Annotated in this window: 50 protein-coding genes and 1 riboswitch (2 of these 51 only partly in view); of the genes, 25 read left to right on the forward strand and 25 right to left on the reverse strand. The window is 65.0% G+C overall.

The genetic code is table 11. The features are described 5' to 3' along the window. The 4 genes from ACIBG0_RS21645 to ACIBG0_RS21660 all read right to left on the reverse strand — a co-directional run. Window positions 1-718, reverse strand: the 5' portion of a protein-coding gene (locus ACIBG0_RS21645; RefSeq protein WP_397034753.1) for a 2Fe-2S iron-sulfur cluster-binding protein. It extends 287 nt beyond the left edge of the window; only the first 718 of its 1,005 coding nucleotides appear in the window; it begins with the start codon at window positions 716-718; the stop codon falls past the left edge of the window. Continuing rightward, window positions 715-942: a hypothetical protein gene (locus ACIBG0_RS21650; protein WP_397034754.1), complete on the reverse strand. Its 228-nt coding sequence runs from the start codon at window positions 940-942 to the stop codon at window positions 715-717. Before ACIBG0_RS21650 ends, ACIBG0_RS21645 begins: the two co-directional genes overlap by 4 nt. A gap of 11 nt (window positions 943-953) precedes the next feature. Continuing rightward, window positions 954-2,087 (reverse strand): Rieske 2Fe-2S domain-containing protein, encoded by a 1,134-nt coding sequence (locus ACIBG0_RS21655; protein WP_397034755.1) that lies wholly within the window; start codon window positions 2,085-2,087, stop codon window positions 954-956. Window positions 2,088-2,176: 89 nt separating this feature from the next. After that, complete coding sequence (locus tag ACIBG0_RS21660; RefSeq protein WP_397034756.1) at window positions 2,177-2,653, reverse strand: flavin reductase family protein; 477 nt, start codon at window positions 2,651-2,653, stop codon at window positions 2,177-2,179. 241 nt (window positions 2,654-2,894) lie between these two features. On the opposite strand from ACIBG0_RS21660, the gene ACIBG0_RS21665 reads away from it, so the two are divergent. Then, window positions 2,895-3,737, forward strand: a complete 843-nt coding sequence (locus ACIBG0_RS21665; RefSeq protein WP_397034757.1) for an IclR family transcriptional regulator — start codon at window positions 2,895-2,897, stop codon at window positions 3,735-3,737. A gap of 291 nt (window positions 3,738-4,028) precedes the next feature. Here the strand turns inward: ACIBG0_RS21665 and hemC are convergent, their stop codons facing one another. Continuing rightward, window positions 4,029-4,958, reverse strand: coding sequence for a hydroxymethylbilane synthase (hemC, locus tag ACIBG0_RS21670; RefSeq protein ID WP_397034758.1), 930 nt, complete (start codon window positions 4,956-4,958; stop codon window positions 4,029-4,031). Between the two features lie 100 nt (window positions 4,959-5,058). Here hemC and ACIBG0_RS21675 point away from each other — a divergent pair, with 100 nt between their 5' ends. From ACIBG0_RS21675 to ACIBG0_RS21685, 3 genes are all read left to right on the forward strand, one after another. Then, complete coding sequence (locus tag ACIBG0_RS21675) at window positions 5,059-5,703, forward strand: helix-turn-helix transcriptional regulator (RefSeq protein WP_397034759.1); 645 nt, start codon at window positions 5,059-5,061, stop codon at window positions 5,701-5,703. Window positions 5,704-5,751: 48 nt separating this feature from the next. After that, complete coding sequence (locus tag ACIBG0_RS21680; RefSeq protein ID WP_397034760.1) at window positions 5,752-7,005, forward strand: bifunctional 3,4-dihydroxy-2-butanone-4-phosphate synthase/GTP cyclohydrolase II; 1,254 nt, start codon at window positions 5,752-5,754, stop codon at window positions 7,003-7,005. 157 nt (window positions 7,006-7,162) lie between these two features. Further along, window positions 7,163-8,104: an expansin EXLX1 family cellulose-binding protein gene (locus tag ACIBG0_RS21685; RefSeq protein WP_397034761.1), complete on the forward strand. Its 942-nt coding sequence runs from the start codon at window positions 7,163-7,165 to the stop codon at window positions 8,102-8,104. Window positions 8,105-8,107: 3 nt separating this feature from the next. Here the strand turns inward: ACIBG0_RS21685 and ACIBG0_RS21690 are convergent, their stop codons facing one another. Next, window positions 8,108-9,799 (reverse strand): FAD-binding dehydrogenase, encoded by a 1,692-nt coding sequence (locus ACIBG0_RS21690; RefSeq protein ID WP_397034762.1) that lies wholly within the window; start codon window positions 9,797-9,799, stop codon window positions 8,108-8,110. Continuing rightward, window positions 9,796-10,437: a TetR/AcrR family transcriptional regulator gene (locus tag ACIBG0_RS21695; RefSeq protein WP_397034763.1), complete on the reverse strand. Its 642-nt coding sequence runs from the start codon at window positions 10,435-10,437 to the stop codon at window positions 9,796-9,798. Before ACIBG0_RS21695 ends, ACIBG0_RS21690 begins: the two co-directional genes overlap by 4 nt. Window positions 10,438-10,597: 160 nt before the next feature. Between ACIBG0_RS21695 and ACIBG0_RS21700 the strand changes: the two genes are divergently transcribed. The 5 genes from ACIBG0_RS21700 to ACIBG0_RS21720 all read left to right on the forward strand — a co-directional run bounded on the left by ACIBG0_RS21700 (window position 10,598) and on the right by ACIBG0_RS21720 (window position 17,573). Beyond that, entirely contained in the window at window positions 10,598-11,638 is a 1,041-nt protein-coding gene (locus tag ACIBG0_RS21700; protein ID WP_397034764.1) for a zinc-binding alcohol dehydrogenase family protein, read from the forward strand. Window positions 11,639-11,821: 183 nt separating this feature from the next. Further along, window positions 11,822-12,481 carry a cutinase family protein gene (locus ACIBG0_RS21705; protein WP_397034765.1) on the forward strand — a complete coding sequence of 220 codons (660 nt, stop codon included), beginning with the start codon at window positions 11,822-11,824 and terminating at the stop codon, window positions 12,479-12,481. Between the two features lie 100 nt (window positions 12,482-12,581). Continuing rightward, window positions 12,582-14,282 carry a bifunctional metallophosphatase/5'-nucleotidase gene (locus ACIBG0_RS21710; protein WP_397034766.1) on the forward strand — a complete coding sequence of 567 codons (1,701 nt, stop codon included), beginning with the start codon at window positions 12,582-12,584 and terminating at the stop codon, window positions 14,280-14,282. Window positions 14,283-14,588: 306 nt separating this feature from the next. Further along, on the forward strand, window positions 14,589-16,622 hold the full coding sequence (locus tag ACIBG0_RS21715; RefSeq protein WP_397034767.1) for an SDR family oxidoreductase: 2,034 nt from the start codon (window positions 14,589-14,591) through the stop codon (window positions 16,620-16,622). 228 nt (window positions 16,623-16,850) lie between these two features. Next, window positions 16,851-17,573 (forward strand): GAF and ANTAR domain-containing protein, encoded by a 723-nt coding sequence (locus ACIBG0_RS21720; protein ID WP_397034768.1) that lies wholly within the window; start codon window positions 16,851-16,853, stop codon window positions 17,571-17,573. Between the two features lies 1 nt (window position 17,574). Here ACIBG0_RS21720 and ACIBG0_RS21725 read toward each other — a convergent pair whose 3' ends face one another. Next, window positions 17,575-18,336 (reverse strand): GAF and ANTAR domain-containing protein, encoded by a 762-nt coding sequence (locus ACIBG0_RS21725; protein WP_397034769.1) that lies wholly within the window; start codon window positions 18,334-18,336, stop codon window positions 17,575-17,577. A 328-nt stretch (window positions 18,337-18,664) separates the two neighbouring features. On the opposite strand from ACIBG0_RS21725, the gene ACIBG0_RS21730 reads away from it, so the two are divergent. Together ACIBG0_RS21730 and ACIBG0_RS21735 are read left to right on the forward strand one after the other, a co-directional pair. Beyond that, a complete protein-coding gene (locus tag ACIBG0_RS21730; protein WP_397034770.1) occupies window positions 18,665-19,384 on the forward strand; it encodes a GAF and ANTAR domain-containing protein in 720 nt (239 codons plus the stop codon). Window positions 19,385-19,581: 197 nt separating this feature from the next. Then, entirely contained in the window at window positions 19,582-20,244 is a 663-nt protein-coding gene (locus ACIBG0_RS21735) for a sigma-70 family RNA polymerase sigma factor (RefSeq protein ID WP_397034771.1), read from the forward strand. Between the two features lie 18 nt (window positions 20,245-20,262). Here ACIBG0_RS21735 and ACIBG0_RS21740 read toward each other — a convergent pair whose 3' ends face one another. Next, window positions 20,263-22,071 (reverse strand): FAD-dependent oxidoreductase, encoded by a 1,809-nt coding sequence (locus ACIBG0_RS21740; protein ID WP_397034772.1) that lies wholly within the window; start codon window positions 22,069-22,071, stop codon window positions 20,263-20,265. A 77-nt stretch (window positions 22,072-22,148) separates the two neighbouring features. On the opposite strand from ACIBG0_RS21740, the gene ACIBG0_RS21745 reads away from it, so the two are divergent. The 4 genes from ACIBG0_RS21745 to ACIBG0_RS21760 all read left to right on the forward strand — a co-directional run bounded on the left by ACIBG0_RS21745 (window position 22,149) and on the right by ACIBG0_RS21760 (window position 25,443). Beyond that, window positions 22,149-22,808 (forward strand): TetR/AcrR family transcriptional regulator, encoded by a 660-nt coding sequence (locus ACIBG0_RS21745; protein ID WP_397034773.1) that lies wholly within the window; start codon window positions 22,149-22,151, stop codon window positions 22,806-22,808. Between the two features lie 194 nt (window positions 22,809-23,002). Next, entirely contained in the window at window positions 23,003-24,238 is a 1,236-nt protein-coding gene (gene trpB / locus ACIBG0_RS21750; protein ID WP_397034774.1) for a tryptophan synthase subunit beta, read from the forward strand. Window positions 24,239-24,277: 39 nt separating this feature from the next. Next, window positions 24,278-25,306, forward strand: coding sequence for a hypothetical protein (locus ACIBG0_RS21755; protein ID WP_397034775.1), 1,029 nt, complete (start codon window positions 24,278-24,280; stop codon window positions 25,304-25,306). Continuing rightward, window positions 25,282-25,443, forward strand: coding sequence for a hypothetical protein (locus tag ACIBG0_RS21760; RefSeq protein WP_397034776.1), 162 nt, complete (start codon window positions 25,282-25,284; stop codon window positions 25,441-25,443). The genes ACIBG0_RS21755 and ACIBG0_RS21760 overlap by 25 nt, the downstream gene beginning before the upstream one ends. On the opposite strand, the gene ACIBG0_RS21765 is transcribed toward ACIBG0_RS21760, so the two are convergent. From ACIBG0_RS21765 to ACIBG0_RS21780, 4 genes are all read right to left on the reverse strand, one after another. Then, on the reverse strand, window positions 25,402-29,652 hold the full coding sequence (locus ACIBG0_RS21765; protein WP_397034777.1) for a type I polyketide synthase: 4,251 nt from the start codon (window positions 29,650-29,652) through the stop codon (window positions 25,402-25,404). The two genes, ACIBG0_RS21760 and ACIBG0_RS21765, sit on opposite strands and share 42 nt — an antisense overlap. Continuing rightward, window positions 29,649-29,915, reverse strand: a complete 267-nt coding sequence (locus ACIBG0_RS21770) for an acyl carrier protein (RefSeq protein WP_397034778.1) — start codon at window positions 29,913-29,915, stop codon at window positions 29,649-29,651. Before ACIBG0_RS21770 ends, ACIBG0_RS21765 begins: the two co-directional genes overlap by 4 nt. 27 nt (window positions 29,916-29,942) lie before the next feature. Then, a complete protein-coding gene (locus ACIBG0_RS21775; RefSeq protein WP_397034779.1) occupies window positions 29,943-31,613 on the reverse strand; it encodes a fatty acyl-AMP ligase in 1,671 nt (556 codons plus the stop codon). Window positions 31,614-31,830: 217 nt separating this feature from the next. Then, complete coding sequence (locus ACIBG0_RS21780) at window positions 31,831-33,273, reverse strand: threonine/serine exporter ThrE family protein (RefSeq protein WP_397034947.1); 1,443 nt, start codon at window positions 33,271-33,273, stop codon at window positions 31,831-31,833. A gap of 240 nt (window positions 33,274-33,513) precedes the next feature. Here ACIBG0_RS21780 and ACIBG0_RS21785 point away from each other — a divergent pair, with 240 nt between their 5' ends. Continuing rightward, entirely contained in the window at window positions 33,514-34,368 is an 855-nt protein-coding gene (locus tag ACIBG0_RS21785; RefSeq protein WP_397034948.1) for a TIGR03619 family F420-dependent LLM class oxidoreductase, read from the forward strand. A 27-nt stretch (window positions 34,369-34,395) separates the two neighbouring features. Here the strand turns inward: ACIBG0_RS21785 and ACIBG0_RS21790 are convergent, their stop codons facing one another. The 3 genes from ACIBG0_RS21790 to ACIBG0_RS21800 all read right to left on the reverse strand — a co-directional run bounded on the left by ACIBG0_RS21790 (window position 34,396) and on the right by ACIBG0_RS21800 (window position 40,014). Further along, on the reverse strand, window positions 34,396-36,315 hold the full coding sequence (locus ACIBG0_RS21790) for a VWA domain-containing protein (RefSeq protein WP_397034780.1): 1,920 nt from the start codon (window positions 36,313-36,315) through the stop codon (window positions 34,396-34,398). A 112-nt stretch (window positions 36,316-36,427) separates the two neighbouring features. After that, complete coding sequence (locus ACIBG0_RS21795) at window positions 36,428-38,158, reverse strand: ABC transporter ATP-binding protein (RefSeq protein WP_397034781.1); 1,731 nt, start codon at window positions 38,156-38,158, stop codon at window positions 36,428-36,430. Further along, complete coding sequence (locus ACIBG0_RS21800) at window positions 38,155-40,014, reverse strand: ABC transporter ATP-binding protein (protein ID WP_397034782.1); 1,860 nt, start codon at window positions 40,012-40,014, stop codon at window positions 38,155-38,157. The genes ACIBG0_RS21795 and ACIBG0_RS21800 overlap by 4 nt, the downstream gene beginning before the upstream one ends. A gap of 135 nt (window positions 40,015-40,149) precedes the next feature. On the opposite strand from ACIBG0_RS21800, the gene ACIBG0_RS21805 reads away from it, so the two are divergent. Then, entirely contained in the window at window positions 40,150-40,920 is a 771-nt protein-coding gene (locus ACIBG0_RS21805; RefSeq protein WP_397034783.1) for a helix-turn-helix domain-containing protein, read from the forward strand. A 126-nt stretch (window positions 40,921-41,046) separates the two neighbouring features. Here the strand turns inward: ACIBG0_RS21805 and ACIBG0_RS21810 are convergent, their stop codons facing one another. From ACIBG0_RS21810 to ACIBG0_RS21820, 3 genes are read right to left on the reverse strand one after another with little or no spacing between them, the layout of a single operon-like run. Beyond that, window positions 41,047-42,684: an ABC transporter permease gene (locus tag ACIBG0_RS21810; RefSeq protein WP_397034784.1), complete on the reverse strand. Its 1,638-nt coding sequence runs from the start codon at window positions 42,682-42,684 to the stop codon at window positions 41,047-41,049. Continuing rightward, window positions 42,681-43,613: an ATP-binding cassette domain-containing protein gene (locus ACIBG0_RS21815; RefSeq protein ID WP_397034785.1), complete on the reverse strand. Its 933-nt coding sequence runs from the start codon at window positions 43,611-43,613 to the stop codon at window positions 42,681-42,683. Before ACIBG0_RS21815 ends, ACIBG0_RS21810 begins: the two co-directional genes overlap by 4 nt. Further along, a complete protein-coding gene (locus ACIBG0_RS21820) occupies window positions 43,613-44,248 on the reverse strand; it encodes a TetR family transcriptional regulator (RefSeq protein ID WP_397034786.1) in 636 nt (211 codons plus the stop codon). The genes ACIBG0_RS21815 and ACIBG0_RS21820 overlap by 1 nt, the downstream gene beginning before the upstream one ends. A gap of 230 nt (window positions 44,249-44,478) precedes the next feature. On the opposite strand from ACIBG0_RS21820, the gene ACIBG0_RS21825 reads away from it, so the two are divergent. Further along, on the forward strand, window positions 44,479-46,437 hold the full coding sequence (locus ACIBG0_RS21825) for an acyl-CoA dehydrogenase (RefSeq protein WP_397034787.1): 1,959 nt from the start codon (window positions 44,479-44,481) through the stop codon (window positions 46,435-46,437). On the opposite strand, the gene ACIBG0_RS21830 is transcribed toward ACIBG0_RS21825, so the two are convergent. From ACIBG0_RS21830 to ACIBG0_RS21855, 6 genes are all read right to left on the reverse strand, one after another. Next, a complete protein-coding gene (locus tag ACIBG0_RS21830; RefSeq protein WP_397034788.1) occupies window positions 46,434-47,066 on the reverse strand; it encodes a phosphatase PAP2 family protein in 633 nt (210 codons plus the stop codon). The two genes, ACIBG0_RS21825 and ACIBG0_RS21830, sit on opposite strands and share 4 nt — an antisense overlap. Before the next feature lie 91 nt (window positions 47,067-47,157). Next, complete coding sequence (locus ACIBG0_RS21835; protein ID WP_397034789.1) at window positions 47,158-47,595, reverse strand: SRPBCC family protein; 438 nt, start codon at window positions 47,593-47,595, stop codon at window positions 47,158-47,160. Between the two features lie 52 nt (window positions 47,596-47,647). Beyond that, complete coding sequence (locus ACIBG0_RS21840; RefSeq protein WP_397034790.1) at window positions 47,648-48,550, reverse strand: nuclease-related domain-containing protein; 903 nt, start codon at window positions 48,548-48,550, stop codon at window positions 47,648-47,650. Window positions 48,551-48,640: 90 nt separating this feature from the next. After that, entirely contained in the window at window positions 48,641-50,017 is a 1,377-nt protein-coding gene (locus tag ACIBG0_RS21845; RefSeq protein WP_397034949.1) for a DUF2252 domain-containing protein, read from the reverse strand. A 333-nt stretch (window positions 50,018-50,350) separates the two neighbouring features. Continuing rightward, window positions 50,351-52,045 carry a GMC oxidoreductase gene (locus ACIBG0_RS21850; protein ID WP_397034791.1) on the reverse strand — a complete coding sequence of 565 codons (1,695 nt, stop codon included), beginning with the start codon at window positions 52,043-52,045 and terminating at the stop codon, window positions 50,351-50,353. Beyond that, window positions 52,018-52,083 (reverse strand): hypothetical protein, encoded by a 66-nt coding sequence (locus tag ACIBG0_RS21855; RefSeq protein ID WP_397034950.1) that lies wholly within the window; start codon window positions 52,081-52,083, stop codon window positions 52,018-52,020. The genes ACIBG0_RS21850 and ACIBG0_RS21855 overlap by 28 nt, the downstream gene beginning before the upstream one ends. Before the next feature lie 231 nt (window positions 52,084-52,314). Here ACIBG0_RS21855 and ACIBG0_RS21860 point away from each other — a divergent pair, with 231 nt between their 5' ends. The 7 genes from ACIBG0_RS21860 to gcvP form a co-directional block, all read left to right on the forward strand. Beyond that, the gene (locus tag ACIBG0_RS21860) at window positions 52,315-52,884 is read left to right on the forward strand and encodes a CDP-alcohol phosphatidyltransferase family protein (protein WP_397034951.1); all 570 of its coding nucleotides are present in this window, start codon (window positions 52,315-52,317) and stop codon (window positions 52,882-52,884) included. 25 nt (window positions 52,885-52,909) lie between these two features. Then, a complete protein-coding gene (gcvH, locus tag ACIBG0_RS21865) occupies window positions 52,910-53,323 on the forward strand; it encodes a glycine cleavage system protein GcvH (RefSeq protein ID WP_397034792.1) in 414 nt (137 codons plus the stop codon). 170 nt (window positions 53,324-53,493) lie between these two features. Then, complete coding sequence (garA, locus tag ACIBG0_RS21870) at window positions 53,494-53,979, forward strand: glycogen accumulation regulator GarA (protein ID WP_062985688.1); 486 nt, start codon at window positions 53,494-53,496, stop codon at window positions 53,977-53,979. Between the two features lie 73 nt (window positions 53,980-54,052). After that, on the forward strand, window positions 54,053-54,889 hold the full coding sequence (locus ACIBG0_RS21875; protein WP_397034793.1) for a MerR family transcriptional regulator: 837 nt from the start codon (window positions 54,053-54,055) through the stop codon (window positions 54,887-54,889). A gap of 167 nt (window positions 54,890-55,056) precedes the next feature. Beyond that, window positions 55,057-55,530: a bifunctional nuclease family protein gene (locus tag ACIBG0_RS21880; RefSeq protein WP_397034794.1), complete on the forward strand. Its 474-nt coding sequence runs from the start codon at window positions 55,057-55,059 to the stop codon at window positions 55,528-55,530. Window positions 55,531-55,725: 195 nt separating this feature from the next. Next, window positions 55,726-56,325, forward strand: coding sequence for a MerR family transcriptional regulator (locus ACIBG0_RS21885; protein ID WP_364343211.1), 600 nt, complete (start codon window positions 55,726-55,728; stop codon window positions 56,323-56,325). Window positions 56,326-56,455: 130 nt separating this feature from the next. Next, window positions 56,456-56,555: riboswitch (glycine riboswitch) on the forward strand. Between the two features lie 188 nt (window positions 56,556-56,743). Further along, window positions 56,744-57,671, forward strand: partial view of an aminomethyl-transferring glycine dehydrogenase gene (gcvP, locus tag ACIBG0_RS21890; protein ID WP_397034795.1) — the 5' end (the start) only. Its footprint extends 1,892 nt past the window's final position; 928 of the gene's 2,820 nt are visible here — the first part of the coding sequence; it begins with the start codon at window positions 56,744-56,746; the stop codon falls past the right edge of the window.

Here is a 57,671-nt window from a genome sequence, read left to right on the forward strand (position 1 = left end):
CGATCTGGGTTTCGGCGAAGGGGTCACCGGAGATCGACACGAATTTCTCGACGTGCACCCGGTCCATGCCCAGGTTGTCGGCGGCTGTGACGACAGCGTCCATGAAAGGTGTTGGACCGCAGACGAATAGCTCGCGATCTGTCCAGGGTGTGATCAAGGTGGTCAGTGTCGGCGCCGACGGCAAGCCTTGAACAGCCTCCAACCAATGCAGCACAACGAGCCGGTTCGGGTGCTCGGCGGTCAATGACCTCAGTTCATCGGCGAAGATCACCGAATCCTCGTCGCGATTGGCGTAGATCAGCGTGCACCGTCCAGCGCCCTGCGCGAGTACCGATTTCAGGATGGACAGCATCGGTGTTATCCCACTGCCCGCGGCGAGCAGTAGCAGATCGGTGTCGAGCGAATGAGGTGTGAAAACGCCCGCTGGGGGCAAGCTGTCGATCATCATGCCGGGGACAGCATTGTCGCACAACCAGTTCGAAGCATATCCGCCCGCCGTCCGCTTGACGGTGACCTCGAGTCGGCCCTCATGCGGCGCACTGGACAGTGAGTACGAGCGCGCCACCGAACCCGTTTGCTCGCTGGGTACTCGCAGTGTCAGAAATTGGCCGGGACGGTAGGGGAGTGATCGCTCCGGTTCGGCGACCAACTCCAGCGAGACCGCATCACGGGTTTCGGCGGTTACCCGAACAATTCGAAGCGTTACCGCCGCGCTCACAGCAGGTCCCCATCGCGGGTGGTCAATCCGACTTCGCCTGCGGTGACCGCATTTTCGATGCTGTCGCGCAATGCCGCGCACCCGCGCACGGGACCGCCGCCCGTCTGCGCGAACTCGGCACACCCCACGCGAGCGGCGGAACTCCACTGCACACTGGTGTGCGCAGGGCTGAATTTGACCACCGACACCTGATTTCGACAGATTCGGCACGTGATGTGATCCATCACAGATCCGTTCAGGCGTCCGCGCGCTGTGCGGCCAGATTCTCGGCGACCTCGGCCTCCCATGCCGTGACCGCACGCGTGGTGTCGACCTCGAATTCGAAACGGTCGGTCATCTTCGACTCCACCTCGGCGATATCGGTGTAGAACTGCTCGTACCAGCGCCGCAGCTGATAGACCGGGCCGTCCTCCTCACATAGCAGCGGATTGTCGATGCGGGTCTTGCGTTCCCAGATCGCCACATCCTGCTCGAAACCGCGCCCGAGTCCGTTGGCGAAGCGCACCGCCATCGCATCGGCCTCTTCCGGCGACAGGCCGGGCAGCTTCTTCACGATCGCGCCGTACTGCAGCACGAACTTGGTGGGCGACACCGGATAGTGGCAGTTGATGAGGACGGATTCGACCGTTTGCCCGCTGGATTCGTTGACAAGATGATCGATCATGTAGGAGGGGCCGTAGTAGTGCGCCTCCGAATGCAGCGTGTTCTGCGCGCCCGCCTCCTTGGCCAACTCGCCCTGTACATCCGCGCGTCCGATCGAGGTCATGTACTGGCTGGCGATATGGCCCTCGAAGACATTTTTGAAGTAGGTCGGAAAGGCGAAGTGCACGTAGAAGAAATGCGCCATATCCACCACATTGTCGATGACCTCGCGGCAGTTGGCGCCCTCGATGGTGATCTGGTTCCAGGTCCAGTCGCTCCACTCGTCACTGAACGCGCCCTCGATGCGGGGAATGGTGATATCCGCTGGCGGCGGGTTGCCTTCGGGATCATTCCAGACGAACAACTGCCGGTTCTGCTCCAATGTGACCCACGATTTGGTGCGGGCCAGCGGCGGTACGCGGCGCGCGTAAGGGATTGCGGCACAACGGCCATTGCCTCGCCAGCGCCAATCGTGGAACGGGCAGGCGATGGTGTCGCCCTTGATAATGCCGTCGCCGAGGTTGCCGCCCATATGTCGGCAATAGGCATCGAGCACATTGAGCGTGCCGTCCGCGCTCGCGAAGACGACCAGTTCGGTGCCGAAGATTTCGATGGTGTGCGGTTTGCCGTCGCGGAAGCTGTCGGCGAGGCCGACGCAGTGCCAACCCCGGGCGTACCGGGTGGGCGGGGCGCCGGTGTCGATCACGCGCACCTGATCGTCGGTCATGGTTCCTCCACGTTCGTCGGGGTGTCATTTCGATGGTTCGGCGCGCCGATGGGCGCGCAAAGGTGTGGTCTCACTGGTCGGGAGAGCCATCAGGCAGTGGTAAGCCGCTCGAATCCGGAGCGATAGAACAGCAGCGGATCGGCGTCGCGGCCCGCACCGAGTGCGGTGACATGACCGATGACGATGGTGTGATCGCCGCCGTCCAGCTCACCGCCGAGCTCGCAATCGATCCATGCGATGGACCCCTCCAGCAGCGGCGAACCGTTGGGGGAGCGGCTCCAATCGAGCCCGTCGAATTTATCGGGCCCGCTGCGGCCGAGTTGTCTGCACACCTGCTCCTGATCGGCGGCGAGCACATTCACGCAGAACTTGCCCGCCGCGCGGATGCGCGGCCACGTGGTGGAGGTCCGCGCCGGGAACAGCGCTACAGCAGGCGGATCCAGCGACAGTGCGGAGAAGGACTGGCAGGCGAACCCGACGGGGTGCGCGCCGTCCAGGGCGGTGATCGCGGTGACTCCAGTGGCGAATCGGCCGAGGACAGCCTTGAAGTCGAGCACGACGGCCATGGCGCTCCTAGTTTCTACTAGAAATATTCCGTTTCGCCATGAAGGTAAGCGGCGCGCGCGGTGCGCTGTCAATCACTGGTTCCGGCTACCGAGAAGATCCGTAGCGATCTCCGTAGTTTCCGGGATTCGACGCCGTTCGCCTGACGGCACTGTGATGGGGAGCACAAGAAGGTATGCCGAAAACGGACATGCCTAATCGAAATACTTCTAAGCTATATGGGCTACACAATGGAGGTGCGCCATGACGGTCGAGGTGCTGACCGGTCCCGGATCCGACGAGCTGTTATCGGGTCCGGGTCGTCCGACCACCCGGCCCGCGCAGCCGCCGGTTTCCATGATCGAGCGAATGACGCTGATCCTAGACGCTTTCGACGTTTCGACGCCGACTCTGACGCTGCTCGGATTGGCCGAGCGAACCGGGCTGCCACGGTCCACCGTGCACCGCATCCTGGACCAGATGATCCGGCTGCGCTGGTTGGCGCACGCGCCCGGCGGCTACCGCCTCGGTCTGCGTCCGCTGGAACTCGGCGGACTCGCCGCTGATCACCACGAGATTCGCGATGTGGTCAGTCCGCTGCTGCACGAGCTGTGTCAGCGGACCGGCATGGTGGGCCACCTCGGCGTCCTCGACGGCCGCGAGGTGCTGTACCTGGACAAGGCCGGTGGCCGCTTCACCGCGAGCATTCCGACTCGCCTCGGCGGCCGGATGCCCGCGCACAGTACGGCCCTCGGCAAGGCGCTGCTGGCCTCGCTGGAGCCGAGCATTATCGAGACCTCTTTCCGAGACCGATTGCCGCAGTTGACGCCACGCACCATTTGCGACCGGGCGGAGCTGCACCGCGAGTTGACGCGGATCCGGCATCGGCAGGGCATCGCCGTGGACACCGAGGAGTCGGTGACCGGCATCTGCTGCGTCGCGGTACCGATTCGCGGGCGCGGCGCTGCCGTGGGAGCCCTCTCGCTCTCCGGTCGAATCGGCGGGGACCGAACAGCCTTGGATACCGCACGTTTGGCGCGAGTGCTGGTCGAAGCCGCACATGAGGCAGCCCGAGCCCTCTTCCCTCGTCACGCTCGGTGGCGCTGATTCGGGTCGGCTGCGTGGCGTTGTGGTCGGGGCGAGACATCTAGGGCGTGCGACCGTACCGGCGTTGCCCGGCCGTGCTGGGCGCGTCGTGTGACGTACCCGGCTTACCTCCCGCAGTCGGGTGCCCGGGCGGTGGTTTCCAGCGTGGTCATCTGGCCGTGGTTGCGTCTACCGAGTCGTCTAGAAGGGGTTTGCCGCGCACGGTTTTGCGCGCCACGCATGAATTGACCGGGCAAATTGGTGCGCCTCGTGCGAAGTTGTGCGCGGGGCTTGCCCGTGGTGTCGGAGCGTTCAGTGGGGGATCGAGTCGATGATGGCTCGGGCGCCCTGGCGGAGGAGGTCCGCGCCGACGAAGAAGCCGAGGGCGCTCGGGTCGTCCGGGACGCCCCAGTGTTTGGCGTCCAGCCATTGGCTACCGTCGAGGTTGAAGACTTTGCCGTGCAATGTGAGTCGCCCGGTGGGGTCGGTGGTCGCATGTCCGGCGATCGGGGAGTTGCAGTGGCCCTGCAGTGCGTGCAGCATCGCGCGCTCGGCATCCGCATGACGGTGCGTGGCCGAATCGTCCAGGCGCGCACCGAGATCGAGCAGTTGGGTGTCGTCGTCGCGGCACTGCAGTGCGATGACGCCAGCCCCGATCGGCGGGCACATGGTGTCCAGGTCGAGGGTTTCGGTGATTCGGTGCGCCTGGTCGACGCGGTGCAGACCGGACACGGCCGCGATCAGCACGTCGATATGGCCCTCCTCGAGGCGCGCCAATCGGGTATTGACGTTGCCGCGCAATGGTTTCACCGCAAGATGGGGATAGTGCAGCCGCAGCTGTGCGGTCCGCCGTACCGAGCTGGTGCCGACGACCGTGCCTTCGGGGAGTTCGGCCAGCGGTGCGCCGGTGCGGGTGATCACCGCATCGTGTACGTCCTCGCGCGGCAGGTAACCCGCGAATGCGAGTCCTTCCGGCACCGGAATATCACCGGGAATGTCCTTGAGGCAGTGCACCGCCAGGTCGGCCTCGTCATCGAGCAGTGCCTGATCGATCTCCTTGACGAAGGCGCCCTTACCGCCGAGCTTGGACAGATCGCCCATCCATCGATCGCCCGCCGTGGTTACCTTGACCAGCTCGCTCTCGACGCCGAGCCCGGCCAGCAGTCCGGCGACCTGTTCGGCCTGAGCCAGGGCCATCGGGCTGGATCGGGTGCTGATCCGAATAATGCGCGTTCGCGACATGCGGCGAGACTACTCCCGAGGTCCGCGCTCCGATCACCCGGGCGTGTCCCACTGAGCGGGACTTTGCACCCGAAATATGCCTAAGCGGTATAGTCCCATCGTGACCGAAGCGAAGTCCGCGGCGAGCGCCGAAGTCCCCGACCTGCCGACAACGAGTTGGGCCGTGCTCGGCATACTCTCGCACGCCGATGAGCTCTCCGGCTACGACCTGAAGAAATGGGCCGACTGGAGCCTCCAATTCTTCTATTGGAGTCCATCGTTCAGCCAGATCTACGCCGAGCTCAAACGCCTCGAGAAGCACGGTTACGCCACCTCGCGCACCGTGCTGCAGGACGACGGAGTGCGCGGTAAGCGCATGTACGCCATCACCGAGAGCGGTCGCGCGGCCGCGGCGCAGTGGGTGAACCACGCACCGGTGGAGGCGCCGGTACTCAAACACAGCGTCATGCTGCGCGTCTGGCTGGGCCATCTCGCCGAACCGGACCGATTGCGCGAAATCCTCACCGAACACATCGGATACGCGGAGCGGATGCGCAAACTGGCCGAGGTCGATGCCGAGGGCGCGGACGAGAATCCGAATTGGGCATATCCGGGGGCGGTACTGCGCTGGTGCATACGGCATTACGAGGCCGAACGCGATTTCGCCGAGGAACTGCTCGCCGACGTGGACAAACTCGCGACCAAGACCGCTGCGAAGAAGTCCGCGAAGGGTAAAGGGCGCCGCGCTTCCTCGTCCGCTCACTGAGCGGGACGAGCACTTGTTATGACTAATAGAAATACTTCTACTAGTCATATGCGCACCGAATTCGCACAGCAGCGTTCGCTGGACACGATCGAGACCGCGCTCGCCGCCCTCGCCGCGGGTGGCATGGTTGTGGTCGTAGACGATGAAGATCGGGAGAACGAGGGCGATCTGATACTCGCCGCCGCGCTGGCGACGCCCGAAGCCATCGCCTTCATGGTCCGCCACACCAGCGGCGTGCTGTGCGCACCGCTGCCCGGCGCGGATCTGGATCGGCTCCGACTGCCACCGATGACACCGATCAACGAGGACCCCAAGGGCACGGCTTACACGGTGTCGGTGGATGCGGCTTCCGGTGTGACGACCGGTATTTCGGCCGCCGACCGCGCCAACACCGTGCGCACGCTGGCGGATCCGCGCACCTCACCGGACGAGCTGACCAGACCCGGCCACGTCTTCCCGTTGCGCGCACATCCCAGCGGTGTGCTGGGTCGTGCCGGCCACACCGAGGCCGCCGTCGACCTGACCAGGCTGGCCGGACTGCGTCCGGCAGGTGTCATCGCCGAGGTCGTGAACGACGACGGCTCGATGGCCCGGCTGCCGCAACTGCTCGCCTTCGCCGAAACCCATGGACTACCGATCATCTCGATCGCCGATCTGATCGCCTATCGCCGCCGCGCCGAACGCACCATGACCAGGGTGGTGGAGACCCGCTTGCCGACTCGATACGGCGAATTCCGCGTCATCGGCTACCGTGACGAGATCTCCGGAACCGAAACCCTCGCACTAGTTTTCGGTGCGCCAGGCCCTGAGTCCGTGCTGACGCGGCTGCATTCGGAATGCCTCACCGGTGACGCCCTCGGCTCGCTGCGCTGCGACTGCGGCGACCAACTCGACGCCGCACTGCGCGCGGTCGCCGAGGAGGGCGGCGGCGTGGTGGTCTACCTGCGCGGACAAGAGGGACGTGGGATCGGATTGTTGAACAAGTTGCGAGCGTACGAATTACAGGACCACGGCGCCGATACTGTCGAAGCGAATATCGCACTCGGGTTGCCGGTCGATGCCCGCAGGTATGCGGCCGGTGCGCACGTGTTCGCCGATCTGGGTATCCGGTCGGTTCGGCTGCTCAGCAACAACCCGGCCAAACAGGCGGATCTGGAACAGTACGGGGTCACGGTGGTGCGGCGGCTGCCGCTGCAGGCGACGCCGACCGAACACAACATCCGCTACCTGCGCGCCAAGCGCGATCGGATGGATCATCAACTCTCGGGTGTGGATGTCGAACCGGCAAGGGCCACCTCGTAGTAACGGATCTTTTCCGATCTCGGTCGCCGAATGCTGGCTATTTGCCGTGAGATTGCCGACATGTGTCTGTTTCACTACGGAGATTTTTCGTTCGAGTCATGCGTCGCGGGTCGGCCTGCTTTCCTGATGGTGTCAGGATGGAGAGTCCGCGAGTTGGGTGAGCCGGAAGTCGGGGACAGCGGTGCACCGAATACCGATCGAACACCAGCATTTCCGCTCGGGGTGGCTGTGGCTGTCCGCCGGAGTCTTGCTGACCACGGTGGCGGTCGTGGTCTGGATCGCCGGACCCGGGCAACACTCGTCCTGCACGGCGATACATCCGATCCCGGATAGCGGGACAGCAACCTCGCGAATGATGGTGGCCAGCAGCAGTACCGGCATTGCCAACTGGCATACGGTGGACGCCTCGCCACCCACACGGCCCGGGGAGGCGCGGTACTACACATTCGGTCCCGGTGCCGCGTGTTCGTTTTCCGGACTGCCGACGAACGGCTTCTATGTGGGAGTCTCCACTCGGGAATACGGTCATGCCGACCTGTGCGGTGCGTACCTCGATGTGCACGGTCCACGCGGTGATGTCCGGGTGCTGATCGTCGACCACTGTCCGGGATGTGCTCCGGGACAACTGGACTTGAGTACGGCCGCCTTCGACCAGATCGCGGATCGGCCCGACGGCGTCGCGCGGATCCGCTATAACGTGGTCCGCGATCCACTTCCCGCGCCCGAGCTGATCTACGAGCTGAAGCCGGACTCCTCGCCCTCCTGGCTGGCCATGCTGGTGACCGGATCGGGAAACCCCATCCAGCGGATCGCATTACGTTCCACGGCGAACGGGCCGTGGCATGAACTCAATCGCGGCATGGACAACTACTGGACGATCAGCGGCGCCGGGCCCGGACCGTTCTCGGCACGAGTGACCGATGTCCACGGGCATCAGGTGGAGATCACCGGAATCTCCCTGGAACAGGGTGAGCGGTATACCGGTTTGAGCCTCTACACCGAGCCTTTCCCGGAACCACCGCCCGCGCCGACGCCGGATCTCGCGGCAACGGCACCGCAGCCGCCGTCCAGCGCCGCCGCGAGGGTTTGTACGACCTGACGGTCAGCCGAGTTTGGTTGCGAGCGCGCGTCCGGCAGCGCGGCCCGAGAAGATACAGCCACCGAGGAAGGTGCCCTCCAGCGCGTTGTAGCCGTGCACGCCGCCGCCACCGAATCCGGCGACTTCGCCCGCGGCATAGAGGCCGGGCAGCGGCGTGCCGTCCGGGCGCATCACCTGCGAATCCAGATTCGTCTGCAGTCCGCCGAGGGTCTTGCGGGTCAAGATATTGAGCCGCACCGCGATCAGCGGCCCATTCGCTGGATCGAGGATGCGATGCGGTTTGGCGACACGACCCGCCTTATCGCCGAAGTACTGGCGCGCATTGTTGATCGCCATCAGCTGTGCGTCCTTGGAGTACTTATTGGCGATATCCCGGTCGCGGGCGACGATCTGTCGCTCCAACTCGTCGAAATCCAGCTGCGGGCCGCGTGCGATCTTGTTCATGCCCTCGATCAACTCGCGCAAGGTATTCGCGACCACGAAGTCGACACCGTGCTGTTTGAACGCCTCGACCGGACCTGGCGCACCCTTGGCCACCCGGCTCTTGAGGGTGAGTTTGAGATCCTTACCGGTGATATCCGGGTTCTGCTCCGAGCCCGATAGCGCGAACTCCTTCTCGATGATCGACTGGGTGAGTACGAACCAGGAGTAGTCGTAGCCGGTGGCCAGGATTTCCTTCATGGTCGAATTGGTGTCGAAGCCCGGGAAACACGGTGCGGGCAAACGCTTTCCATTGGCGTCGAACCACATCGAGGACGGACCGGGAATGATACGGATGGCGTGATCGGGCCAGATCGGATTCCAGTTGTTGATGCCCTCGGTGTAGTGCCACATGCGATCGCGATTGACGATGGCGCCGCCCGCGGTCTCGGAGATGCCGAGCATCCGCCCGTCCACATGTGCGGGCACACCGGAGATCATGGTCTCCGGCGCTGGACCGAGTCGCTCGGTGGGCCAGTTGCGCCGGATCATCTCATGATTGTGGCCGATACCGCCGGAGGTGACGATCACAGCCTTGGCGCGGAATTCGAAGTCGCCGACCACATTTCGTGACGAAGCCCGACCGCGCTCCAGATCGGTCGGCTCGAGCACGCTGCCGCGCACGCCGACCACCGCGCCGTCCTCGACGATCAACTCGTCGACCCGATGCCGGAAACTGAAGCCGACCAGTCCGCGACGCTCGCCCTCGAGCACCGGCTCCTGGAAAACCCGCACCACCTCGGGCCCGGTCCCCCAGGTGAGGTGGAAGCGCGGCACCGAATTGCCGTGCCCATCGGCGAAGGCGCCTCCGCGCTCGGCCCAACCGACCAGCGGTGTCACCCGTAAACCCAACTCGTGCAGGTAATCCCGCTTCTCGGTGGTCGCGAAGCGCACATAGGCCCGCGCCCACTGTCGGGCCCAGTAGTCCTGGTCCTCGCGATCGAACCCCGCCGAACCGAACCAATCCTGCAGTGCCAGTTCGTAGGAGTCCTTGATGCCGAGGCGGCGCTGCTCCGGACTGTCCACGAAGAACAGTCCGCCGAGCGACCAGAAGGCTTGGCCCCCGAGATTATTGCGATTCTCTTGGTCCAGTACATGCACTGTGCGGCCAGCCTTGACCAGTTCATGCGTCGCCACGAGCCCGGCCAGGCCCGCACCGACGACGATGACATCTGCCTCTTGGGTGAATTCGGGGCTCGGGTCGGTCATGATCATCCTTCGGTTTCGGTGCTGTAGGCCAGCACGATGTGGCAGAAGAGGTCGGTGCGTCGGCTGCGCACTTCGCGACTGCGGGGTTCCATCAGCACCTGAACCGCGGTGCCGTCGTGCGCCGCGACCAGGGCCTGCCCCAGGGCGACGGGATCGGGCACCGTCCGGCCGACGCGGGCAAGTGCGTCGACGATCGTCGGCATCAGTGCCGCGACGATCGCCTCCTCACGTCCGGCCATCACCTGCCGCAGGCCGGGGGTGCGCAACGCGTGTGAGGTGAATTCGGCGGTGATGCGGAACCAGTCCTCGTCGATCGGCACGGCGCGGTCCAAGCGCTCCACCGCGGCGCGGATATCGGCCACGCCGTCGACCGAAAAGCCGTCGAACGTCGCGCGGATCCCGGCGATCATGGCGGCCGATCGCTGCTCCCACATGGCAAGAAACAACTCGTCGAGCGAAGTGAAGTTGGAGTAGAACGCGCCACGGGTGAACCCGGCTCGCTCACAGACCCGCTCCACCGAGGCGCGGCCGAAACCCTCCTCGGCGAAAACCTGATACGCGGCGGTGAGCAGGCGTTTGCGGGTCTCGATGCGACGGCGGGTCACGCGGCGCACCGGGACCTCCGCATTCGTGGTCGATGCCAACGCGCGCCTCCTCCTGCATTCGGTCCGTTCGATACAGCAGCGTATTCAATACAGAAATGTATCAGAACGACGGACTCGCTTCGGCGGAACGGGTGAATCAGCGTGGTCGGCGCGGATAATCCGAAGAGACCGTTCCCCTGGCGGGTGAGGAGTGATCGGTATGGACGCGAGCACGGGCATGACCGGCTGGCGGGTGCGACGGCCGGGACCGATCGATGGTGAACCGCTCGACTTCGTTCGCGAGTCGGTGCCCGAACCCGCGTCGGGTGAACTGCTGGTGCGGGTGCTGGCCTGTGGGGTCTGTCGGACCGACCTGCACGTTGCCGAGGGGGATCTGCCGGTGCATCGGCCCGGTGTGGTGCCGGGGCACGAGGTGGTGGGGGAGGTGGTGGCGTATGGATCGGGACCAACTGGAGCACTTGACACTTCGGCACCCGAGTTCGCGATCGGTGATCGCGTCGGCATCGCCTGGTTGCGCCACACCTGCGGCAGTTGCCGGTACTGTCGGCGCGGCGCGGAGAACCTCTGCCCGAACTCGGAATACACCGGCTGGGACGCCGACGGCGGCTATGCCGAATATGCCATTGTTCCAGCGGCTTACGCCCACCGGCTGCCCGATGGATACAGCGATATGGAAGCCGCGCCACTGCTGTGCGCCGGGATCATCGGCTATCGGGCGCTGCAGCGTGCCGATCTGCCGAGAGGTGGACGGCTCGGGATCTACGGCTTCGGCGGCAGCGCGCATATCGCCGCGCAGGTGGCGCTCGCGCGTGGTGCCGAGGTGCATGTCATGACCAGGGATCCGGCCGCGCGCGAGTTGGCTGCCGACCTCGGCGCCGCCTCGGTACAGGGTGCGGCGGATCGGCCTCCGGTGCAATTGGACTCGGCGATCTTGTTCGCGCCGATCGGCGAGCTGGTGCTCCCCGCGCTGGAGGCGCTCGATCGCGGCGGCATCCTCGCCATCGCGGGCATCCATCTCAGCGATATCCCGGTGCTGAACTACCAGCGGCATCTGTTCCAGGAGCGCGAGATTCGCTCGGTGACTGCCAATACCCGCGCCGACGCGCGCGAATTCCTCAGGCTGGCGGGCGAATACCGTATACATGTGACCACGACGGGGTACTCCCTCGGTACGGCAGGTCGAGCCCTCGCGGATCTCGCACATGGACGTTTCACCGGCGCAGCGGTTCTCATCCCATAAGCGCCCGAATCGCCGTGTGCGCGTGCGGATTCCAGGACACGATTCAGCGCTGAACCGGTCTCGCTTCAGCTGAGTTGCTTGACGCAACTCTTTACCGTTCTTACCTTCGCGGGTATAGCTGAATGACATTTGTCTCTGACAAGAGTCACCCGGCTTCTCACAACGGCGTGAGAGGTGATCACGATGGAAATCCGGAAGGCAAGAAATTACGAGAAGTGGCGGCTGGCACGGATATTCGCTGTGCTATTGCTGTTCGCTACGGCGGGGGTGGTGACCAATTCGGTCGCGCAGGCACGGGCGGACTGTGCCGCAGTCGATGTGGTCGTCGCGAGAGGTACCGGGGAACCTGGGTGGCTCGGCTCCGTCGTCGGCGATCCGCTGTATGACACGTTGCTGCAAGCACTTCCGGTGAGCAGCAGCGCCTACCGGGTGGACTATCCCGCGGACCTGCTCGACCCCACTTCGCTCAGCCGCGGCACCCAGGAAATGACCGACCATGTCATTGGGCAGTCGCACATGTGCCCGGATCAGCAGTTCATCCTGGTCGGCTACTCGCAGGGCGCGGCTGTCGTACACGGTGTCGTCGGCACCGGCATCGTGACCGCGCTGCCCGGGATCTACGTGCTCCCCGGCGATCTGGAATGGAAGGTGTCCGCGGTCCTGCTCTTCGGTGATCCGCTCCGCCTGATCGGCTGGGGCGTCCCAGGCAACTACGCCTGGAAGACCGCAGGTTATTGCACCGCTGGTGATCCGATCTGCGGTGGCGGCATCGACCCGAACCAGCACGGGAACTACGGCTGGGCCTTTTGGCCGGCCGCGGATTTCGCGGCGGGTCGGGTTTAACCGGGAAATCCGCGCGGCGGGGTCGAACACACCGACCCCGCCGCCGGTGTGTTCGCACGAGATTCATGCCGATGGCACCGCGGCGTGGGACAGTCTGAATATGACAGCGCACCGTCGCATCGGCATGATCATTGCGGGACTAGTGAGCATCGCCCTGGTGGCGGGCTGCGGTACCGCATCCGATAGCGGTCACCCGACCAGCTCGACGGCATCGGGGGTAATCCCGCTCATCTCGACCGACAATCTGCGCGGCGCGCAGTCCGATGAGGTACATCTGTTCGGGCTCAACGATTTACACGGCAATCTGCGGCCACCCGCGGGTTCGACCGGCAAGATCGCCGGATACGACGCGGGCGGCGCCGCCTACCTCGCCACCCATCTGGCACGGTTGAAGAAGGCGTATCCGGCCAGCGCCGTGGTATCGGCCGGGGACAATATCGGCGCGAGTCCGCTGGTCTCCGGACTCTTCCACGACGAGCCGACCATTACCTTCTTGAATTCCGTCGGACTGGCCGCTTCCTCGGTGGGCAATCACGAATTCGATAACGGCGTCATAGAATTGGCGCGACTGCAGCAGGGTGGATGTTCGCCCGCCGGATGCTCGCCCGGCACGCCGTTCGCTGGAGCGAAGTTCCCGTTCTTAGCCGCCAATGTCACCGATGTGGACGGTAAGTTGCCGCCCACGCTGCGGCCATGGACGATGCTCGAGGTCGGTGGACACACAATCGGCGTCATCGGTACGGTCACACCCGAGACGGCGAGCATCGTTTTCCCGGAAGGCATTCGCGGCTACACCTTCGGCGATGAAGTCGCGGCGATCAATCGCTATGTCCCGGAGGTGAAGTCGGCGGGCGCGCAGACGGTGGTGGCGCTGCTGCACGACGGCGGGGTGCAGAAACCGGCCCAGAATGCGGCGGTCGACTACAACGGTTGCGCGAATATCTCCGCCGAGGTCACGGCCTTGGCCACCGGTGTCGATCCCGCGGTGCGGGTGTTGTTCACCGGACATTCGCACCAGCCGTATATCTGCACCATCGACGGCAAGGTGGTCACCCAGGCCGCCTCCTACGGCCGGCTGATTACCGATGTCACTCTGCGCTTCGACGCCGACGGTGTGCAGGCTTCGGCGGTCAACCGGGTGGTGACCAGGGAGGTCACACCCGACGCGGCCACCACCGCGCTGATCGACTTCTATGCCGGGCAGGCCGAGCCACGCGCGCAGCGGCCCGTCGGCATCGCGGCGGCGTCGCTGCCGCACGAACCAGCGGACTCGGGCGAATCGCCACTCGGTGATGTCATCGCCGACTCGATGCTCTCGGTCACCGCCGCGGCGCCCGCCGCAGCGGTCGCCGCATTCATGAATCCGGGCGGTGTGCGCACCGATCTGAAGGCGGGGCAGATCAGCTACGGCGATATCTACAGCGTGCAGCCGTTCGGCAATCAGGTCGTCACTGTCACCATGACCGGCAGTCAGATCCTGCGCCTGCTCGAACAGCAATGGAGCAATGGCAAGGCGACCGTGCTCTCACCCGCCGGGCTGACCTACACCTATATCGAGTCGAGTCCGAAGGGCAGCAAGGTCGTCGCCGACAGCGTGCGCATCGGCGGCCAACCCCTCAACCCGGTCGCCACCTACCGCATCACTACCAACAGCTTCCTGGCTTCGGGCGGTGACGGTTTCACGGTCTTCACCGAGAGCGTGGACAAGACGGTCGGGCCGATCGATCTCGAGGCTTTCGAGACCTATCTGAAGGGTCGCCCTCTGCTGCAACCACCATCGGCCCGCGCCGAGAAGCGCTGAGTTGGTGGCAAACGTGGTGTGCTGATTCAGGTTTCGCGTTCGAGCATTATCTGAAAACTGTTGTAACACACAATATTAGCGGCGCTCATTGGTGACCATTCACACATCGCCCGGGGCCGCCGTTCGCTTGCCCGAGACTAGCTGCGCCCATTAAAGTTACCGACCAGTAGGGCAATGGCGTTCCCTGCTTTTGGCTCAGCAAACTACTTGCCGATAAGCCGAATCAATGATGTCCGCATTCACTGCTGCATGTCGGGCGCGCTTGTGTGACAACTCGATTCGAGTGCGACAGCAGGAGGAAATGCGATGACGACTTTCATCGTGACGGGCGGAACCGGATTCTTGGGCCGGCGGGTGGTTCAGGAACTTCTGGCGGCTGATTCCGAAGCCATTGTGCATGTGCTCGTTCGCACCGCGTCGCTGGCGAAATTCACTGAACTCACCGCGGGCTGGACCGGCGGCGAACGTGCCTTTCCCATGCTCGGTGATCTGACCGCCGAAGGCCTCGGTCTGATCGAGGAAGCGCCTGAGGCCGACCACGTGATCCATCTCGGCGCCGTCTACGACATGACCGCCGACGAGGAGACCGCGCACGCGGCCAATGTCGCGGGTACGCGCTCGGTGCTGGAGCTGGCCCGCGAATTGGGCGCGGTGCTGCACCACATCTCCTCGGTGGCCGTGGCCGGCGACCACAAGGGCAAATTCTTCGAGGAGGATTTCGACCTGGGGCAGCGGTTGACCTCGCCGTACCACCGGACGAAGTTCGCCGCGGAGAAGCTCGTCCGCGAATCCAAGGGGGTGCGCTGGCGGGTGTACCGGCCCGCGATCGTGGTGGGCGATTCGCGCACCGGTGAGATGGACAAGATCGATGGTCCGTACTACTTCTTCCCCGCTATCTCGCGCCTGGGCGCACTGCCTGCCGAACTGCCGATGCTGCTGCCGGATCTGGGTGCGACCAATATCGTGCCGGTCGATTATGTGGCGGGTGCGATGGTCGAACTGGTGCGCCGCAAGGGACTCGACGGACGCACATTCCACCTGGTCAACCCGGAACCGCAACCGTTCGGCGAGATCTACGCTGCGCTCGCGGCCGCGGCGGGTGCGCCGACCGGAATCGGCACGGTGCCCGGCAGCGGGCTCGCACTGAACGGGCTCGCACATATCCCGGGCGTCTCGACCGTTCGCGATTTCCTGTTGGAGCAGATGGGAATTCCGGCCGAGGTCGCACCGCACACTTCGTTCACGGCGGAATTCGTCTCCGACTCCACCCGGGCGCAGTTGCGCGGGACGGGTCTGGCAGTGCCGTCGTTCGACAGCTACGCCGAGCGCCTGTGGCAGTACTGGGCCGAGAACCTGGACCCGAACCGGAGTCGGCCCGGCGACAGTGGCGATCGGCTGGACGGCCGCGTCGTCCTGATCACCGGGGCGTCCTCCGGTATCGGGCTGGCTACGGCCCACGCCGTCGCGCAGCGCGGTGCGACCGTGCTGATGGTGGCGCGCGGTGTGGACGATCTGCACGCCGCGGCGGAGTCGGTGCGCGCCGAAGGGGGTGTCGCCCATGCCTATCCGTGCGATATCACCGACTCCGACGGTGTGGACGAATTGGTTGCCGCGGTGTTGGCCGATCACGGCCATGTCGATTATCTGGTGAATAACGCGGGACGGTCGATTCGTCGTTCGGTGGTCAACTCCACCGACCGGATGCACGATTTCGAGCGGACCATGGCGGTCAATTACTTCGGTGCCGTGCGACTCATTCTCGCGCTGCTGCCGTCGATGCGCGCGCGGCGTTTCGGACATATCGTGAACATCTCCTCGATCGCCGTGCAGACCAAGGTGCCGCGCTTCGCGGCATATGTGGCGAGCAAATCCGCGCTGGACAACTTCAGCGAGATTGCTGCGGTCGAAAATCGGGATGCTGGAATCACTTTCACCTCGGTTCGCATGCCATTGGTGCGCACGCCGATGATCGCCCCGACCGATCTCTACCGCTCGCTGCCGGTGCCGGATCCCGACCGCGCCGCCGCCATCGTGGTGCGCGCCATCGAGGATCGCCCGCACCGCATCGACACTCCGGTCGGCACCTTCGCCCAGGCGGTCGAACTGCTGATGCCGTCGGTCAAGCGGACGATCATGCACCAGGGGTTCCGCTGGTTCGGTGAATCGCATGCGGCACAGGGGAAGCAGACCGTGGCGCCCGGCACGGTCGAGGAGACACAGGACGATCGGGACTCCGGGCGCAGCGCGCTGTCCTACCTCGCACCCGTGGTACTGCCGCTGATGGCGCTGCCGAGCCCGGCCGCACGGGTTACCCGGGTAATTCCGGGCCTGCACTGGTGATCGATCCCATGATGGGCTGATCCCCGCACCCGACCTGCTTGCTCGCCGCGACCATGGGACATTCGGCCCTGGTGTGGACGATCGGTGTTTCGTATTCTTGCGGTGCCGCCCCGCCGTATTTCCCGCGGCGTAGTTGCGGTCCAGTGCCGGGGTCGTGACGAATCCTGGAACAAGGGGACCGTCGATCTCGTGGCAGGGATGACGGTGCAGAGAGTTCGTAGGAATGGTGTGGGGCAGTTCGATCAGTTGACCGATGAATTTTTGTCGGCCCTCGAGTTTCTGACGAAGCTGTCGGCCGAAGGCGGTCGGATGACCGCCCTGTGCGGCGCCTGTGTGCGGGTGCTGCCGGTGCAGCGTGCCGCGATCCTGATCCAGGAGCACGATGCCGGACTGCAGCCGTGGGCAACAAGTGATTCGGTGGCGGCGCGGGTGGAGGCGGTGCAGGCCACCGCGGGGCAGGGGCCGGCCATGGACGCCGTCGTCGCCGGTGTGCCGGTGCTGGTCACCGATCTGGCCGAAACGGATGTGCGATGGCCGGGTTTCGCCGATGAGTTGAACCGGGTCGCGGTGGCCGGGGCGATGGTGGCGGGTTCGATGGTGGCGGTGCCGTTACAGCTGGGTGTGGTGCGATTCGGTGTGCTCGATCTGTATCGGAGCGAACCGGGCAAACCGGAACCGTATGTGATTTCGGCGGGGCTGCATATCGCCGATCTGGTCATCGCGCAGTTGGTGGCCGGATCGGCGAAATCCGCGCATGCCGCCGCGCAATGGTGGGATCAGCCGCTCACCAGTCGCACGATCCATCAGGCGGCCGGAATCGTGCTCGCGCAGTTGGATATACGCGCCTCCGACGCCTACGCGCGGCTGCGTGCCTATGCCTTCGCGAACGGGCTGTCGTTGGCAGAGGTCGCGGCGCTGGTCGTGGACAATGGTCTGCGCTTCGATACCTGACTCAGTCCGCCGCGTCGGCACGCGGATCGATGCGTCCGTCGATGATGTCACCGGCGATATCGGTGAGCCGCCGTCCAGTGGCGCGGGCGTATCGGCGCATGATGTGGAATGCACGATCCATATCGCGGTCCCCGCGCTCGGCCAGTACCCCCTTGGCCTGCTCGATGGCCACGCGCGTGTTCAGCGCGGTCGGCAACTGCGCCTGGATTGTCGCGTCCTGCGCGAGCACCACGTGCTGCGCGATGCCGACGGCCGCGATATCGGCGAGGATCTGCACGATGCGCAAGTCCGGCTGCCCGAGCGCGGCAGCCGAGGCGGCAAGAACGGTGAGCGCACCGACGCTGTCGCGGTGCAGCCGCAGCGGCACGGCATAGGCGCAGCGATACCCGGCGGCCGATGCCGCCTGTGCGAACTCCGGCCACCGCACGCTATCGGCACACAGATCGGAAGCCGATACCGTGGTCCTGCTCCGGTAGGCATCCAGGCTCGGCCCCTCGCGCTGTAACAAACCGAGCAGTCGGGCCGACTCGCTTGTTGAGGCGAGTACCTGGAGCTCACCACGTTGGTCGGCTAGCAACAATCCGGCATCACTCGCGCCGGTGATGTGGGTACAGGCCTCCAGTAGCTGCTGACATAGTTCGACAAGATCGAAATCGCTAGCCAGCATGTCGACCGTGCGCACAAGTGATCGTAATAACTGGATCGAATCCGGCAGCGGCTCGGATGCTCGATCCCGCTGCCGATCGTCGAACGGAGGCGCCATTGCAGTCTCCTGGTCGCGGTGATTGCTACCGCGGTGATGCGGCACATTTTTACGGAGAGTTTCAGCGAAAAATAAGCCTCACCGGGCACATCTTCGCGGCACGGTCGGGTCGAGCCCGTCGTCCATGGTGGCATCCGAATAGTAGTCATGTCGACTGCTATCGGATGGCTGGTCAACGGAATCCGATGAGTGGCTGGACAATTCAAAGGAGGATGGTGGTGTCGAAATTGTGGTGCGTGACTTCGCTTAGCCATACCATGGAAAGGTCAGCAAGTGCGGCGCGGGACTTGAGGGGACGACCGACTTTCGCGCATGCGGGGTGATCCGGGTGTCTGACAACAAGGTGTTGGTTGCCGCGGCAGCGCAACTAGCTGAACTGCTACCCGCTATGGATGACACGGCGGAGATGGTGCGCCAGCTGATGAACAGCGCGATCGTCGCGCTCGACTTGGTCGGCTGCACCGTCATGCTGATGCCGGACGAGACGCTCACGCCCGATGAGTGCTCCCGCATGGCCACCGCGGCTCCGGACGAGTTGGTGGCCATGGAACTGTGTCAGCATCGCAGTGAGCGTGGTCCGAGCGTGGACGCGTTCCGGTCTGGCAAACCCATCGCGATCGACGATATCGGTCGACACAGCGAGCGCTGGCCGGAGTTCGCCGCCGAGGCGGTCCGGCACGGGCTGTCCTCGTTGGCGGAGATTCCGATGCGGGTCGGTGAGACCACGGTCGGCGCGCTGGGCCTGTACGGTCCGAGCCCACGGGTCTGGACCGATCAGGATCTCTCGGTGGGCGGACTGTTGGCGAGCATGGCGACCGGCCACATCGTCAATTCCAACGTGCTGCGCCAGCAGCAGAAATTGACCGCGCAGCTGCAGCACGCGCTGGATTCGCGGATCGTCATCGAACAGGCCAAGGGTGTTATCGCCAATGCCAGGCGGACCACGCCGGAGGTGGCGTTCGAGCTCATCCGCACGCATGCACGCAAGAATCGGGTCGCCGTCCATGCCGTGGCGAAGGGGATCGTCGAACTCGGTCTGCGGGTCTGAGTAAACCCATTGCTGCGTGAAAGTGCATGATCGTTCGCCTGCGGCGCGGTAATGTGAAAGTTGGACTATCGGCCCCAGTCCCCGGCCGGATCCCGTTCTCCGCCAGTGCCGTCCGTGCCCTCGACGGTCTGCTTCGACGCAGTTCCATGCGTCGAAATCAACCTGCTTGCCGCATATTTGTTTGTCTGGGGGCAATCGTGATCCTGCTCGTTCCATCTCGGTCCGAACACATTCCGCATCGGCCCGAACGAATTCCAACCACGCTGCGGCGCGTTCCCCGTCCGGTTCGTGATCCGATTGATATCGAATCCCATGATGTCGATCCCGAATTGGTACATCGCATCGCCGACGGCGACCAAGAGGCGTTCGCGCAGTTCTATCGCCGCACCCGCGGTCTGGTCTACCAGCGTGTGCTGGCGATAGTCCGGGACAGGGGGTACGCCGAAGAGACCTGTCACGACGTCTACCTCGAGGTGTGGCGCTCCGCGATCGGGTTCGACGAGTGCCGCGGTTCCGTGCTCACCTGGTTGCGGATGCTGGCCCATCGCCAAGCCGTGGACCGGGTCCGGCACGAACGCGCCACCACGGACCACAATCACTCATGGGGTAGTCGCGATTATCAGCCCCCCACCGATGTGGTGGCCGAGGAGGCAGTGCGTCACGACGAAAGGGACGCCCTGCGCCGTAGCCTCACCCATCTGACCGCCCTCCAGCACGAATCCATCGCGCTCGCGTACTACTCGGGTCTGAGTTATCCCGAGGTGGCGGCGCGTCTCGGCGTCGGTCTCCCCACGGTCAAATCCCGGATCCGGGCCGGACTCGAACATCTGAAGACCGACCTGTCAGAACCGCTCAACTAGCTCCTGGTCGGACAGTCGTCAGCCGAGATCGAATAAATTCGGCTGACCCGCCCTGTACCGGGCGGCATCCATCTGACGGAACGGTTCGAAAGCGGGAATCGAATCGCGGGTGAAGAGTTGGGCGCGAGCGGCGGGGGAGTCGGATGCATCGAGGAGCGCATTCACCGCTGTGCGGCCCGCCTCGTTCGCGCCCTCCATGGTCGCGAGATCGAAGTTGGTGCGCACGTAGTCGGCGGCCAGGAACAGATTCGGGATCTGCGTGCGCGCGGTCGGTCGGTCGGCCCACGATCCGATCGTATTCACAAGCAGCGGTTCGTCATTCGTATTCTGCCCGTCCGCCCATTCGATACCCGGATCGAGCATCCACGCGCCGACGATGCCGTCCTTCAATTGGACTCGGCCGTCGTCGTTGAGCGCTGCGGTCATCTGCGCCCAGGTCTCCTGGTAGATCTCCGCGCGGGTGCATTCCTTGGCGGTCTTGCCGAACAGGATGCCCGGAGTATCCCAATCGGCGATATCGATGGTGAGGCCGTCGACGATGGATCCGTCACCGTATTTCGCGGCGTAATCGACATTCCAGAAGGCCCGCTGGGTATAGGAGGTCAGCCGCCACGGTGCGTCCAGGTAAATGTTGTATCCCTTACCGAGGTCCAGCTTCTCGGTGACGAACATCTGCATGCCGTTCATCCAGTCGAGGGTCAGCGCATCCATGCGGCCGAGCGCCGGATCCAACTCGCGGATTTCCGGTGACCACAGCCGTCGTGCTCGGTCGGTCGGCACCGCGCAGACATACCAATCCGCGTCGAATACTTCGGTGCCGCCATTGGGTCGCCGAATGCGCGCACCGCCGATGCGACCGTCGGCCATCACGAATTCGGCAAGCGCGTGGCCGGGCCGGAATTGCACACCCATGCCCTCCAGTAGCGAAATCCATGGATCCAGCCAGGCCTCATTGGTGGGTCCGTTGAGCACCTCGTAGACCTTCGGACCGCCGCTCAGTTCCTGCATCAGTGCGATGAAGAAGCCCTCCATCATGTTGCCCATGGTCCTGGTGCTTGCCACATATTCCTTGGCGGCCACCAGCGCTCGGGTCAAACCGGTGGCGGCCAGCGCTTGGAACTCTGCGGATCTGCTTGCCGCGCCGACATATTCCCACCAGCTCACATGTTCCCACTGGCCGAAGCGACGTTCCTCGCTCGAGGTCAGATAGGTGATGACCCGCCCGGCCATATACATGGCTTCCGGCAGCGGCACGAGATTGTTCTTCATGAACACCTCGACCAGGATGCGCTGCAACCCTTCCGGTGTGAGCGCCTGCGCGGGATCGAAATAGAAACCGAACATCAGCGGGAACCCGTCGGGCAGATTGCCCGAGCGCGGATAGCGCGGATTGCCCACCGAGAACGGAACCAGATTGTCGTACACCGATTTTCGGGTGCCGGGGAGCGGAATGCGACGCATCGTGTCGTGCACGTGGTGATAGAACGAGGTGAAACCGCGCGCGCCGTGCTCGCCCGGCAGTGCAGCGCGCCCGCCGATTCCGGTGCCCGGCAGCGGAATCGTGCGGGACTTGCCGCCGAGCTCCTTTCGATCGAAAACGGTTACCGCGTAACCGCGCTCGGCCAGCTCATGCGCCGCGGTCAGTCCCCCGATGCCCGCGCCGAGCACTGCGACGGTATTGCGCGCCGGGCCGTTTCGGCGTCGCGGACTCGGTTGGGCGGCCGCGATTCCGGTCGATGCCGCCGATCCCGCGGCACCCGCCACGGCGGCCGCGCCGCGCAGCAGCGAGCGTCGGCTGATCTGGTTGTCCCGATGTCGAGTTGTCACTGCACGACCCCCTAAATCTGACTATCTCGATCGTCATATTTATCAGATCGCGGGTCGAGATGGGAGACAATGCGAAGATGACGATGCAGCGACGCCCGGTGCGGACCTATGGCGGTATCGGTGCGGAGGATCGAGTCGCGGCGCGGCGGAGCAAACTCCTGGAAGCCGGGCTGGAGCTGTTCGGTACGCGCGGATATTCCGCCACCGGCGTCAAGGATCTGTGTCGAGCGGCCGGATTGACCGACCGGTACTTCTACGAATCGTTCGCCGGTACCAAGGAGTTGTTCGCCGCGGTTTTCGACCATGTCATCGACGAATTGTTCGCGGCCGTGGCAGTGGCGGTGGAGGCGACCGAGCCGCGCGGCACGCGCAAACTGCGGGCCGGGATCGGCACGTATCTCACCGCATTGGCCGAGGATCCGCGCAAACTGCGCATCGTATTCGTCGAACCCACGGCGGCCGGTGCCGAATATCGGATGCGCGAGGCACTGTGGCGCTTTGCCCGATTGGTCGCGGCCACGGCCATCGGGGCGGGGCCGGATATTCAGCCGCCCGCGCAGGTCATCGATATCTTCGCGCTGTCGGTGGTCGGGATGTTGGAGCGGGTGATCGTGGAGAAGCAGGGCGGTCGATTGGATGTGCCGATGGACGATCTCATCGACTACTGTGCGGCCTTCGCCGCAGCCTCGTTGCGTGCGGTGTACAGCGGACAGATCGCCGAGCGGACAAAGGATTAGCCAACTGGCCCACACGCAATCGCCCGGATTTGCTGGTCTGACAGCTGAACTGGCGGTGTCACCGCGCTCTCGATGCGGTGAATCCCGAATCGGGAACCTAAAGAGACTGTTAACTAATTCGTTGCGGGCGCGCGCCGGGCGGCGAGTCGCAGTAGACATGTGCTGAGGACTCGCGGCAGGAAGCGTTGGTGTGGATGGTTATTGATCATGTCTCGCGGGGCGCGTTGCTATCGAGCACACTTCCGGACGAGCGCGGGCGCTTCGGCGAGTTCGGCGGCAGGTATGTTCCCGAAGGTCTGATGGCGGCGCTGCTGGAGCTGGAACAGACCTATGCGCTGGCGCGGGCCGATGCCGGATTCCGTGACGAACTGCGCGAATTGCTGCGCACCCGGGTCGGTCGTCCGACGCTGTTGCATCAGGTGCCGCGCTTTGCCGAGTTGCTCGCGGTGCCCGGCGTGCGGGTGTATCTGAAACGCGAGGATATGACCCATACGGGTGCGCACAAGATCAATAATGCACTCGGGCAGGGATTGCTGGCCAAGCGGATGGGGAAGACCCGGATCATCGCCGAGACCGGTGCCGGTCAGCACGGCGTCGCGGTGGCGACCGTCTGCGCGATGCTCGGCATGACATGCGTGATCTATATGGGCGCGCACGATATGCGCCGCCAAGCCTCCAACGTCATGCGGATGACGCTGCTCGGCGCCGAGGTGCGTCCGGTGGAGACCGGCAGCCGCAGGCTCAAGGAGGCCATCAGTGAATCGGTCCGGGATTGGGTGGCGAATCTCGACACCACGCACTACCTGTTCGGCACCTCGGCGGGTCCCGCACCGTATCCGATGATCGTGCGTGATCTGCAAACCGTCATCGGCCGCGAGACCCGAATGCAGATTCTGAAATCCGAAGGCCGACTGCCGGATTATCTGGTGGCGTGTGTCGGCGGCGGTAGCAATGCCATCGGCCTGTTCCACCCATTCGTCGACGAACCGCACGTCCAGTTGGTTGGTGTCGAGGCGGCGGGGCGCGGCGTCGAAACGGGTGATCACGCGGCCACCCTCAGCGCGGGCAGTCCCGGTGAAATGGACGGCGCCTACAGTTATCTGCTGCAGGACGACGACGGACAGGTCACGCCGACCCACAGCATCGCCGCCGGGCTCGACTATCCGGGCGTCGGCCCGGAACTCAGCTATCTCAAGGACACCGGTCGCGTCACCTACCGCACCGCCACCGACGCGGTGGCCCTGCGCGGCTTGCACGCGCTCACCCGCACTGAAGGCATCATTGCTGCCCTCGAATCCGCCCACGCCGTCGGCTATATCCTCGAGCTGGCCGAGCGCGGCGAGCTCCCGGCCGATTCGCTCGTGGTACTCGGTCTTTCCGGTCGCGGCGATAAGGATCTCGCCATCGCGGCGGGGCGGCTGGCCGGATAGACGGTTCGCGAATCGGCATCGCCATGCCAGGATGACCGAATGACCAACGGGGCGAACCGAATTGCCGAGCATACCGTCCAGCTGATGATGGATTACGGCCAGTTCTGCATAGACGGCGGTTTCGGCGATCCGGATTGTGAACTCGACCTGCTCGATCAGGCATGGGCGCAGCGGCCGTGCGCGGGCGACGGCACCGCTCTGCTCGTGCTGAGTCCGCATCAGAACAACTTCGAGATGTCGATCACGGTCCAGGTGTGGGATGACAGGCCGCCGAATGATCGCGACGACTGGCAGCAGATCTGCGAGGGTCGGCTCGGCGTGGATTCCGATGGAACGCTGAGTATTTCGTCGCCGCCAAGTACCTGGGCCGATCCGTGCCCGGTTCCGCCCGGTGATTATCTGATCGAAGTCAGCGGTCGCGGATTCGTGAGCTATGGATGGCCGGGAACCACGACGCCCGGTGATATCTGGCGGATCCGGTTGTGGCCCGACGACGGTGGTGATCTCCTGCCGCACCGGCAGTGGGATATGCCCGGCCACGGCATCCCGGAGAATGTGCCGATATCCGAGCGAACAGCAGCCGAGGATTTCGTGGATGAGGACTGGGTCCTCCTCATGGATTCCACGGGTTCCCGACGCATCCGGGCCACTGACCTCGAAGCGGAGATGGCGCGCACCGAATGGGGCGGCGAACCGATACCGAAACCGAGCGATCAGTTTTCGGCTGCGGAACTGGCTCGTTTCGATCGCCCGCTGGCCGAGGCGATCGCCGCCATGGATGAGCCGACCTTGCGGCGGCTGGCTCAACGGTGCGCGGTCAAGGCCTGTGAGTTGGCTGGCATCGCCGAAAGACCCTGGGTAGCACCGGCATTGACGGCGTTGAATGAAGGGCGACCACTGCCCGCGCCGTTCGATGACATGGAGACCGCCTTCGGGCGTCTGGACGAGGAGGAGTTCGGACCTGCCGAGGACAGGTCGCGCCAACTTGTCGCATCGCTCGGTGTGTCGAGGCGTTCGCGGACGAATCCGTTCGATAAGGTCCGGTGCATCGCCCCCACTTCGCATTGAGCGCCATCGAGCACGCAATGGATCCGGACGCGCTGACCGCGGCGATAGACGCGCTGCATACCGCCGCGGTCACCTTCGGTGCCGATGCCCCGGTGTTATTCGCCGAAATCGGTAGGGAGTTCGGCTCGGCCAGCTGACCGAAGCAGGGCCAACTCCTCAGCGAGAATCTTTACCGTGTCGCGAATCTGTTCCTCGCTGTGGCATGCGGTGATGAAGAAGCGCAGGCGGGCAAGGTTTTCCGGTACCGCCGGGTAGAGGATCGGGTTGACATTGATGCCGTGGCGCAATAGCGCGTTCGACAGTGTCAGCGTCTGCATCGAGTCGCCGATGATGCACGGGATAATCGGGGTGTCCGCGCTGTCACCGGTGTCTATACCCGCATCGCGGGCCAGCCGCATAAAAAGTTGTGCATTGTGACGCAGGCGATCCAGCGGTGTGCGATCGGCGCGCAGTTGGCGGATCGCCGCCGCCGATGCCGCCGCATTCATCGGTGTCATGCCGACGCTGTAGACGAATCCCGGCGTGGTGTATTTGAGGAAGCGAATCAGTTCGGCGCTGCCCGCCACATAGCCGCCGCAGCCAGCCAGCGCCTTCGACATTGTGCCGGACCACAATTCGACGTCGCCGCGATCGACATCGAAGTATTCCCCGATGCCGCCACCGTTAGCGCCGAGCACACCGATACTGTGCGCCTCATCGATCATCAACAGCGCCTGATGCTTCCGCTTGACCTCGATGATCGAGGGCAGATCCGGAATATCGCCGTCCTGGCTGTAAACGCCCTCGATGAGGATCAGCACACGGCGGTATTGGTGCCGGATTTCGGTCAGCAGCCGGTCGAGCGCCGCATGGTCGTTGTGCGGGAACGGCCGCCGCGTCGCGCCGGACAGTTTGCAGCCCTGCAGGATGCTGTCGTGCGCGAGGCTGTCGTGGATCACCAGATCCTGCGGGCCGACGATATGTCCGATGATCGTGACATTCGTCGAATGGCCGCCGACCAGTGCGATCGCATCCTCGGTGCCGAGCAGACCGGCGAGTTCGGCCTCGAGTTCGCGGTGTACCGGCTTCTCGCCGGAGAGCACGCGGCTGGCCGAACACGAACTACCGTAGCGCGCGACCGAATCCTGCACCGCCGTCACGACCGCCGGATGCCCGGACAGGCCCAGATAGTTGAAGCTGGAGAAGTTGAGCACGCATGCGCCGTCGATCACCGAGGTGTCCCGGGTGACGCCATCGTTGATCAGAAAGTATGGATTGGACAGCCCGAGCGCCTCGGCGCCGGAGAGCCGATCACCGATCGCCCGCACCTCGTCGAACTCGCAGATCCGATACTCCGGCGCGACGGCGACGCGTTCCGGTTCGGGTTCGGGCGCGGGCGCACCGGTGACCTGAGCCGCGACGTGGCCGATGACGTCGTCCAGCGTCGTCGCAGGCGTGAACCAGCTCGGATCAATGGTCAGTCCGGGAAGTTTGCGGACGAGTCCGCCGAACAGGTCGGTGAGCATGATCGAATCGAGTCCGAGGCCATCGGTGATCGTGTGGTCGTCGCGTAGTCGGTCGGCTGGGAATCCGCTGACCCTGGCCATCTCCGCGCGCACGATGCCAGCGACCTCCCCGTGACCGACAGCCGTCCGGTCGGCGTCCGGCAGCGGTGTGCGTACCTCGGTGGATGCCGTTGCGACACTGGCTAATACGGCGGCCTGCTCGCGGAAAAGTGCGATCAACTGGTCCATGGTGGTTGTTGCCTCGGGTGGTGTGGAAGTTGGAGTGTGGGTGTCGGGTTCGACCCAGAAACGGTGTGCGGTCGAGAACTCGTAGGTCGGCAGGCGGTGACGGACTCGCTGGGCCGGTCGGTAGAGCTGATCCCAATCGGGGGTGGAACCGTCGCGGTACAGCGCGGCAAGGGTTTGTGCGAATTCGGTGCCGGTCGCATGCGGTCCGGGGCTCGGCACCAGGCAGCGCGGTGTCAGCTCCGGCCGTATCCGGCTGACCATGGGGGTCAGGACCCGGCGCGGGCCGAGCTCGATGATATGGCTGGGCTCGGTACCGAGCGCGGCCTCGATGGCCTCGGCGAAACGTACTGTCGCACGGATGTGTTCGGTCCAGTACGCGGCATCCATCGCTTCGGATTCGTCGAGCAATCGGCCGCGCACAGTCGAGTAGATGGGAATGTTCGGTGTCCGGTAGGTGCAACCACGGGCGACAGCTTCGAACTCGGCCAGCATCGGTGCCATCAATGGACTGTGGAACGCATGGGAAACAGTGAGCGCCTTGGTGTTCATCCCACGTGCCTCGAGCGCGACCCGGAGCCGGTCGAGCGCGGCTCCGGGACCGGAAAGCACGAGTTCCGCGCCCGCATTGACGGCGGCTATCGCGACCATGGGTTCGTCCGCGACCAGATCGGCAACCCGGTCCTCGTCGGCGTGCACGGCGAGCATCGCGCCGCCCTCGGGCAACCGCTGCATCAGCCGACCGCGCGCGACCACCAGTCGACATGCGTCGTCGAGGTCGAAAACGCCCGCGACGGCCGCGGCCGCGAATTCGCCGATGCTGTGTCCGATGAGCCATGCGGGCCGCACGCCCGCGTCGGCGAATGACCGGGCGAGTGCGTATTCCATCGCGAAGATGGCGGGTTGGGCGAGCTCGGTGTGGTCGATATCGGTGCTCTCATCGAGCAGCAGGTCGCGCACCGAGCGACCCAGGTATTCGATCATGCGGTCGTCGACTGCCCACAGAGCCCGCTGGAACGATGGGTTCGCCGCTTCCAATGCCCTTGCCATTCCGGCGAATTGCGAACCCTGACCAGTGAACATCCAGCCGATGCGGACCGTCTCTGCCACACCGACTTCCGGGTCGTCGCGCAGGCGGGTGATGGCGTCGGCACGATCCGCCGCGACGATCGCCAGTCGAGTGCGCCCGGAAGATTTGACCTGGTTACTGGTCCAGCACAGCTGCGCGAACCGATCCTCGGGCACCATGGCCAATGCGTCGGCAAGACGAAGCGCGTTGCGCCGCAATCCTTCCTGGTCATTCGACGAGACAATGAGCACGCCGCCGCCGGACGCCGCCGGAGCTGTCCTCGCGGGTGCGCTGCCCAGCACAATGTGCGCATTCGTGCCACCGATCCCGAAGCTGCTGACGCCGCCGAGCGCCGGTCCGTGCAATGGTGTCGCTTCGGCGACCAGGCGCAGGCCATGGTGGCTCATCCGTAGCCGGGGATTTTCCTGCTCGGCGAATCTCGTCGGCGCGACCACACCATGGTGCAGACCGAGCGCGACCTTGATCAGTCCGGCGACTCCCGCAGCGCCCTCGGTATGACCGAGATTGCCCTTGATCGAACCGATGCCGCATGGTTCGGCGCGGTTCGTCCCGTGCAGTGCGCCGAGCGCCTTGATCTCGATCATGTCACCGAGAATCGTTCCGGTGCCGTGCGCTTCGATGAAGTCCACGTCCTGCGGCCGTACTCCGGCCCGCTGGTATGCCTCGGTGATGACCTGCTGCTGTGCCCACCGGTTCGGCGCGGTGATGCCGTTGCTGCGGCCGTCGGAGTTGACCGCGCTGCCCTTGATCACCGCGTAGACCGGCAGCCCCTCGGCCACCGCATCGTCCAGGCGCCGCAGTACGAGCACGGCGACACCCTCACCGCGCACGATGCCGTCGGCGTTGCCGCTGAAAGGTTTACAGCGGGCATCGGGCGCGGACAGTCCCGCCTGGGTGTAGAACACACCGACGGCCGGGGTGAGAACGAGATTCACGCCACCGGCGACCGCCTGATCACATTCGCCGGAAGCCAGGGCACCGCAGGCGAGATGGACCGAGACCAGCGATGACGAACAGGCGGTATCGACCGCGATACTCGGACCGCGCAGATCGAGCTGATAGGACAGCCGGTTCGCGGTCATGAAATACCCATTGCCCGAACCGTGCTGCGGCGTGATCGCGGCATAATCGCTCATCTGCAGATTCGCCCACTCATTGGCCATCACCCCGACGAAAACGCCGGTGCGCGAACCTGACTGGGCCCGCGGGTCGAGCGTGGCGTCTTCGAAGGCGCGCCAAGTGGCCTGCAGCAGCAGACGCTGTTGCGGATCCATCGCCTCGGCCTCGCGCGGTGCGATACCGAAGAATTCGTGGTCGAACGCGTCCGCGTCGTCGAGGAATCCGCCGCTGCGGGTATTGATGGTGCCGGGGGTACCGGCCGGATCGTGGAAGTCGTCGGCGTGCCAGCGGTTCGCGGGCACCTCCGAGATCGCATCTCGGCCGTCGAGCAGCATCTGCCACAGTGCGGCGGGATCGGGGGCATGGGGGAATCGGCAGTCGAGGCCGACGATGGCGATATCGGTCATGCGGCGTGGGCGAATTCGGCGGCGAGGTGGGCGGCGATATCGGAGATGGTGGGGTAGTCGAAGACCAGGGTCGGGTCGATATCGAGTGACCACCGGTCCTCGATCTCACCGCACAGGGTCACCGCCGAAGCGGAGTCGAGGCCGAGTTCGGCGAGCGGAATCGCCGGATCCACTTGGTGCGGTGCACGTTCGGTGTAGTCCGCGACGCGCTTCACGAGCCAGCCCTGGATTGTTGTCGGGCAGGCGGCGGCTGTATCGAACATATTCGGCTCCTCGGCGGTACGGGTCGGTCAGACGGTCAGTGATCGGCTCAGTGCCGGTTCGAGATCTTCGTGCAGCACACCCTCGACGCGATCCTCCAGGAACGCCGCCCGCATCGAGCTGCGCTGGACCTTGCCGCTGGTGGTGTGATGCACTGAACGGGTTTCTACGAGAACGACATTCGGCGCGGGCACATCGAACCCGCGGGCGACCGCGATTTTGATCGCCGAGGTCAGCTCGGTCAGCGTGGCCTCGCCGAGCAGCGCCTTCTTGACGCCTTGCAGTACGACCATTCGTTCCCGGCCCCCCGCGTCGACGGATACGGCCACGCCGACGCTGCCGGCGAGTGCCGGATGCAGTTCGCTCACCAGTTCCTCGACGTCCTGGGGATAGAGGTTGCGGCCGTTGATGATCAGCAGATCCTTGAGTCGGCCGGCGATGAACAGCTCCTCGTCGTGCCGCAGACCGAGATCACCGGTGCGCAGGAACGGCCCCTCGGTGCCGATGTGCGCGTCGAAGGTGTCGCGGGTCTCGTCGGGACGGTTCCAATAGCCGGCCGTAACGCTCTCGCCGCGAATCCAGATCTCGCCGACGGTGTTGTCCGGCACCTGTTTGCGCGTGTGCGGGTCGACGATGCGGATGTCGAGACCGCGCGCCGCGCGTCCGCAGCTGACGAGCCGGGTATCGCGTCCGGCGTCGAGGTAGACCGGTGCCGCGTCGATCCGTCCGTAGCTGGCGAGCAGCGTCACCTCCGCCAGGCCGTAGGCCGGCAGGAATGCCGTGGGCTGCAATCCTGCGACCGCGAACCGCTCGTTTACCGCCGCCACGGTCCGTTCGCGAACCGGCTCGGCGCCGCACAACGCGGACCGCAGACTGCTGAGATCGAGATCTGCCAGCTGCTCGTCGGTCACTCGGCGCACGATTAGGTCGTATGCGAAATTCGGCGCCCCGGTGTAGGTTGCTCGATACTTGCTGATGGCCTGCAGCCAGCGCACCGGACGCTTGAGGAATGTCGTCGGCGACATGAACACCAGATTCGCGCCGAAGTACACCGCCCCCAGCACAAAGCCGATCAGGCCCATGTCGTGGAAGTTCGGGATCCAGCTGACACCGGTCGCGGTATCGTCCAGCTCGCCGCCGGCGGCGATGGCCGCCTCGTTGTGCATGAGATTGCCGTGCGTCACGACGACGCCCTTCGGGATGCCGGTCGATCCCGAGGTGTATTGCAGGAATGCGATCGTCCCGGAGTCGATATCGGGCATTTGCCAGACGTCGGGATCACCGAGCGGACCGTCGGTGGCGGCCACGACCGCCGTCGTGGCCGCCGCGACCAGCGGCTGGAATTGGCTGGTCGTGAGCACCAACCGGGCACCGGAGTCCGCGATTATGCCCGCTACCCGGTCGGCGCTGCGCTCGTAGTGCGGCAGTGGCGCGGGAACGGCCACGACGCCGGCGTACAGGCAGCCGAGAAATGCTCGCAGAAACGCCATACCGTCCTGGTAGAGCAGCACAACGGGCTGCGTCGATTCCGGCCGATCGGCCAACCAAGCGGCCACGGCCCTGGCATCGCGATCGAGTTCGCGGTAGGTGACGATATCCTCGACGAGCTCGCGACCGACCTCACGCAGATAGGTGTAGGACCTCGTATCCCCGTATTCGCTTACGTGCCGACGGACGTGGTGGACGTAGCTCGGCTGCATAGTGGGGGTTCCTCCGGGGGGATCGTGAACGGGTGCACGATTAACCTTCCGGTGTCCGGGCCCCGGGAAACAGGGACCTCAGGGATCGCCCAGCAAACCCGAGGGTGGACAATTCTCACCCCGGGGTGCCCACATCGCAGTGAGATAGCGCAGGGTCAGTGCACGAAATCCGGTCGGGCGGAGACGAGTTCGGTAGAGGATCGGGTGATCGGCCACATCATGGTCGACGGCCGGGATCGCGACGATGCGGATGGCGCCGCCGGTGCACGATGACCGGTCGGCGGATCGAGCCGAATCGGCTCAGGATCCTCGGTCGGCGCACAGTGCGGTCGAACCACTCGCCGAGGGTGACGCCCGCGGCCAGCGCACATCCGACGCCGACCGCGGCGAGCACCTGATTGCCTCCGATCAACAGCTCGTCGTTGAGCAGCGCGTAAAGCCCGCGATACACCTTCAGGCCGGGGAGCAGCGGGGTGATCCCCGCGAGCGCGACAACCAGCGGGGGAGTCAGCGCCCGGCGCGCCATCAGGCCACCGGCCAGACCGACCAGCGTCGCGGCGACCGCGGAGGAGATCACCGGACCGAAGCCCAGATGCTGTACGAACAGAAAACAGATCGTGCCCGCCGCACCGCCGAAGGCGGCAGCGGCGAGGGCGCGGCGTTCGGCGTAGCAGGCGAGTGCGAACGCCAGTGCGGCCACCGCACCGGCCACGATCTTGATCGGCAGATCGGTGATATCGCGGCTGGAGGTCAGATAGACCGGTGGGATAGTGGCGCCGACGATATCGCCGATTCGCAGTGCCATGGCGATGCCCGCGATAATGCCGCCGGTCATCATCATGACCTCGAGCATGCGGGCGGTCGCGGTGATCGGCGCGCCGGTTATCGCGTCCTGCACCGCGCCGACCAACTGCAAACCACTGAGCAGCACGGTGATTCCGGCGGCGATGACCAGTGTCGGGTCGACATCGATGTGCAGCGTTGCCACCAAGGCGGCCAGCAGCAGGGCCGGTGTCGCCGCGACAGCGCCGCCCACCACATGCTGGAAGAAGAACGGCAGACCGTAGCGATTCAGCACGCGATTGACGCGGTCGATGGCCAGGGTGGTGCCGAAGCTGACGGCGGCGACCAGCCAACCGCCGCCGAGCAGCGCGGCGATCGATGCGGCCAGCAGCGACCACCCGAAGGTGGCGACCCACCGGTGGTACGGATGCGGCGCCGAGGTGATGGCGTCCAGGCGGGCACGTGCGTCCCTGGGCGGGACGACCTCATTACGGATGCGGCGGGTGAGCCGGTCGACGGCGGCGAGGCGAGTGAAGTCGAGGGATCGGTATTTGACGACCCGCATGCTGCTGGCAGGCGGCAGCAGCGGACCGCGGTCGGCCCAGATCCTGATCGCGTCATAGGTGACGTCGATATCGCAGCGAGCCAGTCCGTAGGTGGCGGCGATGAAACGCACCTGGGTCATCGTGTCGTTGACACCTGTACCTGAGGCGAGCACCACCTCACCCACCCGCACTGCCAAATCGAGCACCTCGGCGACGCGGGCATCGTCGGTGAGATCGATCGGCTGCAGCGGTGTCGGTGCGGCGACGATGTGGTCGGCGGTGGCCGGACGGTCGGCGACCAGCAGGTCGACCGCCTGTTTGACGACTGGCACGCGGGGCGCTCGCAGGAATCGCAAGCGCGGCCGCCTGGCCGCTTGATCGCTCGGGGCGGTGTCGTCTCCTCCTGAAAATGTGTCCGGACCCATGAGCGCGACCGTAGTCAACCGAGGCCCGGGTTCGCATCCGTAGTGGTCCGAGGGACCGTCTCGAGGTTTGGACGGCTGTCCGGACACTTGGTCGACGCCGCTAAAAGTGATAGAACTTGTTCTAATTTAGCGATGGGAGCGCGCACGGTGCGGTACGGAATTGTGTTGTTCACCAGTGACCGGGGCATTACGCCCGCCGATGCGGCCGCGGCCGCCGAACAGGCCGGATTCGACGCCTTCTACGTGCCCGAACATACCCATATTCCGGTGGTTCGGGCGGCGGCGCATCCGCGCACTGGGGATGCGAGCCTGCCCGACGACCGGTATCTGCGCACGCTGGACCCATGGGTCGCGCTGGCCACCGCGGCGGCGGTCACCAGCCGGATCACCTTGTCCACCGCGGTCGCCCTGCCCGCCGAACATCATCCGATCACGCTGGCCAAAACCCTCGCCTCGCTGGATCACCTGTCCGGCGGTCGGGTCAGCCTCGGCGTCGGTTTCGGCTGGAATACCGACGAAATGGCGCATCACGGAGTACCCGCGAATAAGCGCAGAACAGTATTGCGTGAACATCTGGATGCCATGCGCGCATTGTGGTCGGAGGATGAGGCCAGCTTCGCAGGGCAATTCGTGAATTTCGGACCGAGTTGGTCTTGGCCCAAGCCGGTGCAGAAACGGATTCCGGTGATTCTCGGCGCGGCCGGGACCGAGCAGTCGTTCACCTGGCTGGCCAAGAACGCCGACGGCTGGCTTACCACCCCCACCGAGGATGGCCTCGGGGAGAAGATCGAACTGCTGCATCGGATTTGGCGTGAACATGAGCGCGAGGGCAGTCCGGAAATCATTGCGCTGGCCGGACGTCACGACGCCGCACAGCTCGCCCAGTGGGCCGAATTGGGTATCACCGAAGCGGTTTTCGGGCTGCCCGATCGCGACGCCGAGGACGTGCGCGCATATCTGAGCCGCCTCGCCGGAAAGCTCGGTCTCGAAGCAGCCCGCTGACACGGTTGGCGCCCGCGGGCTTCGGCGCTATCCGCGTCGTCTGCGTACGATTAGGAATCCGATCAGCACACCGGCCACGCCGATGATCGCAGACCCGATCACACCGATCGCGATCAAATCGGTCGACGAATTCGAATCGGAGGCCCGCGATTCCGCCACCGCGGGCGCCGCACCCGGCGTGCGGCTCGTCGGCGTCTTCACGCCGGTCGAATTCTCGCCGAAAACTCCGTCGCCGATGGTGCTCGCGTACTTCGGACCGCTGTCCTTGGTATCGGTGACGGTGAGATCCAATTGCACCGGTACCGGACGGTTCTCACCCTGCTCGAAGGTCGAGCCGAGTTTGACGGCGATGTAGTACCAACCGGCCACCGCCTCCCGTCGTGGCTCCAGTTGGTCGGCCTTGCGGTTGTTGTACCGAATCGGCACCGTGGCTATCGCCTTATTCGTCGGCAGGACACCCTCGGTGCCGGTATAGGAGGAGAAGTCCGAATCGATCTCCTCGCGGATCGGGCTGTAGAGGGTGGTTCGGATATTGGAGAGGTTGTCGAGTCCGCGAACGCCATTGGCCCCGAACCGAACTCGATACGCGAGGCCCTGGCCCCAGTCCAATCTGACGCGATAGAAGACGAATTCACCCGGCTGGAGCGCATCGGTGTAGCGACCGCTGCCCGGCAGCGTAGCTGCCACAGTGAACGATGAGCCGCCGGCTACCGGCGCATCCGCACCGTTCGGTTCAACGAAGGTCGTCGGCGGTGCGACCGCGATCGGACCGGCGTCGGTCACCGCGGGTTCTATACCGACGATGAGTTCGATCGGAAGTCGTTCCGGCACACCGGCGGATACCTTCTCCCACGCCAATTGGAAGTAGTAGCGGCCGCCGCCTTTGCACTTATCGGAGCCGCTGTTGCCCGTGCGTTCCTTGGTCGCACCGTCGAAGGCCTTCGCCACGGTGAGCGCGACACCGTCGCTGGATTTGGTGGAGCTCTCGAATTCGAAGACATTGCAGTCCTCGCCATCCGCACCGTAGACCCGCATTTGCAGCACGTTCAGATCTTCGGTCGGGGAGATCGCACGCAGTCGCGGAAAGGATAGGGTGCCACTGAAATACGCGGTCGCACCCGTCGGGACATCGACTGCCCAGTAGCGCTTTTCCCGCTGCCCGATGGTGTCCAGATACTGGCCGGGGGCCGCGACCGGCGCGGCGGCATAGGTCGGGGCGCCGGTGATCGGTATGCCGACGGCCTTGTAATTGCGCAGGGCGGCCGATGATATGCGCGGCAGCGTCCGTTCGAGTGCGGGACCGTCGGCGGCATCGCTGTAGGTACCACCGGTGGCCTGCGCCATGCAGGTCAACTGGGCGCGGGCCTTGGCGTCGACGGCGAATCCGATGGTGTGCACGATGAGATCGAGCCCCTGCTTTTTCAATTCGCGGGCGACTTCACAGGGCTCGGGTGGGGAGCAGGTGTCGTCGCCGTCGGAGACCAGGACGATCGAGCGCGGACCCGATTTCGGCAGTGTCTCGGCGGCTTGGCGCAGTGCGGTGCCCATCGGCGTCCAGCCACTGGCCCTGATTCCGTCGACCGCGCTGGTCAATGCGGTCCGGTCCAGGGTTTCGGGTTTGTGCAGAACCCGGACGTCACGGCAGCCGGATGCCTTCTCCGCCTCGGTATTTCCGGTGTTCGTGCCGTAAACGGTCAACCCCACTTTGGATGTCGCGGGTGCGGAACCGACGAAGTTTCGCACGGCGGTCTTTGCGGCATCCATCATGGTGCCCGACGGATCGGGGCGCTGCATGGAACCGGACGCGTCCAGAATGAGCATGGTCGGCGCGTACTGCGGGTTGTCCGGACTCTGCTGTGCCTGCGCGGGCAACGCCGCCACAGCAAGTCCGATCAAACCCGCGGCAGCGGCCGCGGTCAGCCGGGTAAAGCTTCGGGTCCTCGACATATGCCTCGTCTGCTTATTTCGCTTCGATAACGGAGCAGACGTTACCCACAGCTGGTAGGTGTTCCCATTAGTGACACGAACACTGGTGTAGCCGAATATCGGTATCGGCTGGTCAAGATGTCAGGGATAGATTCCAGAACTCGGCGTAGCGGCCAGCGCGGTGCAGGAGTTCGATGTGCGTGCCCTGTTCGATGATCCGGCCGCCGTCCAGGAAGACGATGTGATCGGCGCGTTGGACGGTCCGCAGCCGATGCGCGACCAGCACCACCGTCCGCCCCACCATCAAGCGCTCGATACCGTCGTGGACGGCCGCCTCATTCACCGGATCCAGCGCCGAGGTCACCTCGTCCAGCAGCACGATGGGCGCATTCTTCAGCAGTGCTCGCGCGATCGAAACCCGCTGGCGTTCACCACCGGAAAGCAGTGCGCCGCCCTCGCCGACATGCGCCGCCCAGCCGCCGGGCAATCGCTCGATCACCTCGTCCAACCGCGCTGCGCTCGCTGCCGCCCGCACTTCGGCGTCCTCGGCGTCGGGACGGCCGAGGCGCACGTTTTCCTCGATGGTGCCGTCGAAGAGATAGACATCCTGGAAAACGATGGCGATCTGGTCCATCAGCACGTCGGTGGCGATCGCGCGGACGTCCACGCCACCGACCCGGACCGCGCCCGCGTCCACGTCGTAGAACCGCGCGAGCAATTGCAGCAGGGTGGTTTTACCCGCTCCCGACGGTCCGACAACGGCAAGCCGTTGGCCCGCTGGTACCGACAGCGACACATCGTCGAACACGGTGCGGTCGCCCTGGCGGAAGGTGATGGATTCGAACTCCACGTCACCACCCACCGGCTGGATCGGGTTGGGAGCTTCCGGTAGCGGTTCGGTGCGCAATACCGTCTCGAGTCTCGTGAGCACCGAACGCGCGCCGCGGAGTTTGCCACCGATTTCCGATAGCGACAGCAGCGGCTCCGCGCAGCGGGCGGCCAGCACCAGGATCGCCAAAAGCTCTGCCGCGCCGATGGGAGCGGCGGCGCGACCGGGTAGCCCAGCTCCGCCGAGGGCGAGGTAGGCACCCAGCGTGAGTAGGGCGGTGAATGTCGCCTGCACCGTGATCGCCAGGCCTACTATGCCCGGTAGCGCCGACAGCGTGGTGCGGCGGGATGTGCGCTGGACTTCGTGCAGTGAGTCGTCGAGCAACCGAAAGCGTTCGGCGGTCCGCCCGCCCGCCCGCAGCACCGGCTGGGCCTGGAGATATTCGATGACGCGTCCGGTGGCCTCGTGGTCGCGTTCGACGCGCTGCGCATCGTCGGCGGCCATTGAGCGTCCGGTCCAGATCTGGATCGCCGCAATGATCGGGGCGGCCAGCAATGCGGCCGACCCCAGTTGCCAGTTGTAGGCGAACATCACGGCGACGATTGTCAGCGGAGTCACCGCGGCGGAGATGAACGGTGCCAGCAGATGCGCGATCACGCTCATCGCCTGCAGCACACCGCGGCTGGCCAGGACGGACACCTCCCCGACACGGCCATGGCCGTACCAGCCGAGCGGCAATCGGGCCAGATGGTCGCCGAGCCGGTGATACATGCCGCGCAATAGGGTGGTCCCGACCCGGAAGCCGGACAGATCGCTGCGATAGCGCAGCGCCGCGTAGACCGCGACGGCGGCCGCGAAGGCGATCAGCCAGGGCCGGGCGGCCGCGGGTGTGCTCCCGAACAGTTCCCGCAGTACGGGAACCAGCAGTGCGTAGGACAAACCCTCGGCTATCGCGGTCGTCGTCATCAGGACCAAGGTGCGACGTACCGGCTTGGCATACTCGGGTCCGAGCACGCGCAGTAGCATTCGAATCATCGCTCGTCTCCTTGTGCGGCGCCGTATTTACCCGCCCCGCCGGTTGTCATTCCCCACGGGGTTTCGGGGTCGATTGCCGATCGTTGTGAATGCCAGAACGCCGCGAACTTTCCGCCCTGTGCGAGGAGTTCGGCGGGCCTGCCGTGCTCGACGATGGACCCGTGCTCCAGCATCACCACGGTGTCCGCGTCGGCGATCGTCTCCATGCGATGGGCGATGATCAGAATCGTCCGATCGCCCGCCAGCGTCGCCAAGGCCTGACGCACCGCCTGTTCGGTCTGCGGGTCGGCGAAAGCGGTCGCCTCGTCGAGCGCCAGCACGGGTGTGTCGGCGAGCAGTGCGCGTGCGATCGAAATCCGCTGTGCCTCACCGCCGGACAGTCCCGCCTGCGCATCGATCACGGTGTCGTATCCGTGCGGCAGCTCGAGAATTCGATCGTGGATATTCGCCAGCCGGGCGGCGCGCACCACGTCATCGATGTCGGCATGCGGTACCGCGAGCGCGATATTGTCCGCGACCGACGCGCGCAGCAGTCGAACATCCTGAAAGACGAAGGAGACCATCCGATAGAGCTCCGGACTGCCGATTTCGCGCAGATCGACACCGCCGAGGGTGACCGACCCGTGCGTCGGATCGAAGAACCGCGGCAAAAGTTGAACCAGGGTGGACTTTCCACTGCCCGACGGCCCGACGAGCGCGGTGACCGTCCCGGGCGACAGCACCAGGTCGATCCCGCGCAGTACCTCGTGCTCGTCGTCGTAACCGAATCGAACCTCGCGCAGTTCCACCTGGTACCCCTGCGGTGCGACCGGGTGCGTGGGCTCCGGAAGTGACTGCACCGCAAGCACTTCCTGGATTCGTCCGACCGCGCGCCGGGCGGCCTGCATATCGTCGAAGCCGTGGCCGAGGGCCGCCACCGGAGCGGTCAGGCCGAGTCCGAGTAGCAGGAACGGCAGCAGATCGGCCGGGGCCATGGCGCCGTTGGTGATCAGAACCGCACCGCCGATGAGCACGACCAGCAGCACGAACGGTGGTGACAGTGCAAGCTGCATGCCCGCGGCGATCCCGGAGACGCCGTGCACCCACCGGTAGAAGGCGGCGACGAAATCGTCTGCGGCCGTGCGGAATTTACGGTGCGCGCGCCCGGATCCGCCGAACGCCTTGACCACCGAGATGCCCTGTACGAATTCGATGACGGAATTCGAAATCCGTCCCATGGCCGTATCGAACTCTTCCTGCTCGCGCTGCCGCGTCGGGGTCATCATCAGCGGGACCAGCGCCACCGCCAACACCACTGGTATCAGCGTGATCAGGGTGAGCCGCCAGTCGATGGTGAACAAATAGATCAGCGACACCAGTGGCACCACGAAGGCGGCGATGAGCTCGCCCGGGGCGTGGGCGATGAACGGGTGCACGGCACTGACGTCCTCACCCACCACCTTTGCCAATTCGCCGGTCCGGCGCCGGGAGAACCAGCCGATAGGTACGTGCCCCAACCGTGCCGCCAATTGCCTGCGGAACGACAGCTGTACCCGGCCATCGACAATATGCCCGATTCCCGAGGATGCGGCGGTGAACAACAGTCGGATCAATAACCCGACCGCGCCCGCTATCACGACGATCCAGACGTGACCGTGATTGATCGCGAAGGGCGACAACAGAATTCGACCCAATTCGACAACCGCGAGCAAAGGCGCCAGACCCGCGACAGCACCGATCACCTGAAAGATGACAAGAGCGGCGAAGCTCCCCAGATAAGGACGCAGCAACCCGGCCACGCTGTGGCCCGTCACGGAATCGGCATCCGGTGATGGTGAGGACAGCTCTGTCATCTCGGCAACGTCGATGGTGGTCATTGCTGTCCCGGCGTGCGTGCGGCCAGGAATTGAACTCGTGGTGGAACTTTGCCTCGCATGATCTGCCCTCCGGGCTGCTCGTGATGGTCTTCATCGGCCGCTGCGTGCAAACGACGCAGCGATACCCTGGCAGCTGTGACGGTGGGTGCGCTTTCGGAAATATGCGGTCCGGCAATGTCGCCGATGGTGTGGCTGCGGCCGGGGCATGTCGGTTACATCGGGCCAGAGCTGGGCGTGGACCCGCATTCGGTCTCGGTAGCGGTGCTCAGCGTGGGCCTGCACGGGCCGTTCATCCTCGAGACGGCCGCACATGGGGATGTACGCACCGGTAGTTCGTTCGCCCCCGCCCACTCGGTGCACCGTGTGCTCGCACCGGAAGGGTGGATCCTGCTGCTGTTCGTCGATCCCGCCGGTGCGCCGGCAACCGCCATCGCGGACGAGATGACGGTGACCACCGGGCCTTACGGCCTCGGCCACCGGCGCGAACAGGAGCTCGTCGAGCTGTGCCGTAGCGATGACGTGGATCCGGACCAGATCTTCGCTCGGGCCAGTGCCGGTCGGGCACCGGTTGCCGATCCGCGGATCGAGCGGGTCGCCACCGCGATTCGCCGGGACCCGAATCGGATCTACCGTGCCGATGCGGTCGCCGCGAACCTGGGTCTGTCCACCCCGCATTTTCTCCGGGTGTTCGCCCAGCGCAGCGGCACCACATTTCGCGGCTACCAGCGGTGGGCCCGGGTCATCCACGCACTACGGGACGCCGCGGACGGCCGCGATCTCACCCGATGCGCCACAGACGCCGGTTTCGCCACCCCCTCGCACTTCAGCGAGACTTTCCACCGTATGTTCGGGCTGTCCGCCACCGCGCTGCTACGTTCCGGCGTCCGGTTCGACCTCGGAACCTAGCCTGCCCGCCGACCTCACCGGACTGATCCTCGCCGGATACCGCGTAGCGGCTCCTCGACGACTCCGAACGCGCAACAGGGCCCCGCAACGGGTGGTGAAACTCGTTGCGGGGCACCGATCCGAATATCAGCGCAGGTCGCGGCGACGGAAGCCCACGATCCCGACCCCGAGCAGCACGACCACGATCCCGAGCAGCCACAGGATCGGCGTGGCCTCGAAGGCCGAGCCCGGCAGCTTCGGCGGGTGCGTGAAGGGAACCAGATCGCGCACCCACTGGGGCAGCCCGTCGAGCGCGCCGATGACGAAGATGATGATCATCGTGCTCAGTACGCCCCACGCGACCGGCGTGTAGCGGGGTGCGAGCCCGTAGATCGCCACCGTGATCGCGGTGAGCACCCACACCGCGGGCAATTGCACCGCCGCCCCACCGAGGCAGTCGCCCACCTTGCCCGCCAGATCGCCATCCGAGATGCCGTAGAGGATTCCGACCGCCGCACCCGCGAGGAACAGCAGCACCACCGGTCCGAGTACCGCGATGCCGATATGGCTGAGCGCGTAGCGTTCTCGGCTCACCGAACCGGCCAGTGTGGCCTCGGCGCGCTGGCTGGACTCCTCCTCGTGCAGTCGAAGCACGGCCGAGATGGAGTAGGCCGATGCCGCGATGGCCAGCATGCCGAGGGCGAACGTGATGAACGAATTCTGCAGCACATCGGTGCCGCCCATCCGGTTGATCACGTCGCGAACCTGGTTACTGTTGTCGAGCATATCGCCGACGCTGTTGATTGCGCCGCCCATCAGTGATCCGTAGAGCAGGAAACCGATGGACCACGCCAGCAGCGAGCCGCGCTGCAGCCGCCAAGCCAGTCCGGATGGACCGGAGAGTGCGGGCGCCGCTACCGGTGCGCCAGGCCGCTCGGCGAGCAGACCTGAACCCGTATCACGTTGCCGCAGAAGCATATACGCTGCGCCAGTAGTCGCAATGGCAACCGTGAGCAGCGGAATCAGCACCCACCAGCGCTCATTCGCGTACGGCCGCAGATTGATGCACCAGCCGAGCGGTGAAAACCATGACAGCACACCGTTTCCGGCGTCGCCGACCGCGCGCAGCGCGAAGGCCGTGCCGAGTGCGCCGAATGCCACCCCCCGCGCGACCCGCGCCCCCACACTCACCTGTGCCGCGATGGCGGCGACCCCGGCCCAGACCAGACCTGAACAGCCGAGTGTCGCGCCGTAGGCCAGCGAACCAGCCGCGGGCAGGTCGCTGCCGGAGAGCGCGAGGGTGCTCAGGACCGCGACGATCAGACAGCCGGTCGCCGTCATGATCATGGCGGCGGTCAATCCGGCATAGCGGCCGATGCTGGTGGCGCCGACCAATTCCGCGCGACCGGTCTCCTCCTCGACCCGGGTGTGCCGGATAACGGTGAGGATCGTCGCGATCGCGATCATCGCGTAGAACGGCCCGGCTTTCCACAGCCCGATCGAGCCGAGATCGGTGCTGAAGACCGGCCCGTACATGGCGACGAGCGCAGGGCTTTCCATAACCGACTTCGCGGCATGATCGAGGTCGGCCTGTGTGGTGTACACGGCCTTTGCGCTGCTGACGTAGAAGGCGGGCAGCAGTCCGAAGGCAAGTACCCACAGCGGCAAGACGATGCGGTCGCGACGCAAGAACAATCGCAGCAACTGGGAGGTACCGGCGAAGTCGGCCGACCCGCGCACGGCGGGTGCGGCGTAATGGCGGCCGCCCGCGGTCGCGGTTGTCATGATCCCACCTTCTCCATGGTCGCCCTTGCCTGCTCGGACGTCGCGCCGTCGACGTGGTAGTGCCGCATGAACAGTTCCTCCAGCGTTGGCGGCGCACTGGTGAGACTGCGCACTCCGACATCACCGAGGATCCGGATCAACTCGCCGAGATGTTCCCCATCCACCTGGCAGCGCAGCGTCGAACCATCGCGTTCGATGTCCTCGACGCCCGCGATTCGGCTGAGATCGCCTGGGTCGCCGAGCAATTCGGCGGTAATGGAGGTACGCGAAAGGTGCCGCATATCCGACAGCGATCCGCTCTCGACGGTACGTCCGGCTCGGATAATGGTCACCCGGTCACAGAGCACCTCTACCTCGGACAGGATGTGACTCGACAGTAGAACCGTGGTGCCGCGCTGATTGGCCTCCTCGACGCATTCGCGAAAAACCTGTTCCATCAAGGGATCCAGACCTGAGGTCGGTTCGTCGAGCAGTAGCAGGCGCACATCGGAGGCGAGCGCGGAGATCAAGGCGACCTTCTGCCGGTTGCCCTTGGAATAGGTGCGCGCCTTCTTGCGCGGATCCAGATCGAATCGCTCTATCAATTCCTCCCGGCGCTGCGCATTGATTTCCCCGCGCATTCTGGCCAGTAGGTCGATGGTTTCCCCGCCGGATAACGACGGCCATAGTGTGACATCCCCTGGCACATAAGCGATTTCGCGGTGTAGCTCGACCGCGTCGGTCCACGGATCGCGCCCGAGTAGGCGGACCTCGCCGGAGCTGGCCCGTAGAATGCCGAGCAGGATGCGGATGCTGGTCGACTTACCCGCGCCGTTCGGGCCGAGGAAGCCGTGGATTTCGCCCTCGCGGACCGCGAGATCCAGCCCGTTCAGGGCGGCGAAGTGGCCGAAGTTCTTGTGCAGATCGCGAACTTCGATGACGTCGGACATCAGGTCTCCTTGGTAAGGGTGTCCAAAATCGTTGGGTCGGTAAGGAATCCCTGGGTGTAAAGCTCCGCGGCGGGCAGCATGAACTCCTCGCTCAAGGTGCGAACGAGTTTGCGGTAGTCGAGCTTTTCGCCGCGGTTTTGCAGCAGGGTGAAGTACAGGACGGTCGCGCCGACATTGACTGTCGTCAGGTATCTGGCCCGCGCGGCCGGGTCACGGCTCGGTTTGATGGTGCCCGCCTCGACACCTGCCTGGATGTACTCCTCGGCATCGGAGATCATGTGCTCGAGCAGTGACTCGGCCAACGGCCCGCCCGCCTGCAGGCTGCGCACCATGTAGGCGACCAGCGGGCCGTATGCCTCGATCTCGGACATGGCGTCGAGCATGCTTTTGGCGACGTTTGTCTCGGTGGCGGTCTTCCACTTCTGGGCCCGGATCAACTCCAGCACCCGCTCGTCGCAGGCGGCCCGCAGGCCATCCTTGGAGCCGAAATGATGGTTGACCAGTCCGGGAGATACACCGGCCGCTGCGGCGATCGCGCGCACTCCGACCTGGAATCCGTTGTCACCGAACACCTCGATCGCGATATCGCGAATGCGAGCTGCGGTGCTGAGATCCGAATTCGGGGCCGGCGTCACGCGGCGCCTCCTAGTTCGGCGGGTCCTTGCGATACGGCTCTCTGGTTGAACACATGTTTAGTATATTAAACACGTGTTCAATGGTAAAGCAAGAACTTTACGAAGATGTCGTGTCATGCTGTTTCTTCGGACTGAATCCGCTGGTCAAACCTCCGGCAGCGGTCGATGTCCGAAGCATCCGCTCGGTTCGAACGGCCCGCCGGATGCCCGCGAAACGCTACTGTCGGGGTATGCCTGACACCGAGAACGTCTCGACATCGGACCACCTCCGCGACGCACTCGACGGCCCATGGCGCGCGGTACGCGCCGAGGCCAGGGTGCAACTGGCCGGAGATCAGTTCACCGGCGATCCGTCTCTGGACTACCGCGCGGCACGGGCACGGGTGCTCGAGCAGATGCGGGCGATCGCATCGATGGGCTACGCGGAGCGTGGTTTCCGACGCGAGAACGGGGGCACGGGGGAACCGGGGGAGGCAGTGGTCGCACTGGAGATGTTGGCCTACGCCGACCTGTCGCTGTGGGTGAAATCGGGTGTGCAGTGGGGGTTGTTCGGCGGCGCCGTGGAAAACCTGGGGACCGAACGGCATCGCGATGTGGTCAAGCGGCTGATATCACTGGATCTGCTCGGTTGTTTCGCGATGACCGAATCCGGACACGGCAGCGATGTCGCGAATCTCGAGACGACCGCCACCTACGATCCGCAGACCCAGGAGTTCGTCGTCCATTCGCCGACACCGTCGGCGCGCAAGGACTACATCGGCGGTGCGGCCGAACATGCCAGGATGGCAGCGGTTTTCGCGCAGTTGATCACCGAGGGGAAGAGCCAGGGCGTGCACTGCTTCCTGGTGCCGATCCGGGATGAAAGCGGCGCCGATCTGCCGGGAGTGACCACCTACGACGACGGCCTCAAGGGCGGTCTGCTCGGCGTCGACAACGGACGGATCACCTTCGATCAGGTCCGCATTCCCCGGGAGAACCTGCTCAACCGGTATGCCGACGTCGCACCGGACGGCACCTACCGCTCCGATATCGAGAATCCGAGCCGCCGATTCTTCACCACCCTGGGCACTTTGGTGCGCGGGCGGGTCAGCGTAGGAGGTGCCGCCGCGGCCGGTGCCCGCGTCGCGTTGAGCATCGCCACGCGATATGCGCTGAAGCGTCGCCAATTCTCGGATCCGGACAGTGGCCAGGAGACCCTGCTGCTGGACTACCGCAGTCATCAGCGACGGCTGCTGCCCTTGATCGCCCGGTCGTACGCACTCGCGTTCGCACAGAACGACCTGGTCCGTCGCATGCATCTGGTGCAGACCGGTCAGGATCTCGATCCGGGTGCGCAGCGCGCCCTGGAGAAGCGGGCTGCTGGACTCAAGGTCGCACAAACCCGATTCGCCACCCGCGCCATCCAGGAATGTCGCGAAGCCTGCGGCGGCGCAGGCTATCTCACCGAGAACCGCCTGGTCACGCTCAAGGGCGATACCGACGTGTTCACCACCTTCGAGGGCGACAATGTCGTGCTCACCCAATTGGTGGCAAAGGAAGTGCTCACCGCCTACTCCGATGAGATCCGCGATCTGGACGCGCTGGGCTGGGTGCGCTTCGCCGCCACCATGGCCGGTGATGTCGTGCGCAAGCGTTCCGGTGTGCGCCAAATGATCCAGACGCTGCGCGACCGCGGTGACGACACCGTTGACGACGGCGACCTGTCCCGCCGCTCGGTGCAGCTGCAACTATTCGCCGACCGCGAGGACTATCTGGTGCGCACCGCAGGACACCGGCTGCGTGCCCGCGCCAAAGACACCACACCGTTCGAGGCGTTCAACAATGCGCAGGACCATATCCTCGCCGCGGGCACCGCGCATATCGACCGGCTGATCCTCGAGGCGTTCATCGACGGCATCGCCGGGATCGCGGATCCGGCGGCTCGCGAACTCGCCGAGACCGTCTGCGATCTGTACGTCTACTCGATGCTCGAGGAGAATCAGGCGTGGTTCATCATGCACCGGTTCATGTCGGTCGAGCGGGCGAAGGCCGTGCGTCGCGGTGTGAATGAACTGGTCGATCGGCTGCGCCCGGATGCGCTGACCCTGGTCGAGGGCATGGGGGTGCCGGAGAGCATGCTGCGTGCGGCGCTACTGGATGATGCGAGCGTGTTCGATCGAATCGGCAGTCACACGCCGGTGTCGATCTAGGATTCGCCGCGGGTCTGCTCTGCGAGGAATCCCTCGGTGAGCTTCCAGCACACGACGACCAGCGCGATCGCCACCGCCGCGCCGCCGAGAATATCGGTCGGTAGGTGATAGCCGAGGCCGATCATGCCGACCGCGGCGCAGACCAGAGCGACGGTGGCGATCACGATGGTGACGACCCGCGCCCGCATCGAGTCGGTCAGCACGACGAACGCGGTGGCGATCGCGACCAGATGCACGGTATGTCCGCTCGGATACGCGAGATAGTCGTGCAGCGGCCGATCCCACAGTGGTTTGAGTACCCAGCTGTTGAGCCCGACCACGAGCTCGGGAATCACCACCATCGCCACGGCCTGCCGCCACCGTCCCCGATAACCGAACCACGCGGCGGCCGCGAGCAATAGCGGAATCAGAATGTAGCCGTTGCTCGGAATCACCAGCGCCTGGTAGCCGCTGGGATGGGCGTCCAGCGTCGAATGGATCGGCTGGGCGAGCGCGCGATCCAGATCGGTGGCGGCGCCGTCGGCGGGGAAGGTCAGCGGCAGCGTAATCACGATGCCGACGCCGACGAGCACCGCGCACAGCGCCACGAGATTCGCCCGCAGCCGCCCGAGCCACCCCTCCCATTTCACCGGGGAAACGTAGCGTGTGAGCCTCGCCGCGTTCGGGGCGGGGAGGAAGCATCTCGGTCGCGGGATCACGGTCCGCAGCCGAGAGGATCGATCAGTACCCGCCGGATTCGAGCAGCGTCTTCGCGTGATCCAACCCGGCGACCTCTGTGTCCATCGTCCGCTGCACCGCCCGGGCCATGAGCAGCTTCTTCAGACCCGACAGCGGCGCTGCCAGCGAAAATGTGACCTGCGTTCCCCCTTCGACCATGTCGAAGGTGTACTCGACGACCGGCCGCAGCGGTCCCGAAATGCCTTCCAGGACGACCCGGCGCTCGGGCTCGAATTCGGTGATCCGCACATCGGCGGAAACCGACCGGCCGCCGGGGCCGTTCACCCGCTGTCGATAGACGGTGCCCACCGCGGGCGGTCCCTCGGCGGTGATCTCCTCGACCCCCGCTCGCCAGCGGGCGCTATTGGTGGCATCGGCGAAGAAGGCGAACACTTCGCCGATGGGTCGGGCGATCGTGATGGTGTGGGTGGCAGCAGGCAAGCGGAACCTCCTGACGCTAGCGCGGCTCATCGTGTCGTCGAGTCCCCCGCCGTCACCCTGGCCCGTAGGTCAATATCGCGATGACCACGAACCAAATCACCCAGGCGAAGGCGATGAGCATGCCCACGGCCAGGGTGATCCGCATGAACGCCCGCCCGAGATCCATATCGCCCGCCTGCCGGGGATACAGCTTCCACGGGCTGTACCAGGGCGCCTCGAGGACCAGGCCCGACGCGTTGGCGTCCCTTTCGGCCTGCGCCAACTCCTCGGCATAGGCCTCCGCCTGTGCTTGGTTCGGCCCACCGTGCCACAGCGTGATATCGATCGGACCGAGGAAGCCCTCGTTTATCAGATCCTGCGGGGCGGGCAGATAGGGCAGGATACCCAGGCTGCGGAAGGCCGCCGCGACATCGTTGGCCGTCCAGAGATGGATATTCTGCTCGGATTCGGCCAGCGTCTCGAAATAGTGCCGCAGCCGTTCGGGATCGCTGCCGAGGATCACATCGAAACTAGGATCGCTCCACTCCTGCTTGACCGACAATTCGGCCCCGCGCAGCGGCACGATCAGCGCGACACCATGCACGGCGCGCTGACCGAGTCCGCGGGCCGCCAGCCAATTCTGCAGTGCGAGTGTGTGTTCGCGCGATTTGTCCAGCGGGGTACGGCGGTCGCGGCCCTCCACGGCGAGCGGTTCGCCGGAGATCGTCCATGGCCCGCTGAGCGGGACCTCGAGCACGCCGTCCTGGCGCGCGACCAGCGCCTCGGCCTCGATCACCACACAACTGGTCGGAGTCCAGACCACGGCATCGAACTGATGCAGCCGATCATTGTGGAACAGACTGCAATTCACCGTGGCGACGCCATGCGGGCTGGCCGGATCCTTCCACGTGCGCAGCCAGTCGATCAGCGCCCGCTCGGCATTGGTGCCTGCCGGATTCTGTACTCGTACGAGCATTCGCGACCGCCCTTCACGTCATCACTCGATGGTGGCAAGGATACGGACACCGCCGCCCGCTTCGCCGCGCCTACGACCAGACGCGGCGTGTCACTGTGGTTGTTCGGCGGCGATCTTTCCAGCCCGCACCGCATCTACCAATTCGGCGTGGTCGGCCTCGGCCCGATCGGCATAGCGCACCGCGAAGCGCGCGACGGCATCCTCGAACGCATCGTCACCGTCGAAATACCCAGCGAGCAGGCGCGGATCGAGCGAACGCGAATGTGCGCGGGCCAGCAGCGCACCGGCCAGCCTGCCGTAGTCGTCGAGATCGTCCGAGGACAGCTCCGCCGGATCGATACTGCCCTTCATATTACGGAATTGCCGCACCGTGAAAGGCAGCTCGCCGGTCTCCAAGCGCAGTGTGGTCCAGCCGAGCAGAATATCGGTCTCGGACTGAACCAGCCTGGCGCCCTGCACGATTCGCTCACCCTCGTGCGCTGGCGGCGGCGCGGGCAGAAACGGTGCCAGGGCCGACGGATTGGCCTGCTTCAGCTGCAGCACCAGCGCCTCACCCGCATTGCCGTGCAGCAGCGCCACATAGCTGTGCAGTCCGACGCTTCCGGTGCCGACAATGCGGAAGGCAGTGTCGGACACCGCGAATCGGGCCAGCAGATTGCGCCGAGATTCGCGCAGCGTATCGCCGTAGCGCTCCAGCCCGTCGATGATTTCCTCGGCTACCTTGGCCTCGACCGGTGTGAGAATCGGTGGGTCACTGACGAATCGGTGCTTGCTGATTCCGGTCTCGTGGTCTTCGAGATGTTCGGTCCACTTCTCGACCACCTTGGCGCTGGTGTTCTTGCGCGCCTTCTTCGCGGCCTTCTTGAAGTCGTCGAGCAGATCATCGGCCCTGGCCCTACTGATGATCGACTCGTCCGGCAGCGCGCTCCACGATTCGATAAACGGTTGCTCGGCCAGGTGATCGATGGCGAGGCGATAGGACCGGGCCGCATCCCGCGCGGCCCGCAGGCAATCGTCTTCGCCCGCACCGCCTTCGCGGCCCGCCAGCACCAGACTGGCCGCCAAGCGCTCCAGATCCCACTCCCACGGGCCTACGATCGTTTCGTCGAAATCATTGATGTCCATGATGATTTCACCGCGCGGCGTGCCGTACAGGCCGAAATTCGCGGCATGTGCGTCACCGCAGATCTGTGCGGGCACCCCGGTATCCGGACTGCCCGCGAGATCGGCGGCCATCAGCCCGGCCGCGCCGCGATAGAAAGTGAACGGCGAGGTGAGCATTCGACCGATCCGCAGCGGTATCAGATGTGGCAACCGATCGGCATTGCTCGCGGCGATGAAGTCGAGCACATCCGGTCGCGTCGACCAGGTGACCGCTCGATCCCGGGCAGAGACCGGAACCCGTTGACGCAGCGCCCGTCCGCGGGCACGGACGTCCTCCGCCGGAACATAGGAGCGAAGATCGATCACTGTGTTATTTTGCCGCGCCTGCGGCGCGGCGGGTTCGCGGCCCCCTGGTGTCTCGCGTCCGAGCCGTCGAGACTCGCGACTTCGTCGCATGCGCTTCGACGGCTCGGACGCGAGACGGGCCGCGAACTCCTCGCTCGTAAGACTCGCTCCGTGGTGGTTGGGGGTGGCGGGGCGTTCGGCACTTGGTGCGCGCATGTGGGAAGGGCGAGCCCTGTGCCTACGGCGCATGCGGTTCGACGGCTCGGACGTGAGACGGGCCGCGAACGTTGCTCGTGAGGTTCGCTCCGTTGGGGCGAGCGAGATAGCGGGGGCCTAACCAGCCCACACTGCTCAGGTTGCGGGGACCGCGGGATCAACCGGTGTTATCGGCAACCGCAGCGCGCCGGGGGCAGAGGTGGGCACCGTTGGATGGTTCGGGGCGACGGGGGAGATACGCTGATACGCCGACCCCAGTTCCGGGCGCGGATCGGCTTCGTTCTTATTCGGCCAGAAGGCCATCGCGCGCTCGGCTTGGGCGGTGATCGTCAGCGATGGATTGACACCCAGGTTCGCCGTGACCGCCGAACCGTCCGCGACATGCAGCCCAGGGTGACCGAATACCCGCTGATACGGGTCGACTACCCCGGCCTCCGGACCTTCGCCGATCACACAACCGCCGATGTAATGCGCGGTGGCCGGGATATTCAGCACATCCATGATCAGACCGTGGGTATCTCCGTTCACCTTCGCGCCGAACCGGCGGCCGATATCGTGCGCCAGCGGAATCCAGGTCGGATTCGGTTCGCCGGTGCCCTGTTTGGTCTTCAACTGACCGCGCTTGCGGTAGGAGGTCAGCGAATTGTCCAGTGATTGCATCACCAGCAGGATCACCGACTTCTCGGAAGCACGGTGGGCACTGAGACTGCGCAGGAATACCAACGGGTGCAATACGATTGCGAGCAGGAAGCGCAGGAATCGGAAAGCCCCGCCGTCGACGATCGGTACCGACATCGGGAACAGCGCGTTCTGCCCCTTACCGTAATGGCAGACCTCGATGTGCGTATCGGCCTCCGGATGGATCGAGGAGGTGATCGCGATGCCCTCGGCGAAATCGCGACGGGAGCGGCTGACCACATTGAGGATAGCCTCGGAATTGCTGCGGGTCAGTTCACCGAGGCGCGGCGACAGATTCGGCAGTATCGCTTCATCGCGCATTCTGTGCAGCAACTTCTGCGTGCCGAGCGCCGCTCCGGCGAATACCACCTGTTCGGCGGTAAAAGTCTTGCGCTGCTTTCGGATCCAGCGATCCGAACGCTCGGTCTCGACCGCATATCCGCCGCCGGACAGTGGCCGGACTACCGTCGCGGTGGTCAGCGGATGTACTTCGGCTCCTGCCTTTTCGGCCAGGTAGAGGTAATTCGTTGTGGTGGTGTTCTTGGCATTGTGCGGGCAGCCGGTGAAACATTGCGCACAATGCACACAGCCGCGCCGGTGCGGACCCGCGCCGCCGAAGTACGGATCCTCGACCTCGGTACCCGGATCGGACTCGTTGAAGAAAACGCCCACATTGGTCGGGTGGAAGGTATCGCCGACGCCCAGATCGTCGGCGATCTCCTTGATCACCTCATCGGCGGGTGTCATCCGTGGATTGGGGGCCACGCCGAGCATGCGCTGCGCCTGGTCGTAATACGGCGCCAGTTCGGCCTTCCAATCGGTGATATGGGCCCATTGCCGATCGGTGTAGAAGTTCGGCAGTGGCTCGTAGAGGGTATTACCGTAGATGAGCGAACCACCGCCCACACCCGCGCCGGAAAAGACCGCGCATTTGCCGAGCACACTGATCCGCTGCGGTCCGGTCAAACCCAGTCGGGGCGCCCAGATCGATTTGCGCACATTCCAATTCGTCTTCGGAATATCCTCGGCGGGCCAGCGCCGTCCGGCCTCGAGCACACCGACCCGGTAGCCCTTCTCGGTCAGGCGCAGCGCGCTGACGCTACCGCCGAATCCGGAGCCGATCACTACCACGTCGTAGTCGAATGCTGGCATGGTTTCCCTCTCTGAACCGTGCGACAACTGCATGAGATGGTTTCGCACTCATTCTGTCACCCGAGTCGGTGCGGCGTATCGCACAGCAGATACGTACCCGAAATATGCGCGATGGCGTGCCCGGATGGCGTGAACCGGGGTCGGTGCGGTATGCACGGGCTGTGACAACCGAATCGGGGAAAACGGAACCGGGCGAACGCGCCGGCTCCGGCGCGGACAACCCGGGAAATGCGGGCGATCCAGCCGCGGGCGGCGTCTTCGCCGACCGCATCTTCACCGTCCCCAATATCCTGAGCGTGTTGCGACTGGCCGGTGTGCCGCTGTTCCTGTGGTTGCTGCTGGTCGTGCGCGCCGACGGCTGGGCATTCGCGCTGCTGGTGCTTAGCGGTGTCACCGACTTCCTGGACGGCAAGCTGGCCCGCCTGCTCGATCAGTCCTCACGGCTGGGCGCGCTGCTCGACCCGTTCGTGGATCGGTTGTACCTGGTCACCACACTGGCCGCATTCGTGATCCGCGGGTTGCTGCCCTGGTGGGTCGCGGTGATCCTGATCAGTCGCGATGCTGTGCTGGCCTTGACTCTTTCGGTGTACAAACGGCGCGAACTGGATCCGCCCGAGGTCATCTACCTGGGTAAGGCGGCTACCTTCGCGCTGATGTCCGCGCTGCCGTGGTTGCTGGCCGGTCAGATGGATTGGGCGCTGGCAGGTTTCGGCCGCGCCTTCGGCGGGGCATTCCTGGTCTGGGGCACGGCGGTGTATGTGTGGACCGGCGTGCTCTACATCTGGAAAGCCTTCGCTGTCGCGCGAGCGATACCGGCTGTGCCACACCGCGGTGAGTAGCGATTAGAGTTGCGTCGAGTCGACGATGAAAGGACGGCCTGTGACCCAGACCCCCGAGGATCTGCGCTACACCGAAGAGCATGAATGGGTGCAGCGGGTCGGCCCGACCCGGGTTCGGGTGGGCATCACCGACTACGCCCAGTCTCAACTCGGTGACGTTGTGTTCGTGCAGTTGCCCGAAGTCGACAAAGAGGTCGCCGCCGCGGACAGCATCGCCGAGGTGGAGTCGACCAAGAGCGTGTCCGATATCTACGCTCCGCTGGCCGCGAAAGTCGTTGCGGTGAACGATGTTCTGGACGCGGCGCCGGAAACATTGAACACCGATCCCTATGGTGAGGGGTGGATCTTCGAGCTCGAATTGAGCGACGAGGCGGGCGTGGATGCCGCGCTCGGTGAACTGCTGGATGCCGCGGGTTATCAAGGAGTTATCGGGGGCTGACCCAGCCTTCCCAGTTCTACCTGCACGGGTACGCCCTGGCAGGGTACGGTCAATGCCAACAGATGTGCCGGTGCTTGGCAGCCGGTGTTCTAGCGCCAGGATCCCCAGGTCGTGGCGGTGAAGGCAGCACCTGCTTGCATGGATAATCAGGTTCGAGGAGGAGAGAAACGGTGAGCGAGAACAAAGACCCGGGTTACGGGGAGACCGCGGCCGAGACGACGTCGGTCTTCCGCGCGGATTTCCTGAACGAGGTCGACGCGTCGCGCTCCGCTGAGGCGACCGGCGAACAGCCGGTCCAAGGGGTCGAGGGTCTGCCGGTTGGTGCTGCCCTCTTGGTCGTGAAGCGAGGCCCGAATGCGGGCTCGCGGTTCCTGCTCGATCAGCCGACCACGTCGGCGGGCCGCCATCCCGACAGTGACATCTTTCTCGATGACGTCACCGTCAGCCGTCGGCATGCCGAATTCCGGCAGGACGACGACTCCTTCCAGGTGGTCGACGTGGGCAGCCTGAACGGCACCTACGTCAACCGGGAGCCGGTGGACTCCTCGGAGTTGCAGAACGGTGACGAGGTACAGATCGGCAAGTTCCGCCTCGTGTTCCTCACCGGACCGCGGGTCGAGTCGAGCGATTCGTCGGCGGGTGCGGGCAGCTTGTGACATCAACGGCACGGATTTCGCGTGTCGGGGCTGTTGACAGGAATGAACGCTGTGTCATGAAAGGCTCGGTGCTATGACGGGCGCGGCGCAGTGGGCTCGCGGAGGTATGTCGATCGGCTCCGTGCTCGACCTGCTGCGACCGGACTTTCCGGATATCACCATCTCGAAGATCCGTTTCCTCGAGGCCGAGGGGCTGATCCGACCCGAGCGAACCCCGTCGGGTTATCGCAGGTTCTCGATCGCGGACTGCGAGCGGCTCAGATTCGTGCTGACCGCACAACGCGATCAGTATCTGCCCTTGAAGGTGATCAAGGAGCAGCTCGAAGCGATCGACAGTGGTGCGGCGACGCTCGGTGTGCGGGAAGCCCGCGCCCGAGCGCACTCCGGCCGCAACGGTGCGCTGGAGCCCGGGCACGCTGTACCCGACTCCGAGCCCACCGCCACTTCCGCGGCACATAGTTCCGCACGCACCGCGGCGCCGCGCAGACTCGGCGTCGTGCCCGGTGAGATCTCGCCCGACGAGCTGCGATTCGACCACGAAATCCGGCTCACCAGGTCGGATCTGCTCGCCAGGGCAGAGATCGATGAGAAATTCCTCGCCGATCTGATCCGTGCCAATCTGATCACGCCGGGCGCTGCCGGTTTTTTCGACGAGGATGCGGTGACGCTGGCCAAGACCGCCAAGGCGATGGCCGAATTCGGCTTGGAGGCACGACATTTGCGCGCCTTCAAGCTGGCCGCGGACCGTGAGGCCGCACTGGTGGCGCAAATCGCCGCCCCGATCGCCAAGAGTCGAGATGCCGGTGCGCGGGCCCGCGCGGAGGAAACCGTGCGCGAGTTGGCGGCATTGTCGCTGACACTGCACACCTGCCTGGTGAAAACGTCGGTGCGGTCCGCGCTCGGCGGTTGACTTCGGCAGGTACATCGGAAGTTCGCTTTGCGTTCCAGACGGACAACACGCCGATTTCGGCTGTGCACAGGGAATGCTGCACCCCTCGAGCTTCGCTTAGACTCGTGGTACGGCGAGCTCTGCAGCGGTCATGCCGGGCGGCCGGCGAGTCATTGGGAGGCAGTGCGATGAGTGAGATGCGCGTAATCGGCATTCGTGTCGAGCAGCCACAGAACCAGCCCGTGCTGTTGCTCCGCGAGGTGTCCGGCGACAGGTATCTGCCGATCTGGATCGGGCAGGCCGAGGCGACCGCGATCGTGCTCGAACAAGAGGGGGTGACTCCGATTCGTCCGCTGACTCACGATCTGATCAAGATCTTGATCGCCGACCTCGGGCACACCCTCAAGGAAGTGCGGATCGTGGATCTGCAGGAGGGCACCTTCTACGCGGATCTGGTCTTCGACAACGATGTGCGGATCTCGGCGCGGCCGTCGGATTCGATAGCGGTCGCCTTACGGGTCGGTTGCCCGATCTATGCCGAGGAGCCGGTGCTCGAGGAAGCGGGGCTGGTCATGCCGGACGAGCGTGAGGACGAGGTAGAGAAGTTCAAGGAGTTCCTCGAGTCCGTCTCGCCGGACGATTTCAAGGCCACCGATAGCTGAGTTGCCCTGGCGGACTGGCGTTATCGGTCCCACGTGCCCATATTTTTGCTGGCCCTAAAGTAGAGGTCGAGACTCTTACCGCGCGTCGCGTTTGGTCCGACGATGCCGCTCCCGGGACAATCAGGGGGAGTAATCTCGATAGTTGGGCCACGTCCGTTATGGCCGGTCGTTGGTCGTTACGGAGCCGGGTCATCGATGAGGCAAGGCGTCGGCGAAGCAAGGGAGTGGTCAGTGGCAGAGCAATCGCAGGATGTGGTACAGCCAGGCCTGTTCCCGGATGATTCGGTACCCGATGATTTGGTCGGCTACCGCGTGCCGAGTGCGTGCCAGGTGGCCGGGATCACCTACCGCCAACTCGACTACTGGGCGCGGACCGGACTGGTCGTGCCCTCGATTCGAGGAGCGGCGGGGTCGGGCAGCCAGCGGCTGTATTCGTTCAAGGACATTCTGGTCCTGAAAATCGTGAAGCGACTCTTGGACGCCGGTATCTCGCTGCAGAACATCCGCATCGCGGTTGATCACCTGCGCAGCCGCGGTGTACAGGATCTGGCGGGGATCACGCTGTTCTCCGACGGCACCTCGGTGTACGAATGCACTTCGCCCGAGGAAGTAGTCGATTTACTGCAGGGTGGGCAGGGCGTCTTCGGAATCGCGGTCAGCGGCGCCATGCGGGAACTGACTGGAGCCATCGCCAACTTCCCGGCCGAGCGGGCGGTGAGCGGCAGCGCGAGCGAACGTCCGGAGGACGAACTGTCCTTCCGTCGTAAGGCTCGGATGAACGCGAAGACCGGCTAGCGGTCGTGTCGAATGCCCGTCGCTCTCGCGGCGGGCATTTCTCGTACACAGCGGAGTGATGAGCGCTACACCCCGTTCCGGGGTCTAGTGGCGTCATTCATTGCGTGCGCGGCATAAACTGACGAGGCGTCGCCGCCGTGCGGGAGAGTTTCGGACTTCACAAGAGTTCGGGCGCCGAAGGAGCAGCACCTCCCCGTCAATCTCTCAGGCAAAAGGACCGTACGGGCTTCGACGTCTCTGGAAAGTGGTGTTTGGCGCACAATGCGGCGATCGCCCGCCCATGGGGAAAGGGGTCCCGGGCCCTGTCCGTTCGAGGCAGGGTGTCGCGGCGTCCGAATCTCTCAGGCTCCACGACAGAGGGGGAGGGCTGGTACCCATTGGCCACCGCTGGCCGACCCCGCCCGACCTTGGAGCTGCCGTGACTCGATCATTCGCCGACCGCCACATCGGACCCGACCGGGATGAACTCGCCCGGATTCTGGACGTCGTCGGCGTCGGCTCGCTGGACGAGCTGGCCACCGCGGCGCTGCCCGCGAGCATTCTGGACGGCTCCGGGCTTGACGTGTTGCCTCCCGCGGCCACCGAGCACGAGGTGCTCGCCGAGCTCGCCGAGCTCGCGCATTCGAATTCCGTCGCCGTCTCGATGATCGGGCTCGGGTACTACGACACGCTCACCCCGCCGGTGCTGGTACGCAGCCTGCTGGAGAATCCGGCCTGGTATACCGCCTACACGCCATACCAGCCCGAGATCAGCCAGGGTCGGCTCGAGGCGCTGCTCAACTTCCAGACCATGGTGTCGGATCTGACCGGAATGGACGTCGCCAATGCGTCCATGCTGGATGAAGCCACTGCCGCTGCCGAGGCGATGACGCTGCTGCGCCGCGCGGCCAAGTCCAAATCCGCGCGTCTGCTCATCGATGACGATCTGTTCCCGCAGACCAGGACCGTGCTGCACACCAGGGCCGAGCCGCTTGGCATCGAGATCGTCTCGGCGGATCTGTCCGGTGGCGAGTTGCCCGATGGCGAGTTCTTCGGCGTACTGGTTCAGGTTCCGGGTGCGTCGGGCCGGATCGTGGACTGGCGGCCGGTGATCGAGGCGGCGCACGAGCGCGGTGCACTGGTTGCGGTGGGCGCGGATCTGCTCGCGCTGACATTGATTACGCCGCCGGGGGAGCAGGATGCGGACGTATGTTTCGGCACCACACAGCGTTTCGGGGTGCCGATGGGCTTCGGCGGTCCGCATGCCGGATATCTGTCGGTGCACACCAAGCACGCGCGGCAGCTGCCGGGTCGGTTGGTCGGTGTGTCCGTGGACGCGGACGGCAATATGGCATACCGGCTCGCGT

It is taken from the genome of Nocardia sp. NPDC050630, assembly GCF_044457245.1.
Lineage (GTDB): Bacteria > Actinomycetota > Actinomycetes > Mycobacteriales > Mycobacteriaceae > Nocardia.

Bases quoted from the DNA above. Each gene is read 5' to 3' on its own strand.
- ACIBG0_RS21700 (WP_397034764.1), top strand. From the start codon at position 10,598: ATGGACGCGAGCACGGGCATGACCGGCTGGCGGGTGCGACGGCCGGGA.
- hemC (WP_397034758.1), bottom strand. From the start codon at position 4,958: ATGTCGCGAACGCGCATTATTCGGATCAGCACCCGATCCAGCCCGATG.
- ACIBG0_RS21680 (WP_397034760.1), top strand. From the start codon at position 5,752: ATGCGCACCGAATTCGCACAGCAGCGTTCGCTGGACACGATCGAGACC.
- ACIBG0_RS21850 (WP_397034791.1), bottom strand. From the start codon at position 52,045: ATGCCAGCATTCGACTACGACGTGGTAGTGATCGGCTCCGGATTCGGC.
- ACIBG0_RS21715 (WP_397034767.1), top strand. From the start codon at position 14,589: ATGACGACTTTCATCGTGACGGGCGGAACCGGATTCTTGGGCCGGCGG.
- ACIBG0_RS21770 (WP_397034778.1), bottom strand. From the start codon at position 29,915: ATGTTCGATACAGCCGCCGCCTGCCCGACAACAATCCAGGGCTGGCTC.
- ACIBG0_RS21765 (WP_397034777.1), bottom strand. From the start codon at position 29,652: ATGACCGATATCGCCATCGTCGGCCTCGACTGCCGATTCCCCCATGCC.
- ACIBG0_RS21660 (WP_397034756.1), bottom strand. From the start codon at position 2,653: ATGGCCGTCGTGCTCGACTTCAAGGCTGTCCTCGGCCGATTCGCCACT.
- ACIBG0_RS21815 (WP_397034785.1), bottom strand. From the start codon at position 43,613: ATGTCCGACGTCATCGAAGTTCGCGATCTGCACAAGAACTTCGGCCAC.
- ACIBG0_RS21880 (WP_397034794.1), top strand. From the start codon at position 55,057: ATGAGTGAGATGCGCGTAATCGGCATTCGTGTCGAGCAGCCACAGAAC.
- ACIBG0_RS21755 (WP_397034775.1), top strand. From the start codon at position 24,278: ATGACCAACGGGGCGAACCGAATTGCCGAGCATACCGTCCAGCTGATG.
- ACIBG0_RS21775 (WP_397034779.1), bottom strand. From the start codon at position 31,613: ATGCAGCCGAGCTACGTCCACCACGTCCGTCGGCACGTAAGCGAATAC.
- ACIBG0_RS21885 (WP_364343211.1), top strand. From the start codon at position 55,726: ATGAGGCAAGGCGTCGGCGAAGCAAGGGAGTGGTCAGTGGCAGAGCAA.
- ACIBG0_RS21800 (WP_397034782.1), bottom strand. From the start codon at position 40,014: ATGACCACCATCGACGTTGCCGAGATGACAGAGCTGTCCTCACCATCA.
- ACIBG0_RS21825 (WP_397034787.1), top strand. From the start codon at position 44,479: ATGCCTGACACCGAGAACGTCTCGACATCGGACCACCTCCGCGACGCA.
- ACIBG0_RS21705 (WP_397034765.1), top strand. From the start codon at position 11,822: ATGGAAATCCGGAAGGCAAGAAATTACGAGAAGTGGCGGCTGGCACGG.
- ACIBG0_RS21655 (WP_397034755.1), bottom strand. From the start codon at position 2,087: ATGACCGACGATCAGGTGCGCGTGATCGACACCGGCGCCCCGCCCACC.
- ACIBG0_RS21795 (WP_397034781.1), bottom strand. From the start codon at position 38,158: ATGATTCGAATGCTACTGCGCGTGCTCGGACCCGAGTATGCCAAGCCG.
- ACIBG0_RS21745 (WP_397034773.1), top strand. From the start codon at position 22,149: ATGACGATGCAGCGACGCCCGGTGCGGACCTATGGCGGTATCGGTGCG.
- ACIBG0_RS21810 (WP_397034784.1), bottom strand. From the start codon at position 42,684: ATGACAACCGCGACCGCGGGCGGCCGCCATTACGCCGCACCCGCCGTG.
- ACIBG0_RS21650 (WP_397034754.1), bottom strand. From the start codon at position 942: ATGGATCACATCACGTGCCGAATCTGTCGAAATCAGGTGTCGGTGGTC.
- ACIBG0_RS21710 (WP_397034766.1), top strand. From the start codon at position 12,582: ATGACAGCGCACCGTCGCATCGGCATGATCATTGCGGGACTAGTGAGC.
- ACIBG0_RS21690 (WP_397034762.1), bottom strand. From the start codon at position 9,799: ATGATCATGACCGACCCGAGCCCCGAATTCACCCAAGAGGCAGATGTC.
- ACIBG0_RS21875 (WP_397034793.1), top strand. From the start codon at position 54,053: ATGACGGGCGCGGCGCAGTGGGCTCGCGGAGGTATGTCGATCGGCTCC.
- ACIBG0_RS21840 (WP_397034790.1), bottom strand. From the start codon at position 48,550: ATGCTCGTACGAGTACAGAATCCGGCAGGCACCAATGCCGAGCGGGCG.
- gcvH (WP_397034792.1), top strand. From the start codon at position 52,910: ATGAAAGGACGGCCTGTGACCCAGACCCCCGAGGATCTGCGCTACACC.
- ACIBG0_RS21665 (WP_397034757.1), top strand. From the start codon at position 2,895: ATGACGGTCGAGGTGCTGACCGGTCCCGGATCCGACGAGCTGTTATCG.
- ACIBG0_RS21790 (WP_397034780.1), bottom strand. From the start codon at position 36,315: ATGTCGAGGACCCGAAGCTTTACCCGGCTGACCGCGGCCGCTGCCGCG.
- ACIBG0_RS21725 (WP_397034769.1), bottom strand. From the start codon at position 18,336: ATGGCGCCTCCGTTCGACGATCGGCAGCGGGATCGAGCATCCGAGCCG.
- trpB (WP_397034774.1), top strand. From the start codon at position 23,003: ATGGTTATTGATCATGTCTCGCGGGGCGCGTTGCTATCGAGCACACTT.